Source organism: Hymenobacter saemangeumensis, from assembly GCF_039541835.1.
Classification (GTDB): Bacteria; Bacteroidota; Bacteroidia; order Cytophagales; family Hymenobacteraceae; genus Hymenobacter; species Hymenobacter saemangeumensis.
The window spans coordinates 57,672-115,342 of sequence record NZ_BAABGZ010000008.1 but is presented as its reverse complement, the minus strand read 5'-3'; the positions used below and the strand labels follow the sequence as shown (position 1 = coordinate 115,342).

The following is a 57,671-nucleotide window of genomic DNA, read 5'->3' as shown; positions in this document are numbered from 1 at the left end:
CGCCGCGACCAGATGGTGTAGGTGATAACGCGGCCGCCCTGGCTGGGCGTACGCGTCAGCACGCTGTCGCGCTGCCAGGTTTCGTCGCACAGCTGCCCACCAAAGCCGGAAGTGGTGTGGTGCCGCAGGAAGACGTCGCCGGGCTGAAAGTCGTAGATGCTGAGGGCCCCCAGGCGGCTGCTGCCCAGGCCCAGTTCGGGCAGCGCCGTCAGCTGCAGGGAGCGGGCCCGGTAGCGGCCGTTCAGCCAGGCGATAAGGGCTGGGCCTTCGACTAAGCCGAAGCGCTTGCTCAGGCGCAGCTGCTGCCCATTGGAGAAGCTGATGGTGGCAATGGAGTCGGTTTGCCCCAGCACCAGCCCCGGCATACGGCTGCTGAGCGTGGCCGTGAGCCCAGGCATGGCCGGCCAGCTTTGGCCCACGGCCGCCCGGGGCTGCAAGCGCAGCGCCTGCCCATTGCCGGCCGTCAGGAGCATGGTTCCCCCGGCTCGCAGGGTGAGCGTGGCGCCGAACAGGTTATCGGTTCGCAGCAGGTGGGTGCCAAAGCAGGCAGTTGTGTTTCCGGCTCTGGCGGGCAAGGCCCAGGGGCCAAACTGAAACACCGAGTCGGCCCCTACCCGGGTGCCAGGCCCCAGGCGCAGGGTGTGGGTGGTATCGCCGGGCGTGCCGGCCTCGCTGTACTGGTAGGTGAGGCCAGGGCGGAAGGGGCGGAAATCCTGGGCCTGGCTGCGGATGGCCAGGGCCAGCAGGAGCAGGGCACAAAGGTAAAAATGACGCATATACAAGAAAGAAAAGCCTGAGGCAGCAATGGGACAAGGGACCAACAAGGCTGGTTACTGCTTGAGCACCTTCAGCACCTCGCTGCGCCCCTCGGCTTCGAAGCGCAGGTGCAGGGTGTAGAGGCCAGCGGGCAAGGCCGTGGTGTTCAGGGCCAGGGTATGCGAGCCGGCGGGGTAGGTCGCGGAGCTGGTGGGGCCGAGCACCAGCTGCCCCAGGGCATTGCGCAGCTCCGCGCTCAAGGCCTGGGGGCGGGTTAGCTCAACTGCCACGCGCAGCTCCGGGCCGAAGGGGTTCGGCCAGGCCAGGGTAGTAGCGGCGGCCCGCCGCGTAGCTGCGGGCATGAGTTGAGCAAAGCCGGGCAGCTGGCCCCAGGATTCGGCGCCTTTGCGGTAGCCCAGCAGGATGGTAAGGTCGCCGCTGAAGCTGAGGGAGGCTTCATACACTTCCCCGAGGCCGGGGGCGGTGTGGAACTCGTAGCCGAAGTCGAGGCTGCCCGTGTTAAACAGACCGGTGGTGTCGGCGGCTGGGCTGCTCATGCAGGCCGCGTGCTGAGCGTGCTCCTGCACAGGGCGCCTGTTGAAGCGGCTGTTGCGGTAGCTGGCCGAATGCAGGAGCCCGACGCCGCTACCACCCGCCGTACGCTCCTCCCAGTACCCGGTGAGTGTGCCCATATTCCGATAGGCAGCCGTGACAACCAGCGTGACTGTAGTCGGCGACGAGAGGGTGCCGGGCCCGTTGCCGCACACCTGCGTGAGGGTGCGCCGCCAAATCCGGTAGCTGAGCGTGTCGCCCCGGCGGCTGGCGGTGCGGGTCAGAATGCTGTCGCGCGTCCAGGTGTACTGCGTGCAGGGCGCGCCAATGCCGTAGGAATACGTGCGCCGCAGGAAGACGTCGCCGGGCTGAAAGTCGTAGGCGGCCAGGGCTCCCAGCCGGCTTACGCCCGCCTGCAGCTCGGGCAGGGCCGTAAGCTGCAGGCTTTTTCGGGGCAGCCGTGGGTTGAGGTAAGCGCCCAGGGCTGGCCCTTGCAGCAGGCCAAAGCTTTTGCTAAGCAGCAGGCTGGCCCCGTCGGACAGGGTGATGGTGACCAGTGAATCGGCACGGGGCAGCAGGGCCGCACTACCCTGGGTGCGGGCCGTCACCTGGGCCGTGAGGCCAGGGGCAGCAGCCCAGGGCTGGCCCAGAGGCGAGCGAGGCCGCAGGGTAAGGGCCCGGCCATTGGCAGCGGTAAGAGTATAGACCGCGTTGGCGAGAACCGTAAGGGAAGCCCCGAACAGGTTGTCGGGTCGGGCCACCTGCCGGCCACAGTTTACCGGGCCCGCCTGGTAGCTACGGCTGGTGCGGGCATTGAAGCGAAACACCGAGTCGGCCCCTACCCGGGTGCCAGGCCCCAGGCGCAGGGTGTGGGTGGTGTCGCCGGGCGTGCCGGCCTCGCTGTACTGGTAGGTGAGGCCAGGGCGGAAGGGGCGGAAGTCCTGGGCCTGGCTGCGGATGGCCAGGGCCAGCAGGAGCAGGGCACAAAGGTAAAAATGACGCATATACAAGAAAGAGAATAGGTTAAGAAGGACAAAAATTAACCTGGCATTTATTGCTTAATCACCTTTATGACTTCCCGGCGATTCTCGGCCTTTAACAGAATCTGTGCGGAGTAGATACCTGAAAGTAATCCAGTAGTTGGAGCCTTTAAGTGCTGTGACCCTGCTGGCAGCACTTGCGTTGCATCAAGCACCACCTGCCCCAGGCTATTGAATAGACGCAGCGTTACCGCCTGTGCCCGATGAGTAATAAAAGTTAGGGTCAGTTCCTCGCTGAAAGGATTAGGTACAGCAGTAGCACGTGCTGGCTGGTTTGAAGCTTTGGCAGACAGCAGGGGCCGGCAGCTAAGGCTTGGGGCCATTCCCCAGCGCTCGGCTCCCTTTCGGTAGCCAATCAAACGAGTACCCTCCCAGCAGCAGGTTGTGTTTTCCTCATAGAAGTTCGTTTGGCCCAGCCCTACAGCAAAGTCCATTCGCTGTTCTGCGTCAATCCAGGCACTATTCAGGCTGGCTGAGTCGCTGAAGGTGTTGCCCAAGCCGCACCAGGAGAAGCGACCGTCGTAGCGCCAAACTGCTCGGTTGCTCCACGTAGGGTTGACAACGGCGGTTCGCATCACCCCTCCCCTCCGTGTTCTGCCCGGTGCAGGAGCGTATTCGCCTGTACCGCGAACTAGCATCCTCATCGAACGGCTTGATACCGTAAGCGTATATACAAACCCGGTCGGACTGGCTGGCGAACACCGCCAGATAAGGTAAGTAAGCGTGTCGCTGCTGCGACTACCCCTACGTGCCATAATACTGTCGGCATAGTTGTAACTGTAGTCCTGCGAGGGATTGGATACGACTCGACTATAGGTATTGTACCAGAATACATCTCCTGGCTGAAAATCATAAATACCCTGCGGCGTGAGGTAGCCTTGCCCCATCTGCCGGTCGGGCAGAGCTACCAGCAAAAGCCGTCGCACTGCGGTTGTGTCCCGAAAGAAGTAATCCATCAATACGGGCCCCTCAAGTAGCCCAAACGTTTTACTAAGGCGCAACTGCCGGCCATCAGACAGGGAAATGGTTACCACTGAATCGGATAAACCCAACACCAGTGCCGTCCCGCGAGCCGTGACCTGGGCCGTAAGCCCCATGCCGAACGCCCAAGGCTGGTTGAGTGCCTGACGGGGGTGGATGTCCCACATATCATTATAAACTGGAGCCGTATAGTTGCCAAACACCAACCGGTAGGTAGCCTGAAACGTACCCGGCCGGTTAATTTCCATCTGCCCGCCAAACAGGTTTTCGGCGTAGCGGTAATGACGGCACTGCGGAGCATTGCCCGGTCCTAAGTAAGCCCCGACGCGTGGGTTAAAGTAGTACGTAGAGTCTGCACCCCGGGCAAATCCCACTTTATTGAGTCGCATGCTATACAGGGTGTCACCCTGTACCCGCATGTATTGCTGCAATGCTCCAGGCTGAAAAGGGCTGAAGTTGGCTGCACATGCCCCAAAGCTGACTGTCAGCAACAAGCACAGGGAGAGTAAATAATAGCATTTCATACTGTAACGTACCAAAATAATCTGATACCCCACGGCAATAATGCAATAGCCTCCTTTATGCTGTCAGGCGCCAACAACCTGGACTTACTCCCCGGCGTACCAGGAAGGCCCGCAATGCGCGGGGCTTTCTTCCTCATTCTATGCTGTTAAGAATACCTGTTGCTGCGCTGGCGCTGCTGGCCGGCCTGTTGTCGCTTGTTCCATTTACGGCCCCGGCCCAGAAGGTGGGCGTGGTGCTCAGCGGGGGCGGGGCCAAGGGCCTGGCCCACGTGGGCGTATTGAAGGTACTGGAGGCCAACGGCATTCCCATCGACTATATCATTGGCACCAGCATGGGCTCTATTGTGGGGGCCCTGTACGCGGCCGGCTACTCGCCCCGGGAGATGGAGCAGCTCATGCTCACGCCCGAGTTTCAGAACTGGGTGAGCGGCAAGCCTACCGAGGACAAGACCTTTAACTACCTCACGGCCGAGCCCTCGCCTTCGGCCCTGCGCGTGGGCGTGGCCCTGGACTCCAGCTTCAAGGCCCGCATCACGCCCAACCTGGTGAACGACATCAACCTCAACTTTGCCCTGGCCCGAATTCTGGCGCCGGCCGGGGCCGCCGCGGGCTACGACTTCAACAAGCTGTTTGTGCCCTACCGCTGCCTGGCTGCCGAGGTGTTTACCCGCCAGCAGGTGATTCAGAAAAGCGGCTCCCTGTCGGACGCCGTGCGCAACTCCATGGCCGTGCCCCTGGCCTTCCGCCCCATCCGCAACCCCGACGGGCGCTACCTGTTCGATGGGGGTATCTACAACAACTTTCCGACCGACGTGATGCGCAAGGAGTTTGCTCCTGACATCATTATCGGGGTGAACGTGGGCGACGTGGCCTACAAGAAATACCCGTTTCAGAAGGACGATGCCTTGCTCACCAGCACCCTTATTTTTCTGGGGGCCAACGTGGCCGACACCCTCAGCGTGGGCAAAAACGGTGTTTTCATTCAGCCCGACCTGGAAGGGTTTGGCGGCACCGACTTCGCCCGCGTCACGGAGCTGATTGCGCGGGGCGACTCGGCCGCCTCGCGGGAGCTGGCCCTGCTGCGCAAGCGCATCCCCCGGCGCGTCGATACCGTGGAGCTGCAGAAGCGCCGCCGCGCCTTTCAGGAGTCGACCCCCACCCCGCGCTTTGTGGAGGTGCGCGTGCAGGGCCTGCGCGACGACCAGAACAGCTACGCCAGCCAGTTCTTCCGGCGCACGGGCAAGAACTACACCATCGACGACCTGGAAGAAGGCTACTACCGCCTGGCCTCCGACGACTTTTTCCGCAACATCTACCCCCGTATTCGCTACGATGCCGAGCGCAAGGGCTACGTCTTCAGCGTGGATGCCCGCCAGAACAACAATGTGACGGCCGAGGCCGGCTTCGTGCTCAGCAACCGGCCCCTCGACAACCTCTACGTGGGCGTGGAGTACCGCTACCTGCGCCGCCTGCTGTACTCAGCTTCGGCCAACGTGAGCCTGGGGCGCTTCTACAACGGGGCGCAGGGCGGCTTCCGCATCAACGTGCCGGGCAAGCTGCCCTTTTACGTGGAGCCCACCATCACTTACAACCAGTGGGACTACCAGAACACCGGCGGCCTGCTGGGGCGCGACGTGCTGAGCACCCAGGTGCGGCAGAACGACACCAAAGTGGGCGCGCAGGTGGGCCTCAGCCCCAACTACCGCAGCCGCATTCTGCTCGACGTGGGCGCCTTCTACCTGAGCGACTCCTACGCCAACATCCCGGAAATTACCAGCAGCGAAGTGCTCGACGTGACCAAGTTCCGCGGGGGAACCATGGCCTTGCAGTTTGCCCGCAACTCCCTTAACCGCAAGCAGTACGCCACCCGCGGCAAGCGCGTGGTCGTAACCACCCGCTGGGTGAGCGGCTCGGAGAAGTACGTGCCGGGCTCTACGGCCGGGGAGCTGGAAGGTCTTTCCCGCAACCACCAGTGGCTGCAGCTGCGCGGCACCATCGAGCAGTACTTCCAGCTGAAGGGGGGCAAGCACACTTGGGGCTATTTTGGGGAGATTGTGGCCAGCGGGCAGGGCCGCTTTGCCAACTACCGCTCCAGCCAGACCACCGCGCCGGTCTTTGCCCCCCTCCCCGACTCGCGCACCTCGTTTATGGACGCCTACCGCTCGCCGCGCTACATCGCCAGCGGCCTGCGCTACATCATGCCCCTGTTTGGGCAGGTGGAATGGCGCACCGAGGCCTTCGCCCACCTCAACTACCAGCCCCTGGAAGCCGGCGACGACCTGCGGGCCGTGAAGAAAAACACCTTCGACCGGCCCCGCCTTACGGCCAGCACCGGCTTCATCTTCCAGACGCCCGTTGGCCCCCTGGCCATTCACGGCATGTTCTACGACGACCCCAGCCGCCGCTTCAGCGTGTACGGCCACCTGGGCTACCTGCTGTTCCGTGGCCGGGCGCTGGAATGAGATTTTGTTGGTGATGAAGTGAGGGGGGTGATGGGGTGAGGAGGAAGAACGACAAACTCCCCTCCTTATCAAGGAGGGGATGTTTTCGCGCCAGCGAAAACGGGGGTGGTGAGGGCTTCCGCGCCGTTAAAATAAGCCTTCCGGGTAACGTTCGGGTGAAATCGTTCGGGTTTCGTTCTGACGGGGTCAACCACCCCAGCTAAGCCTGCGGCTTAGCGTCCCCTCCTCATCTGAGGAGGGGAGTTTATTGTTCTTCCTCCTCACTTCATCACCCCATCACTCCAAAACCTATTTCGGGCACTCCTCCCGGGTCAGGCTCTCATTGATGATAATGGCGGCCTTGTTGCCCTCGGCGGCGGCCAGCAGGGCCTGCTGGGCGCCGGGCGTGGTGTCGCCGGCCGCGTAGAGGTTAGGAATCGACGTCACCAGGCCCTTGTTGACCCACACGGCGCCGCTGCGGGTGATGCGGGCGCCTACCTCGGCGGCCAGGGAGCTGCGCTGGTACTGGGGCGCGTGCAGAAACAGGGCCGCCCGCGCCAGCGGCTCGCCTTCCTCGAACTCAATGCGCTGCAGGTCGAGGCCGGGCGTGCCCACCAGGTGGCTGATTTTTTCTTCGCGCAGACCGATTTTGTGGCGGCGCAGGCGGCGGCGGGCGTTGGGCGTGAGGTGGCCGGGCCCGTCGGTTACCACTACTACATCCTGGCTCCAGCGGCTTACCAGCAAAGCCAGGCCCGTTACGGTGCGGCCCTGCCCGTACACGGCCAGGGGCTGGTTGCGCACCTCCCAGCCGTGGCAGTAGGGGCAGTGCAGCACGCCCCGCCCCCACAGCTCGCGGAAGCCGGGCAGGGGCGGCAGCACGTCGGCTACGCCGGTAGCCAGCAGCACCCGGCGGGCAGTTAAAGTCACGTCCTCGTCGGTGTCGGTGCGGCAGCCAGTGGCTTCGAAGCCCCGGCCCCGGCGGCGCAGCTTGTCAATCTGCAGGCACTGCACCTCCACGGTTTCGTAGGGCTGCAGCTGCTCGTGCCCGATGCGCAGCAGCTCGGCGGGCCGGATGCCGTCGCGGGTGAGGAAGCCATGCACGCCGGGCGAGGCTTCGTTGCGGGGCGGGCCGCCGTCGGCCAGCAGCACCTTGCGCAGGCAGCGGCCCAGGGTGAGGGCGGCCGCCAGGCCGGCACTGCCGGCCCCGATTATCAGCACATCGTAGGTGAAAGACTCCAGCGCGGGGCGCACGGAAGCGGCAACAGTAGCAGCGGTAGCAGGCATAAGCAAAGCAAGGTTAGCAGCGCTCTTTAACCCCCTGCGGCGGTTGAGGGTTGCAGCCGAGCTTAACCGGATGCAGGCCACCGGCCCCTTATGGGGCAGATGAAGCGCTTGGCCGTGAGTAACGCAGCAATGAAACGCTTTGCTTCACCGCGTTTAGCAGAACGCGCTTTTGCTACGCCAGCGCATGAACCTGCCTCGCGGACTAAAAGTCCGCGCTACTGAGCGGCGTGCACTGACGACAGCACCGCTCCAGGAAGCCCTTTGAACGTTGGGCTTGTCGGGCCATCCACGCCCTGAGGCATGACGCGCAAGAGACGGCCGAAACCGCTGCAACAACACAGCGGCTAGTAGCCAGGCACGAAAAAGCCTTTCCCAAGGGAAAGGCTTTTTCGGTTTAAGCAAAGGCCATTGTCCCTTACTCTTTAATCAAGCGCTGGCTCAGGTTGACGCTGCCTTGCTGGCCGCGCACCAGCAGCACGTAGGTGCCGGGCGCGAGCGGCTGCACGTTGAGCGCGTGCAGCGCCCCCGCATTGAGGGTGCGGGCCAGCACACAGCGGCCGGTCAGGTCCGTCAGGCTTACCTGGTAGCTACCGGCAGGCAGCTGCGTGAGGTCGAGCTGGGCGCTGCTGGCGGCGGGGCTGGGATAAAGGCTAACGGTGGCCGTGAGCTTGCCGAGGCGCAGGGACTGCACCGGGCTATAGGAAGCGCTGCCATCCCTGTCTACCTGCTGGAGGCGGTAGTATACCAGGCCTTTGGCTTTGGTGCCAATGCCGGCATCTACGAAGTGGTAGTTGGTGGGAGCCGACTTGGAGCCTTGCCCCTGCAGGCGGCCAATGGCCTCAAAGCTGCGGCCGTCGTGGCTACGCTCCACGTTCCAGTGGTCGTTTGCCACCTCCGAGGCCGTACGCCAGGAAAGCACCGCATCGGCCGGGCCCTGGGCCTGCACCGTGAAGGCCAGCAGCTCGACGGGCAGCGGCTGCAACGGTGCGACGAGCGTAGTAAGCACGGTGGCCGAGTTGGGGGCCGTGTTGTTGCCTTCGCCGGTACCGGTTACAGTCGTATTGCTGGTGGTGCTCATGCTGCTGCCGGTGGCCGGGGCCACAAAGCTGAAGCTAAACGCCTGAGTGGTGCCACTGGCCTGGCTGGTAAGCGTGGGATAGGCATACGTGGTGCCGCTAACCAGTGTAGCACCCGGCACGCTGATGGATGTAGCGCCGGCAGGCAGGGTAACCGTGCGCGTCACGCTGCCAGCCGTGCTGGGCCCGTTGTTGGTAAACCTAACCGTGAAAGCTGCCGACTGGCTGCGGGCAGTGGAAGCCGGGCCCGCCAGCGTGGTGGTTACATCGGAGATAACAACGCCGGCAATGGGTGTGGTACTGGTGGCGGTGGTATTGCTGTTGGTCACGTTGGCGCCCGTGGAGGTAGATACCACCGTGAAGGCCGGCGCAGGGGTAGGCACAATAAAGGAGACGGTATAGTCCAGCGCGTTGCTGCCCGCCAGCAGGATATAGGGCCCGCCCGTGAAGCTTACCGTGCCCGTGGCCGGGTCGTAGGTTGCCGTGGCCGCCCCGGGACCACCAAAGACCACACCCGTGAGGCCCGTGGGCAGGCCGGTGAGGGTGCGGGTAACGGTAGTGGCCTGGGTGGTGCCGATGCCCGTGTTGGTCAGGCTTACGCTCAGCGTCAGCAGCGAGCCTGCCAGCGGCGGATTGGCCGAGGGCGTGACGGTAGTGGTCAGGAAAGGGGCGCTGGCCCACACCTCGGTGTCGACGGAAGCCGAGTTGGCACCCGTGTTGTTGCCTTCGCTGATGCCGGTTACGGTGGTGTTGCTCACCGTGGTGATGGTGATGTTGCTGACGGCACCTACCGGCGGCGCATTAAAGCGGAAAGTAAACGACGAGGTGGCGCCGCTGGCCACGTTGGTAAGGGTGGGGTAGGTAATGGTATTACCGCTGATGGTGCCGCCAAAAGCCACAATGTTGGTGGCCCCGGCCGGAATGGTCACGGTGCGGGTAACGCTGGGGGCCACATTGGGGCCGTTGTTGGTGTAAGTAACGGTGAAGTTGGTCGTCTGCTGGCCGTAGTACACGAAGGTGGGGCCACTCAGGGTAGTGGTTACATCGGCAACCGGGGTGATGGTTACGGTTACGCTGCTGGTAGCCGAGCCCCGGTTAGCGGAGCCTACGGCAGAAGTTGCCGTGAACGAGGTCTGGCTGCTGGGCGCAACAAAGGAAATGGTAAAATCCAGGGTGCTGCCGACGTTACTGGCCGCCAGCGAATAGGGCCCGCCGGTGAAAGTAACCGAGCCGGCGCCGGCGTTATAGGTAGCACCGGCAGCCCCACTGCCGCCGAAGGTGACGCCGCTCAGGCCCGTAGGCAGGCCCGTGACGGTGCGCGTTACGGAGGTGGCCGTGGCATTGCCCGCGCCGGTGTTGTTGGTAACTACTACGGTCAGGGTGAGGGTAGTCCCGGCAAAGACAGGGTTGGCACTCGGGCTGATGGAGGTATCCATGCCAGCAGCAGCCCAGACAGTGGCGCTGCTTAACAAAAGCAGAAAGGCAATAGCTGTTCCGCGAAAGATTGTACTTGTATTCATAGTTGCAGTTAAAAAAGGCAAAATCGAAACTATCTAACTTGGTTGTCAGAAGATTCTTTTTAAAATACCATTCTGCAAAAATACTATGCCTTGCCCTAAAGGCCAGCTTCAATCGTCGAAACTTCCTATTAAATCATCTTGATTATAATTATTCCATCTGTTATTGGTAAGCATCTAAAAAAAAACCGGCCCTTCCCGCTACTACAGGAAGGGCCGGTTAGAGGGCACCGGGAAGGTTGGCAACTCCTACTCCTTAATCAGACGCTTGGTCAGGTTCACGGTCTGGCCCGCGTTGCTGCCGCGCACCAGCAGGGTGTAGGTGCCGCTGGCTACCTTGGTTAGGTCCAGCCCGTGCTGCAGGCCGGCTTCGAGCTGCAGGCCCAGAATCACGCGGCCCGTGGCGTCGAGCACGCGCACCTGGTACGAGCCGGCCGGCAGCTGGCTCAGGTCGAGCTTGGTCTCGCTGGTGGCCGGGTTGGGGTAGAGGCTGATGGCCGGCACCACGGCCTTGGTGAAGCTCACCGTGCGCACGGGCGAGTAGCTGAAGCTGCCGTCCAGGTCCACCTGCTTGAGGCGGTAGTACACCAGCCCGCTCACCTGGCGGCCGATGCCGGCGTCGGTGTGCGTGTAGTCGCTGGGGCGGCTGGTGTTGCCCTGGCCCTGCACGCTGGCTACTTTCACGAAGTCGCGGCCGTTGCCGCTGCGCTCGACTTCAAACCGGTCGTTGTTGCGCTCGGAGGCCGTCGTCCACTGCAGCTTGGCGTCTACGGTGTTCACGGCCTGCGCCGTGAATACCGCCAGCTCTACCGGCAGCGGGTTGGGGCCGATGCTGAACGTTACCGGCTGCGTGGTGATGCCGCCGAATACGTCGGTCGTGGTAATGGTCACCGTGTAGGTGCCGCTCTGCAGCACGCTGGCGTTGCTCACGAAAATCTGGCCCGTGGTCGGGTTCAGGCTTACGCCGGCGGGCAGCGGGTTGGAGCCGGGAGCCAGCACGGCGCTGGCCAGGCCATTAACCGCTACCGCCCCGAGGCTGGAGTAGCTGCCGCCGTTGGTATCAAAGGCATTGCTGATAGCATAGCCGTTGGTGTAGGGCGTGCCGCCGCCTTGCTGCGGGGTGTTGGTGTACACCGACGCATTGTCCTGGCCCACGGCCAGGGCATACTGGGCCACGTTCGAGGTGAGGGCGTTGGCCGGCACCCCGTTGCCGTTGTCGGTCGCCGTGTAGGAGAAGGTCACGGTGCCTACGTAGCCAGCGGCGGGGTCAAACTGTAGCTGGGCCGCCTGGGCGGGCGTCAGCAGCAGGCCGGGGAAGTTGGTCGTGTTCAGCGCTACACCGTTCACAAACAGCACACCCTGCGAAGCGGGGGGCAGGCTCAGGATGGTGTAGCTCACGATGCTGCCGTCGGCGTCGGTGGCTTGCAGCGGCGAGATGGGCAGGGCCACGGCCGTGTTGCCTTCCGGCGACTGCAGGGTGTTCACCACGTTCAGCGCTACCGGGGCCTGGTTGGCCAGGGTGGTGCTGAAGCTGCTGCTGTTGTTGGCCGCGTTCGGGTCGGTGCTGGTCGTCGTCACGGTGCTGCTCACGGTGTAAGCCGGGGCCGGCGCCGTGAAGCTTACCGTGTTGGTTACCGCGTTGGCCGAGCCGGGCAGCAGGGTGCTGAGGGTGGCGAAGGTTACCACGCTGCCGGTGAGGGTAGCGCCGGCGGGCAGCACCACGTTGGTAGCGCCGGCAGGCAGGGTCATGGTCGACACCACGCCGGTGGCGTTGGCCGGGCCGTTATTCACGGTTACGGCGGCGTAGGTTACCGTGGCGCCGGCTACGGTGGTAGCCGGGCCGCTTACCGTAGTGGCTACGTCGGCCTGGGTGCTGATGGCCACCGCGGCCACGGCCACGTTGTTACTCAGCACATCCTCGGGGTTGTCGGCCCGCACCGTGGCCGTGGCCACCAGCGTCGAGCTGTTGGGCGCCAGCAGCGTGATGGTGTTGCTCAGGCTGGCGTTCTGCGCCAGGGAGCTGGCCGCGTTGATGCTCAGCACGCCCGTGCTTACGTTGTAGCTGGCGTTGGCAAACGTGATGGTGTTGCCGCTCAGCGTGCCGCTGCCGCCGTTCACCTGCAGGCTGGCCACGGTGAGGTTGGCCGGCAGCACCACGTTTTGCGTCACGTTCTCGGCCGTAATGGGGCTGAGGTTGGTCGTGGTCAGGGTGAAGGTTACCGGCTGGCCGGCCGCCTGGGTGGCGACGTTGGCCGTGAGGGTAGCCTGCAGGTCCACCACCGAGCCCTGGGCCGGGTTGAGGTTGGTTACTACCGTAGCCGTGTTGTTGGCCAGGGCGAAGTCGCCGGTGGCATTCGATACGGCCGCCACGGCGGTTACGTGTACCTGCACCGCGTTGGGCGATTCAAACGACACCGTGCCCGAGAGCTGGCTGGCTACCCCTACCGGCAGGTTGCTGGCCGTGGGGAAGGTCACCACGCCGGTGCTGGCGTTGTAGGCGCCCGGCACGACGGTGCCGGTGTTGTCGCGCACCGTCACGTTGCTCAGGCCGGTGGGCAGCTGCACGGTCGTCGTTACCGAAGCCGCGGGCGAGGGGCCGTTGTTGGACGTGGTCACGTTGTAGGTCACCAGGTTGCCGGCCGTGGCCGTGGCCGGGCCGCTCACCTGCACCGCTACATCGGCTGCCGGGCTTACCGTGGTCGTGGTGGTGCCGCTGGCGTTGTTGGCCAGGTTGGTTTCCGGCGTGGTGGTTCTCACGCTGGCCGAAGCCGAGAGCGAAGCCACTGCCGGAGCCGGGAAGGTGATGGCGAAGCTCTGGGCCGCGTTGGGGTCCAAAGTGGCAATGGCAGCCAGGGTGAGCACGCCAGTGTTGGTGTTGTAGGTAGCTCCACCCGCGAAGGCGATAAGGTTGCCGCTGAGCGTGCCCGTGAGGCCGCCCAGGCGTAGGTCGCTGGCCGAGAGACCCGCTACCAGCTGCACCGTGCCCACCACCGTGCTGGCCGGCGTGTTGCTGATGTTGCGCAGCGTCACGGTGTAAGCCACCGGCTGGCCGGCCACTACCGAGGCCGGGCCGCTGAGGCTGGCCGTCACGTCGGTAACCTGGTTCAGGTTGGTTACCACGGTTGCCACGTTGTTGCCGGCCATGGGGTCGGTGGTGGCGGCCGTGGTGCTGGCCGCGGCCATTACCGTGCTGCCCGTGGTCGGAGCCGTCAGGGTCACGGTGTAGGTTTGCGAAGTGCCGCTCACCTGCGAGGCAATGGTCGGGAAGGTCACGATGCCGGTGCTGCTGTTGTAGCTGCCGCCGTTGCTTACCGTCACGCCGCTGAGGCCGGCGGGCAGGCTCACCTGCGTCTGCACGTTGCTGGCGGCCGAGGGGCCGTCGTTGCCCTGGGTGATGGTGTATGTCAGGCCAGCCTGACCGGGCAGGGCCGATGTGGGGCCGCTGATGCTCACGTAGGTGTTGGCCACGGTGCCCGACAGCGGCAGGGTGCTGGTAGCCGGAGTGCCCGTGGTGGGCAGGATGCTGGTAGCCGGAGCCGTAGCCGTGTTGTTGGCCGGGTTGGTGTCGCCGGCGGCGTTCGTGTTGGGCGTCACCGTAGCCGAAGCCGTGAACGTGGAAGCCGGGGCCGAGAAGCTCACGGTGTTGTTCACGGTCTGGCCGCTGGTCAGCACCACGGCGGGGAAGGTCACCACGCCGGTCGAGCTGCTGTAGCTGCCGCCGTTGCTGGCAAACACGCCGCTCAGGCCGGTGGGCAGCTGCACGGTCTGCACGGCAGCGGTAGCCGTCGAGGGGCCGCTGTTGCTGGTCAGCACCGTGAAGGTGGCCAGGTTGCCATTCACCACCGACGTGGGGCCGGCGATGGCCGTGCTCAGGTCAAAGCGCGGATTCACGTTAATCACCACGCTGGCCGTGTTGTTGGCCGGGTTGGGGTCGGCGGTGCCGTTGCCAATAACCGCCGTAGCCGTAAACGGACCGCTCGCTGGCACGGTGAAGGCCACCGTGAAGGTCTGCGAGGCCGAGGCAGCCAGGGTGATGGTAGCGAAAGTGACCAGACCGGTGCTCGTGTTGTAGGTAGCGCCGCTGGGGAAGGTGATGGTGTTGCCGCTGAGCGTGCCCGTCTGGCCACCCACGGTGAGGGTGGCGGGCGTGAGGCCGGCCGGGATGCTCACCGTTTGTACCACGCCGCTGGCGCTGGTGGCCGAGCTGTTGGTGGCCACAATGGTCAGCGTCTCAGTAGCGCCGGCATTCACCGGGTTGGCGCTGGCGCTGATGCTGGTGCCCAGGTTAGCCGGAGCCGCGGGGGCCACGGTCACCACGATGTTGGCCTGGTTGGTGAAGGCGCCGGCGGTGTTCTGCACAATGTAGGGCAGCGTGGCTATGCCCGTGAAGCCGGCAGCCGGGGTGAAAGTGATGGAGCCAGCGGCCGAGCCAGCCGTGGTCCAGGTGCCCTGGGCCGTGGTTACCGTGGTCTGAATGCCAGGCACGCCCGGGTTCAGGTCCAGGGTGCTGGCCTGGATGTTGGGCCCGCCGTTGGGCAGGTCGTTGCCGGTTACCGAGAAGGTAACGGCTACGCCGGGCAGGGTGCTGGCATAGTCATCCACGGCAATGGGGCTGGCCCCGATGACCAGGGTGATGGTGTGCACCGTCACGCCGCCAAAGACGTCCGTAGTAGTGATGGTCAGCGGGTAGGTGCCCGGCACCAGCTGGTTGGCCTGGGTTACGGTTATTTCCCCCGTGATGGGGTTCAGGGCCGTGCCGGCGGGCAGGGTGCCGGCGTTGAGCACGGCCGAGATGATGCCGTTGTTGGTCAGGGTACCCGTGGAGTTGTAGGTAGCGCCGTTCACGTCTACTACCGAGGCCAAGGTGCTGCCGTTCGGGTAGGGGTTGCCCTGGCCACCGCTGGGCGGCAGCAGGGTGTACTCGGCCGGGGTGTCGTTGCCCACGGGAATGGTGTACAGGGCCACGTTGCTCACGGCACCCTGGTTGTCGGTGGCCGTGTAGGTAAAGGTGGCGTTGCCCACGAAGGTAGCGGCAGGGTCAAACTGCAGCTGAGCGGCCTGGGCAGGCGACAGCACGAGGCCGGGGAAGTTGGTCGTGTTCAGCACCACCCCGTTCACAAACAGCACACCCTGCGAAGCGGGGGGCAGGCTCTGGATGGTGTAGCTCACCACGGTGCCGTTGGCATCGGTGGCGCTCAGCGGCGAGATGAGAGTGGCCACGGCCGTGTTGCCGATGGGGCTCTGCAGGGCGTTTACCACGTTGTTGGCCACCGGTGCCTGGTTGTAGGGGCTGGTGGTGAGGGTGGCCGTGTTGTTGCCGGTGTTGCTTTCGCCGGCGGCCGTTACCGAAGCCGTCAGGCTCAGGCTGCCCGAGGCGGGCATGGTCACGGTGAAGGTGTTCACCACGGTACCGTTAGCGCCCGGGGCCTGGTTGGTGATGGCCGGGAAGGTGATGGTGTTGCCGGTCTGCGTGCCGCCACCCGAGATGTTGGCAGCGACTACGCCGGTGGGCAGGGTTACCGTCTGGGTAGCCGAGGGGGTATTCGACGGGCCGTTGTTGATGGTCTGCACCGTGTAGGTGATGCTGGCACCGGGCGGGGCCGTGGCGGGGCCGCTCAGGGCGGTCACCTCGTCGTAGCTGGGCGCGATGGTCACGCTGGTGCTGGCCACGTTGTTGCCGCCGCTGGGGTCGGAAGTAGCCGACGACGTAGCTGAGGACGCCAGCAGGGGCCCATTGGCAGGGGCCGTGAGCTGCACGGTGTAGGTGGCGGTGCTGCCGCTGGCCTGGCTGGCAATTACCGGCCAGGTTACCACGCCCGTGGCGGGGTTGTAGCTGCCGCCGTTGCTCACCACCACGCCGGTAAGGCCGGCGGGCAGGTAGGCCACCGGGGCTACGTTCTGGGCCGCGGCCGGGCCGGCGTTGCTGAAGGTAGCCGTCAGCGTCAGGGTGGCGCCGGGGGCCACGCTGGCCGCCGAGGGCGTGAGGGTGGTGGCGATGTTGGCCTGGGCCGTGGTAGCCGGGGCTACGCTGGTTTGCAGGGCCTGGGTGTTGTTGCCGGGGGTGGGGTCAGCCGTGGTGGTGCTGGCCGAAGCGGTGGCCGTAATCTGGCCGGCCGCCGGGTTGGGCATCACAAACGTGACGGCGCTGGTCTGGCTGGCGCCGCTGGGCAGGCTGGCCACGGTGGCGAAGGTCACCAGGCCCGTGCTGCTGTCGTAGCTGGCGCCGGCGGGCAGGCTCAGGATGGTGAGGCCGGCGGGCAGCTGCAGCGTGGGAGCCACGCTGGCCGCGGCCGAGGGGCCGTTGTTGCTCGTCGTCACGGCATAGGTCACGGCGTTGCCGATAACGGCAGTGGCCGGGCCGCTCAGCACTACGTTCAGGTCAGCCGAGGGCGTGAGGGCAGTCGTGGTGCTGGCCGTGTTGTTGGCCGGGTTCGCATCGGGGGTGTTGCTGCGCACGCTGCTCACCACGGCCAGGCTGCCCGAGGCGGGGGCCGTGAAGCTGATGGTGAAGCTCTGGCTAGTGCCTGCACCGGCCGAAGCCAGGGTGGGGTAGCTTACCAGGCCAGTGGTGGCGTTGTAAGCCCCGGCTACGATGGCGCCGGTGTTGTCGCGCACCGTTACGCCGCTCAGGCCGACCGGCAGCTGGGTGGTGGCTACCACGCCGTTGGCCGCCGAGGGGCCGTTGTTGCTGAAAGTCGTGGCGTAAGTCAGCACCTGGCCGGCTACGGCCGTGGCCGGCCCGCTGATGGTGGCGGCCAGGTCAGCCGTGGGGCGTACGGTTACAACTACCGCGTCCACGTTGTCGCCGGCCACCGGGTCGCCGGTGTTGCTGTGAATCGAGGCCGTGGCCAGAATCTGGCCGTTGTTGCCGGCATTGGCCGGGGCCGTGAAGGCAATGGTGTAAGTCTGCGAGGCACCGCTGGCCAGGCTGGCGATGGTGGGGAAGGTTACTACCCCGGTGGTGCTGTTGTAGGTACCACCGTTGCTCACCGTCACGCCGCTCAGGCCGGGCAGCAGCTGCACGGTCTCGGCTACGCCGGTGGCGGCGTTGGGGCCGGCGTTGCTGGCTACTACCGTCAGGGTTACCGTGGCGCCGGCGTTCACCGTGGCGGCCGAAGCCGTGATGGAGGTGCCGATGTTAGCCGTGTTGGCCGAGGCCGCCTGAATGGTCAGGTTGGTGGCCGAAGCCGCCCCGTTGAGGAAGGCCGTGTTGTTGGCCGGGTTGCTGTCGCCAGCGGCCGCAGTGTTGGGCGTCACGGTGGCTACCGGGGCGAAGGCCGTGGCCGGAGCCGCGAAGCTGATGGTGTTGGCCACCGTCTGGCCGGCGGCCAGCGAGGCCAGGGCCGGGAAGGTCACCCGGCCGGTCGAGCTGTTGTAGCTGCCGCCGTTGCTCACGAATACGTTGCTCAGGCCCGCAGCCAGCTGCACGGTCTGCACCGCGTTCAGGGCCGCCTGGCCGCTGTTGTTGCTGGTGGTCACGTTCAGGGTTACCAGGTTGCCGGGCTGGGCGCTGGCAGGGCCGCTCAGGGTGGTGCTCAGGTCGAAGCCGGGCGTGATGCTGATGGTAGCGCTGGCCGTGTTGTTGGCCGTCTGTCCGGCTTCGGTGGTGGTGGTGCTGATGCTGCCCACGCCCGTTACCGAGCCGCTGGCCGGCGCCGTGAAGCTGATGACGGAGCTTACCGTCGCGCCCGCCGCCAGGCTACCGGTGGGGTAGGTTACCACGCCGGTGCTGCTGTTGTACACGCCGCCGTTGCTCACCGTCACGCCAGTGAGGCCGGCCGGCAGCTGCACGCTGGCCGTGGTGCTGGCCGCCGCCTGCGTTCCGTTGTTGCTGAAGGTTACCGTAAACGAAGCCGGCTGGCCCGATACCACCGTTGCTGCGCCGGGCGTCAGGCTGATGGCCACGTCGGCCGTGGCGTTCACCGTCAGCGGCAGGGTTGCCGTATTCGGGGCCAGGTTGGGGCCTTCGCTGCTCGTGGTGGTGGTGTTGCTGCTCAGCGTGGCCGCGCCCGTGGTGGTGGGCGCCGTGAAGCTGAAGCTGAGCGTGGTGCTGGCGCCGCTGGCCAGGGTTGCCAGGGTACCGAAGTTGATGGTGTTCGTGCCGCTAGTGTAAGTAGCACCGGCCGGCAGAGCGGCAATCTGAGCGGCGGTAAGCGTCGCGCCGGTAGGCAGGGTCACCACGCGGGTCACGCTGCTGGCCGCGGTGGGGCCTTCGTTGGCAAAGGTCACGCTGAAAGTGGCCGGCTGGCCGGCATTCAGCTGGGTGGGGCCGCTCAGGGTGGTGGTCACGTCGGCTACCGGGGCAATGGTGGCGTTCACCGTGGCCGAGTTCGGCGCCGTGTCGGGGCCCTGGCTGGTGGTGGTGCTCACGTTGCTCACAATGGCCACGCTGGCGCCCGACTGGTTGGGTACCGTGAACGAGAAGGTGAACGTGTTGGTGGCACCGTTGGCCAGGGTGGCCGCCGTGCCGAAGCTGATGGCGTTGGTGCCGCTGTTGTAGCTGCCGCCCTGGGCCGTAATGGCATTCAGCTGGGCCGTAGTCAGGGTAGAGCCGGCGGGCAGCTGCACGGTCTGGGCCACGTTGGCCGCCGCGCTGGGGCCGTTGTTGCTGAAGGTAGCCGTGTAGGTGCCGCTGGCCTGGCCGGCGGTCAGGGCGGTGGGGCCGCTCAGGGTGGTGGTCACGTCGGCTACGGGCGTCACGGTGCTGTTCACCGTGGCCGTGTTGTTCGCCGTCGCCCCATTTTCCGAAGTCGTGGTGCTGGTGTTGCTCACCGTGGCCACGCTGCCCGTCGTTACGGGGGCGGTGTAGGTGAAGCTGAAGCTGCTGCTGCCTCCGCTGGCCAGGGTGGCCAGCGTCCCGAAGTTGAGGGTGGTAACGCCGCCCGAAGTACTGATGCTGCCGCCCTGGGCCGTGATGGCGTTCTGCTGGGCCGTGGTCAGGGTAGCGCCGCTGGGCAGCGTTACGGTACGCACCACGTTGGCGGCAGTGCTGGGGCCATTGTTGGTGAAGCTAGCCGTGAACGTACCCGTGGGCTGGCCGGCGGCGATGCTTGCCGGGCCGGTCAGGGTAGTAGCCACGTCGGCCACCGGGGTTACGGTCACGGTCGAGGTAGCCGAGTTGGGACCGGTATCGGCGCCCTGGCTGGTGCTGGTGCTTACCGTGGTGCTGGCCACCACCTGCGTCAGGCTGGCCGGCACGTTGGCGATGCTCACCGTCAGGTTCTGGTTGGCGCCGTTGGCCAGCGTGGTGGGTACGCCCGTGAAGGTTACCACCCCTGTTGTGTTGTTGTAAGCCGCCGTCACGCCCGTGGGCAGGCCCGTGAAGCTCACGTTGCCCGCGCCCAGGCCGGCCGTCAGCTGCAGGGTCTGGCTATAGCCGGCGGCAGTGCTCGGGCCGGCGTTGGTGTAAGTCACGGCGAAGCTTAGGGCGGCGCCCGCGTTCACCGGGTTGCCGGAGGGCGTGATGCTCGTGGCCACGTCGGCAATGGGCGTCACCGTCACGTTGAGGCTGGCGTTGTTATTTGCCGTAGCGCCATTTTCCGAAGTGGTGGTGCTGGTGCTGGTCGACACCGGAATGGTAGCGAACGAAGCCGGCACACTGGGAATGGTCACCGTCACGTCGGCGCTGGCGCCGCTGGCCAGCGTGGTGGGCGGCGAGGTGAAGGTCACCTGGCCGGTGGCGTTGTTATAGGTACCGCCGGTCACGGTTACGCCCGTGCCCAGGCCCGCCGGCAGCGTTACCGTGCGGGTGTAGCCGGCCGCCGTGCTGGGGCCGTTGTTGGTGAAGGTCAGGGTCAGCGTCAGCGGGCTGCCGGCGGCCACGGGGTTGGCCGAAGCGCTGATGCTGGTAGCCACGTCGGCCACCGGGGTCACGGTCACGGTCGAGGTAGCCGAGTTGGGACCGGTGTCGGCGCCCTGGTTTGAGGTGGTCGTCACCGTGGTGCTGGCCACCACCTGCGTGAGGCTGGCCGGCACGTTGGCGATGCTCACCGTCAGGTTCTGGTTGGCGCCGCTGGCCAGCGTGGTGGGTACGCCCGTGAAGGTTACCACACCCGTCGCGTTGTTGTAAGCCGCCGTCACGCCCGTGGGCAGGCCCGTGAAGCTCACGTTGCCCGCGCCCAGGCCCGCCGTCAGCTGCAAGGTCTGGCTATAGCCGGCGGCGGTATTCGGGCCGGCGTTGGTATAGGTCACGGCGAAGCTTAGGGCGGCGCCGGCATTCACGGGGTTGCTGGTGGGCGTGATACTCGTGGCTACGTCGGCCACCTGCAGCACCGGAATGGTGTAGGTGGCCGGGCCGCTCGTGATGGTGCCGCCGGTGTTGTTGCTCACGCTGCTGATGCCGTTGGCATCGGTAGCGGTGTAGCTGAAGCTCACGCTGCCACCGGTGAAGCCGGCCACGGGCGTGTAAGTAAGGGTGTTCAGCAGCGAGGGCAGAATCTGAATCGTGCCGATGTTGGCCGCCGTCAGCACCGTACCGTTGTAGGTGAGGGTGCCCGAGGCGGGCAGGGCCGTGATGCTGTAGAACTGCACGCTGTTGCCGGTACCGGTCACGGTAGCCGACAGGTTGGGGTTGAGCACCGTGGCGCCGTTGGTGTTCGGGATGGCCACGTTGGTCACCGAGTTCGGCACCGGGGCGGTGTTCACGGACACGTTGCCCGAGAACTCCGAGGTCACATTGGCCAGGGTGGCCGTGCTGGTGAGCAGCGTGCCCGGGCTGATGGTACCCCCTGGCAGCGAGCTCAGCGGAATGATGAAAGCAAACCCGTAGGCGTTGGTGTCGGAGCCCTGGTTGAAGCCGTTAATCGGGCCGGAGTAGCTCAGGCCGGTGCGCGGGTCCATGTCGGCGGCAGAGCCTTCGGTGAAGGTACCCAGGTAAGTCTGGCCCTGGCCGAAGTTGGCGCCCGTAGCATTCACGCCGGCCGGGTTGGGCTGCGCAATAAAGAGCTCGATAGCGGTGTTCGGCCTGGCGAATCCTCTTACCACCAGGTTGGTGCCTTGCACCGTAGCCGAGGTCAGCACGGGGTAGTTCAGCAGGCCGTTGGGGCCAGCGGTGCTGCCGCTGTTCAGCGTCACGAAGGGCGCCGTGCCCGTGCCTTCCGCGCCGGTGTTCAGGTCGATACCAATCTGGCCGCTTGCCGCCGCGCCGTTGGCCGCCGTCACGTTGCCGTTGTTGAAGATGGAGTTCTGGCTGATGAGGGTAGTCGCCGTGTTGCCCTGCACCTGCACGCCGGCACCGTAGTTGCCGCTCACCACGTTCTGGCTCACGGTGTTGTTGGTGCCGTAGATGCGGATGCCCGCCGTTTCGTTGGGTGCCAGGGTGCTGGAGCCCCGGCCATTGCCAACGATGGTGTTGCCCTGAATGGTGATGGAGCCAGCCGACAAGTAGCTGTCTACGCCCACGCCGGTGTTGTTAATCACCAGGTTGTTGGTGACCGTCGTGGCGCTGCCCTGAATATCGATACCATCCCAGGCGCTGTTGGCCAGGGCATTGGAGCGAATCTCGTTGTTGGTGATGGTGATGTTGGTCACCCCGCTGTTAGTGGAGATGCCCTTGCCGGAGTTGAAGCCGATGAGGTTGTTGCTTACCGTGCTGGCCGTGGTACCAGCCGTGAAGCGGATACCGTCGGAAACACCGCGTACGCCGGCACCGGGGTCAGTGAAGCTGGTGGCCGTGGTGCCAATCAGGTTGCGGCTGATGGTGACGCCGCCGGCGGCCACGCGAATTTCCGCGCTGTTGTTGTTATCGCCGGTGGTGCCGAAGCCATAGATGGCCAGGCCCAGCACCTGGGTGCCCGTGCCGCCGGCGGCAATGTCGATGCCTATGCCGATGGCCGAGGTGCCCACAATCTGCACTTCGGGGCCGTTCACCGTGCCCAGGGCAGTACCAGCCGTGCCCACGGTGCCGCCGGCGCCCAGGGTCACGTTGTTGGTGTTGCCCACGTTGGCCGTTTGCGTCGAGCCGTTAATGGCCGTGTTCGGCCCCGTAATGGCGGGCAGGGCGGTAGCGGGTGTAATCACGGCCACCCCAGCCGCGCTGAGCTGGTTGGTGAGACCGGCCCGCAGGCCGGGCACGGCCGTGCCGTTGGAAATCATGAAGATGCTCGTCTCCACCCCGGCCGGCAGCGGGCCGCTGGCATCGGAGCCGGCCTGGGCCAGGGAAGCCTCGCCGCCCAGGGCGTTGGAGTTGAGGATGAACTGGCGCAGGGAGCCCTGGCCCGTGTTGTTGGTGTTAACTACGGTGTTGAAGTTGTAGCCGAAGTTCACGTTCACCACCGGCGAGGCCGAGGTGGCCGACAGGGTAACCGTGCTGATGGACTGAGCCACGGTGCTGGCCGTGGTCAGCGAGGCCAGGGTGGCGCTGGTGGTGTTGCTGCCGGCGTCGCTGCGCAGGGGGTTCTCCCCTCCTACCCGGTTCACGTCGCCATTCACGAAGGTCTGAACCGGCAGCAGGCCGGCCACGTAGCCGGGGCGCGAGGAGGTAACGGTGCTGTTCACCACGCGCACCGTGTAGGTGGCGCCGGTGGTCAGGCCGGTAAAGCTGTAGTTGCCGCTGGCGTCGGTGGTAGTGGCCGAGATAAAGGCGCCGGTGTTGCTGTAGAGCTCCACGCGGGCGCCGCTGCGGCTCACGCCCTGGCTGGTGGGCAGGTCGCGGCTGGCGCCACCGCCGTAGTTCACGTCCTCAAATACGTTGCCGAAGATGGCGGGCGCAAACGTCACGGGCGTTGGGCTGGGGGTATCACCGTTATCGGTGGTGGTGGTGCGGTTGGGGGGCAGCACGCCGCTGTTGGTGCTGGCGTCGTTGGCCACCAGGTCGAAGGGCGTCAGCAGGGTGCCGTCGCCCAGCTGGGTGTAGCCCGCGTTGGGGCCGGTGCTGGTGCTGGTGGCGTACGCCGTGTTGTTCTGGGCCGTGGTGGGCACCGAACCACTGGGGAACGTTACGCGCACCGTAAAGGTGATGGTGGCCCGCTGGTTGGGCGACAGGGCCTGGTCGCCGGTCAGCAGGCTGGCCCCGCCGCTCACGCCCGTGAAGCCGGTGTTGGCGGCCAGGGTAGCGCCTTCGAAGTTCTGTACCGAGATGCTCTGCAGCGTTACCCCAGTGGAAGTGGGAAAGGTAGTATTGTTGGCATTGCCCCGCAGCAGGTCGCTCACCTGCACGTTGGGGTCGGAAATGGTGCCCGTGTTTTTCACCTGCACCACGTAGGTAATGTCGTATTGCGTGGCGCTCACGGGCACCACGCTGGTCACGGTCTTCACCACGTCGATGCGCTGCAGCGGGTTGATGCAGCTGGCGCCGTCCGAGTTGGTGGCCCCGTTGATGTTGTTGATGACGCTGGCTGCTCCGGTCGTTTTGTTGATGACGTAGAAGCGGCCGCTGGTGGCCGTGATGCTGCCGCTGGGGCCGTTGCCGTAGGCGAATAAGTTGCCGGTGATGTCGAAGAAGGCCGAGCCCAGCGGCTGGTTATTATCCGAGGAAGCCCCAATCTGGGTTACCAAGCCGGTGGTCGGGTTTATAATGAAGAGGGCTCCCGGGAACGACGTGCCATACAGCAGGTTGTCGATGGGGTTGAAGGCCAGGTCGAAAATGGTAAAGCTGGCCGCCCCACCACCCGAGTTGACCGTGTTAAGGGCCGTGGCCGTGAGTGGCATGGATGCCAGATTTATCCGGTAGATAACACTGGAGCCGGTCTGGTTCTTCACATACAGGTTGCCGCTGCGGTCGAACGACCCGGCCGCCCACTGGTCGACCGGCAGGCCGCTCACGGTGCCCAGCGACTCAATGCCGGTCGTGCCGATTTTAACCAGCTCCACCACCGAGGTAGCATCGGTGGCGCGGTCTACCTGGGGGTTGGTACCCGTCGGGTTTACGTTGCCGGTATAGGTGAGGGCATACATGTAGCCGTCGAGGGAGTTGTAGCCCACGGCGTTAAACGTGCCGCCCAAATCCTGCAGCTCGCTGGTGGTGTAGGGAGTGGAGTTCCGGATTACCTCAAACAAGCGGGTAGAATTGCCCAGCGTGCCGTTGGCCGGGGCCGTGTCTACCTGGCGGGCCTGGTAAAACGAGCCGTCGCAGCTGTAGCTGGGGCCGGCATCGGCAAAGGGTGCCCGCAGCGACAGGCTGGTCAGGGCCACCTGGTCGCTGGTGACGCTGCCGGCGTTAGTCAGGTCCACCAGGCGCAGCTCCACCGACGTTTGCCCGGCTGCAGTGGTGAAGGTGTAGCTGTAGCGCGTCCATACGTCGTTTACGGCCTCATTGGCCAGGGTGGCGTTGGTGCCTTGCGCTACGCCGTTGAGCTGAAACTGCAGTACCGGCACCGGCGTGGTGGTGGTGCCGGGAGCGTTGGCATTGGAGGCGTAGAAGGAGAAAACGTAGGTGGTGCCGGGGCGCACCGACGCAGTCTGATACCAGATGGCCGTGGAAGCCGTACCGCGGTAGAGCAGGTAGGTGCTGGAAGCCGTCACCCCATTGGCGGCATCGCCCGGGAAAGTGCTTTGCTGCGTGGCAATGGTACCCGCTGCCGTGTAGTTAATGGCTGCCCGCTGAATACTTACCTGCCCCAGTCCCGGCCGGGTGCCCGTATTTACATACGTGGCCCCGCTGCGCCAGGCGCCCAGGTCGGTTCCCGGGGCAATGGTATAGGCCGTGCCCGAGGTGATGGGGTAACGGCTGAAGTTGCCGTTCTGAACACGCTGCACGCCGATGCCGGCCCAGGCACTGGGCGCGGCCAGCAGGCTCAGCAGCATGACAAGCAGCCAGCCGAAGCGGCCGGGTAGAGGTGGGGGGGTGTGAAAAGCTCCATCAGGCACAGAAGCCTTCCGGAAAGGAGGACGTAAGCTTGTGTCCATAAGCAGTAGGTATGTGGTTAGAAAAAAAAGTATAGTGAAATCCTAAGGCTGACTTACCAGCACGACAAAACTATTTTGGCCTATAGTCTATAAAGGCTTGATTTCGACCAATGCCCCCCGTAGCCAAGCGAGAGAGCCTCGGCCCTAGGGCAATGAATTGTGGAATATGCCGGAATCACGATTGGCTGAATTTGGTGCATAAGCAGAAGTGTAAGCTCCCATTTACGCCAGACACAAGATAATAGATTGAACTATCACCTTAACTTTTTTCACAAAGCGCAACAAAATTTTATCATTCTACCCGATAAATGACATACTTTCCTGACTTGAACCAACTTATCACCTTCCCCCTGCCAGTCAGCCGGTTGCCAGATAGCGGCTGAGCTTATCGCGCCCAACAGCCTCCCCGCACCTGGGAGTTCCCGCTTTGCCCCAAACGCAAAGCGCCCCCTTCCATCGGCTGGAAGGGGGCGCTGGTCTGGCGGGCTGGAATGCTGCTCCTACGCTCGGCCGCTCACCTGCACCAGGGCGCGCAGGGGCTCGTTGAAGCCCACGGCGTCCACCAGCTCCTCCAGGGGCAGGTGCAGGCGGTAGCGCCAGAAGTGCGTGGGGTTGCTTGGGTCGTTTATCTGCTCCTCGTGCGGGTTCACGCGGCGCAGGTGGCTGTCCATGGCCAGCAAGTCCTGCAGCGGGAAGATGGCCCACATGGCCGGCGAGTGCAGGTGCTGAATGATGATTTCCCGCGCTACCCAGGGCTCGCAGTAGTAGGGCGCTACCTCGCGCCAGTGGCCCAGCATGGTTTCAAAGAAGCGCTGGGTGGTCACGCGGTCGGTTTCCCACCAGCCGCGCAGCGTGCTCATGTCGTGGCTGCTGGTGGTCACCACGCTCAGGTAGGGCGCGTCGTCGGGGTGGCCAAACTCCACTTTAGGGTTGGAGGGCATACGCTGGATGTTGAGGCCCAGCATGCCCAGCTCGCGCATCACGCCCGGCACCGAGGCCGGTACCATGCCCAGGTCTTCGCCGCAGATAAGCATGTTGGTGGCGTAGCGCACCGGCGGCAGCTTCACCAGCCCCTGCCGGCGCCAGAAGTCCTCGTGGCGGCGGAAGAAGAAGTCGATGTAGATGTCGTCGTAGAGGCGGCGGCGCGTTTCGTCGTTGTCGAGCTCGCGGTACGAGTAGGTTTTGTCCAGCGTGATGCGCGGGTGGTAGAAGTCGTTGCCGGCCGGCACAAACAGCACCTCGTTCACGAGCTTGTACAACCCGGTGCGCAGCCACACGAAGTACTCCTCGTGCTCGGGCTGGGCGGCAATTTTCTGGTCGATGTAAGCCTCAATCTTGCGCTGGGTGTTCACCTCGGGCTTGAGGTGAATGCGCCCGTAGCTGGCATCGTAGAGGTACTCGTCGAACACGTGCTGGGCCTCGCCGGCGAAGACGTGCTCCAGCATATGCCAGCGGATGTAAGGCTCGCAGAGGCGGGAGTAGTCGAACCAGCCGAGGCGGTTCTCAATCTCGTGGCGGTGCAGTGGCAGGGCTGGGGCGAAGTGGCCCAGCAGGCCTTCTACCGAGTGGCCGGGAATTTCCCAGATGCGGAAAAAGCCCAGGATGTGGTCGATGCGCAGGGCGTCGAAGTAGCGCGAGAGGTGGCCCATGCGCTGCTTCCACCAGGCGTAGCCGTCCAGGGCCATGCGCTCCCAGTTGTAGGTAGGGAAGCGCCAGTTCTGGCCGGTGGTGGAGAAGTCGTCCGGCGGCGCGCCCGCCTGCCGGTCCATGTGGTAGAGCTCGGGCTGGGTCCAGGCGTCTACCGAGTGGCGGTAGATGCCGATGGGCAGGTCGCCTTTCAGCACCACGCCGCGGCTGCGGGCGTAGTTCACGGCCGCCAGCAGCTGCTTGTCGAGGTGGTACTGCACAAAGAAGAACAGGCCGAAGTCGTCGAAGTCGGCGGCGGTTTCGGCCGTCAGCCCGGCCAGGTTCTGCGGGCTGCGGAACTCCTCGGGCCAGGTGTTGAAGTCGGCCGTGCCAAACCGGTCGCGCAGGGCCGAGAAGGCGGCGTAGGGCAGCAGCCAGTCGGCCTGCTCGGCCCGGAACTTATGAAACTCGGGGTCGGCCAGGAAAGCGGCTTTCTCCTGCTTATACAGCAGCTTGAGGAAGCGCCACTTGGCGTTCATCACCGGCTCGTAGTCCACGAAGTCCTTGGCGTTGAGCTCCTCGCGCAGGGCGTCCAGCTCCTTGGCGGCTTTCTTGTCCTTGAGCGGGGCAATGCTTTCGAGGTTGATGAACTGCGGGTGCAGGGCAAACACCGAGATGGCCGCGTACGGGTAGGAATCGACCCAGGTGTGGGTGGCCGTGGTGTCGTTGATGGGCAGAATCTGCACCAGCTTGAGCCCGGTTTTCACGGCCCAGTCGGCCAGCAGGCGCAGGTCGTTGAACTCCCCTACCCCCAGGCCGCTTTCGCTGCGCATCGCGAATACGGGCAGGGCCACGCCGGTGCCGCGCCAGGCGTCGAGGTAGCGGTAGCCTTCGTCGTTGAGCACGCGGGCCACGCTTTCGTCCTCGGCCACGGGCACGGTGCGGTTTTCGCCGCCTTCCATGTCCAGGGCATGGTGCTTCTCGTTGTCCCAGAACGCGTACTTGTACACGCAGGTCACGTCGGGGTTTTCCAGGGCCACGGTGGCCGTCCAGGTGGGATAGTCCTTATCCGACAGCACCACGCCCTTGCGGTTGCTCCAGGCCCCCAGGGCGGGGTCGGAGCCCAGAATGCACAGGGAAAGGTGGGGCGGTACCCGCGGGGCTACCAGGCTGAAGGTAATTTCCCGGGACCGGGGCGCGTCCGGCCCGGCCGAGGCCGCCGCCACGGGCACGGGCTCCTCCTTTTTTGCTTTGGCTTTGCGGCTTTTGGCCGCCGGCGCTTCGGGCACCTGCGATACGGCCGCTTTGGGGCGCCGCTTGAACAGGGCTTCGGTGAAGGCGGCGGTCAGCAGCTCGTTTTCCGGCTGGCCGGGGGCCCGCCAGTAGTCGGATACCAGCACGCGGCTGGCTTGGCGGCCGTCGAAGGCCAGGCGGCGGTTAGGGCCAAACTCCCAGTGCTGCCCGCCGCTGTTGGCGTCGAGCAGGATGTACTTATAAGTAAGCTCCCCCGCCTGGTCATCGGGCAAAGTCAGCTCATAGCTCCAGCAGCCAACGGCTTCGTCGTAGCTCATTTCGGGAGCCGCGGCAAGCTGCCAGTTGCCCAAAGCCGGCACCGACCCGCATAAGGCCATGCGCTGGCCATACACGGTGCGGTAAGGGATGGAGAAACGAATCGTCATGTAGGTGAGTAGGATTTGGGGGCGAAAGATAGGAAGTTAGGTTGGAGGGAGAAAAACCCGCTCCCGCTGCTGCCGCTGGCTGCAGGTACGCAGAAAGCCCTCCACAGGCCAGCCAGGGCTCTGCAATCGTCTGCGGATACGGGCCAGATTTTTCTTGATTTTGCTGCGCAGCCGCTCCGTGCCATCACCCCACAAGTGGCCCTGCCCAAGCTGCAGCGTAGGGAAGACGCTCAACCTCACCCCCGCGTTTTTCGTTGGGAGAGGGCTATTCGATTGTTCCGCTGAATCCTCCTACTACTTTGCCTACCTTTCTCCGCCGCACGCTTTACGTTCTGTTTGGGTTAATCGGGCTGGTGCTGCTGCTGCTCATCGTGGCAGTGGTGGCGCTGCAGTTTCCCGGCACCCAGGACCTGGTGGCCCGCAAGGCCGAGGGCTACCTGCGCGACAAGCTGGGCACGGAGGTGCGCATCGGAAAATTCCGCACCGACTTCCGCCACGCCATCAACCTCGACGGGGTGTACCTCGAAGACCAGCAGCGCGATACGCTGCTGAGCGTTGGCCACCTGGGCGTGAGCATCGACCTCTGGGCCCTCACCAAAAGCCAGATTAACATCTCGGAAGTAGAGCTTAACGACGGCCGCGTGCGCCTGACCCGCACCGAGCCCGACTCAGTCAACAACTACGACTTTATCATCAAGGCCTTCACCGACCCCACGGCGCCGGTCGATACCACTTCGGCGGGCTTTAAGTACGATATCGGCCAGCTGCGCCTCACCAACATCTACTTCACCCAGGCCGACCAGGTGACGGGCTCCGACCTGCGCGCCCGCCTCGGCGAGCTCACCGTGAACATGGACGAGGTGGACGTGGACAACTCCATCTATAAGGTGGACAACGCCGTGCTGCGCAACGCCGCCGTGGCCATGGTGCAAACCAAAACTGCCCCCGAAGTAGAGAAGCCGGGCCCGGAGGAGCCCCTCACGGTGCAGTTTGGCCTCAACAAGGCCACCCTGGAAAACGTGGGCTTCACCTACCGCAACACCCCGGCAGCCCAGTTCATCAGCACCAAAGTGGGCCTGGCCGACGTGACGGCTCGCAACATCGACCTGCAGAAGGCCCGCGTCGACCTCGACAAGCTGACCCTGAAAAACACCACCTTCGCCTACGCCCAGAACGAGAACGTACCCGTGGAGCAGCGCGTGGTGAACCCCGCCGAAGCGGTGCGCAAGCTGGATGAGGCCACCGAGAAAGCCAGCGCCCAGCCCCTGAAGTGGCGCGTGACGCTGAACGAGTCCGACATCAGCGGGCTGGACGTGAAGTTCGACAACTTCAACGAGCCCAAGCAGCGCACCCGCATTCCGGCCCTGGACTACAACCACCTGCATTTTACCGACCTGGTGCTGAACACCCGCGACTTTTCCTTCTCGGAAAACCGCACCACCGCCAAGGTCGACAACCTGGCCGGCAAGGAGCAGAGCGGCTTCCGCGTCGACCGCTGGCGGGCCAACGTGGTGTACGACTCGGTGCAGATTCGCCTCGACAGCCTCGACCTGGTGACGCCGCACACCCGCATCCGGCGCACCCTGGCCATTGGCTTTGAAAGCCTGGCCGGCATTGCCGACAACGTAAAGGACCTCAAGATTGAAGGCGACCTGCGCGACGTGCGCCTGGGCTTCCGCGACATTCTGTACCTGGCCCCCGACCTGGCCGGCACCCCGCCCTTCAACACCGGCCCCAACCAGAGCGTGCTCATCAGCGGGCTGGTGAACGGCCGCGTGGGCGACTTCCGGGTGCGCAACCTCGAGTTTGTGGGCCTGCGCAATACCCAGCTGCGCGCCAGCGGCCGCATTCAGGGCCTGCCCAACGTGGACGCGCGCTTGTTTGCCGACCTCGACATTCAGCGCTTCACCACCACCGAAGCCGACCTGAAAAGCGTGCTGCCCCGTGGCACCATCCCGGCCAACATCAACCTGCCGGCCAGCATGAGCGTGGCCGGCACCTTCCGCGGCCGCCCCACGGCCATGAACTTCGACACCAACCTGCGCCTGAGCTCGTCGTACGGCGACGCCACGGCCGTCGTAAACATGGAGCCCGGCCCCAAAGGCCAGGAGCCGGTGAAAGCCAGCTTCGCCCTGCAGAACTTCAACCTGGGCAAGCTGCTGACCAACCCGCAGCTGGGCCGGGTGACGGCCACCGGCCAGCTGAACGCCCGCGGCCTCGACCCGGCCCAGATGCGCGGGCAGCTGGTGGCCACGGTGCAGCGCGCCGAGTACCAGGGCTACACCTACCGCAACGTCAAAGCCAACGTCGACATCGACCGCAACCGCTACGACATTGCCGTGAACACCAAGGGTGACCCCAACCTCGACCTCGACCTGAAGGCCGTGGTGAACCTGCGCGACCCCAACAACCCCAGCTACGAAGTCACCTCCCTGAACCTGCGCGGCGCCAACCTCGCAGCCCTGGGCTTCGCCACCGGCGACCTGCGCGTGCAGGGCGACCTGAAAGCCAACCTGCGCGGCTCCGACCTGAACTCGCTGAACGGCACCTTCTCCGGCAACCGCATTGTGATTGTGAAAGACGGTAAGCCCTTCGCCCTCGACTCCCTGAACGGGCGCATCGTGCAGGTACCCGGCCGCACCGAGCTGGACGTCACTTCCACCGGCGTAATAGCCCGCCTGCGCGGCAACATCCGCCTGGGCGACATTGCCGGCGAGATTCAGCGCCACATCGACCGCTACTTCGACCTGCCCGGGGTGCAGTACGTGGCCAACGCCGCCGACCGGCAGTTTACCTACTCGCTCCGGCTGCGCGACCCGCGCCTGGTTACCAACCTCGTGCCCGACCTGAAGAGCATCTCGCCCTTCACCCTGGCCGGGGCCTACGACAGCCGCGCGGCCAGCCTTACGGCCCAGACCAGCATTCCGCTTATTAAGTACCAGACGTACGTGCTCGACTCGCTGCGGCTCGACGTAGGCTCCGACCCGCAGAAGCTGGATTACGCCCTGCGCCTGCGCCAGGCCCGGCAGGATACCTCCATGCGCCTGCCCTACCCGCGCCTGGCCGGTAGCGTGGCCAACAACCGCGTGGGCACCCGCCTGCAGATTGGCCAGCCCAAAGGCCCCGAAAAGCTGGATTTGGCGGGTGTGCTCCAGGTAATCAACCGGGGCGAAGCCTATGCGTTCAGCTTCGACCCCAAGCTGGTGCTGAACGACATGGCCTGGACCGTGGCCCCCAGCAACGAGCTGCGCTACACCATGAAAACCGGGGCCATCCGGGCCGAAAACGTGCGCCTCAGCCAGGGCAGCCAGCTCATTGAGCTGCAAACTCTGCCCGGCGCCGAGTACCCGCTGCAGGCCCGACTGGCCAACCTTGACCTGAACATGCTGGCCCGTGCCGCCGGTCAGACCGACTCCCTCATCGGCGGCACCCTCAACGGCCAGGCCGTGGTGCGCAGCCTCGGCCAGCCCCGCATGGCCTTCACCTCCGACCTCACCCTCAACGGCCTGGCTTACCAGAAAACCGTGCTGGGCGACCTGGCCCTGCAGGCTACTAACCCCAGCGCCGACCGTTACCAGGTGGATGCCCGCCTCACCGGCGGCCCCAACAACAACGACGTGCGCGTGAACGGCTTCTACCTGGCCAACGGCGCCCTGAACATGACGGCTAACGTGAGCCGCTTCTACCTGGGCACGGTGCAGCCCTTCACGCTCGGGCAGCTCAAGGAGATGGGCGGCTTCCTCAGCGGGCAGCTGGCCATTGGCGGCACCACGGCCGCCCCGCAGATTATCGGCCAGCTCAACACCCAGGATGCCGGCTTCACCGTCACGCAGCTCGGGGCACCCTACCGCCTGCCCAACCAAAGCCTCACCCTCGACAACCAGGGCCTGCGCCTCGACAACCTCACCATCCTGGACTCGCTGGGCAACAAGGCCGTGGTGAACGGCTACCTCTACACCAAAAACTACGTCGACTACCGCTTCGACATGCGGGCCGTGACCAAGGACTTCCTGGCCGTGCAAAGCACAGCCGCCGACAACCCCCTCTACTACGGCAAGCTGATTGTCGACTCCGACACGCGCATCACCGGCACGCTGCTGCTGCCCATCGTGCGCACCACAGCCACGGTAAAAGAAGGCTCCGACCTCACGGTGGTGTCGCCGGCCGAAGACCCCGTGACGGTGGAGCGGGAAGGCATTGTGGAGTTCGTGGACATGAGCCTGCCGCTCGACTCCCTGCTGGCCCGGCAGATGCCCAAGGACACGGCCGAAACCGTGAGCGGCTACGACGTGGCCGCCACCGTTACCGTCACCGAAGCCACGCCCTTCACCATCATCATCGACCCGGCTTCGGGCGACAATCTGAAAGTGCGGGCCAACGGCACCCTGAACACGGCCATCGACCAGACCGGCAACATCACCCTCAGCGGCCGCGTGGACGTAGCCAAGGGGCAGTACCGCCTCTCGCTCTATGACCTGGTGGAGCGGGAGTTCGACATTGCCCCGGGCAGCTACATCATCTGGAGCGGCGACCCGTTCAATGCCGACATCAACGTGGCCGCTATCTACAAGGTGAAGGCCCCGCCGGCCGAGCTGCTCTCGGCCCAGGGCCTCACCAACGACAACCTGGCCACCATCGGCCGCAACCAGCTGCCTTTCCGCGTGTACCTCAACGTGACCGGGCAGCTGCTCAAGCCCACTATTGCCTTCGACATTCAGCTGCCCGAGGAGTCGCGCACCGAGCTGCGCTCCCAGATTGAAGCCCGCCTCTCGCAGCTGCGCCAGCCCAGCCAGACCACCGAGCTCAACAAGCAGGTGTTCTCCCTGCTGGTGCTGAACCGCTTCATGGCCGACGACCCTTTCCAGAGCAGTGGCGGCAGCTTCGTGAATGCCCAGCTGCGCGGCAGCGCCAGCCAGGTGCTCACCCAGCAGCTGCAGAACCTCACCGGCAGCTACCTCTCCAACCTGGGCGTGGAGCTGGGCGTGAACTCCTACGCCGACTACACCTCCGGCTCGGAGCAAACCCGCACCGACCTGAACGTGGCCGTGCGCCGGCAGCTGCTCAACAACCGCCTCACCGTGCGCCTGGGCACCGACGTGCCCCTGGCCGGGGGCGGTGGCAGCGGCGGTGGCGCCAACCAGGCCAGCCAGGGCCAGGCCGGCGGCGTCAGCCAGTTTGCCGGCGACGTGAGCGTGGAGTACAACATCCTCGCCAACGGCCGCCTGCGCCTGCGCGCCTTCCGCAACAATGCCTACGGCGACATCGACGGGCAGTACGTGCGCACCGGCGCCTCCCTCATCTTCCAGCGCGACTACCGCGACCTGGCCGAGCTGTTCCGCGGCATCGACAAGGACGTGAAAGAGGAGCGCCGCGAAAACCGCAAGCGCGAGAAAGAAGAAAAGAAGGTAGCCCAGGACTCGGTGCAGGCCGTGGCCCAGGAGCGCCGCGACACCATCCGTAGCGGGGCGCCACCGTCGGCCGCCGGGCGCTAGCACTGATTGAAGACGTGAGACATGAGACGTTAGACATGAGAAAGGTTTGGCTCAAGAACATTTCTAACGTCTCATGTCTAACGTCTCATGTCTAATTAAAAAAATCTTACCCCTTTCCATTACCGTGTCTTTTCCCTTACCCCTTACTCCTTCCCTTCGCACGGCCGGCCTTCGCGGACTCGCGGCGGGCGCCCTGCTGCTGATTTCGGCCTGCAGCGGCACCCGCTACATTCCTGAAAAGGAAAAGCTGTACACGGGCAGCACGGTGAAGCTGGAGTCGAAGAGCTCCATCCCCAACGAGGCCAGCCTGCAAACCGAGCTGGAAGCCGTGATTACGCCCAAGCCCAACGGCTCCTTTCTGGGCATGCGCCCCAAGCTGTACTTCTGGAGCCTGGGCCGCAACAAAACCAAGGGCCTGGGCCACTTCCTGGCCGACCGCTTCGGCGAAAAGCCCGTGCTGCTCAGCCAGGTCGACACCACCAAGGTAAAGGGCCTGATGACCAATCGCCTCTACAACAACGGCTACTTCAAGCCCGTGGTGCACAGCAAGGTGGAAACCAAGGGCCGCACCGCCCGCGTCGACTACAACGCCGCCGTGGGCCGCCCCTACCTTATCAAGAAGATTCAGTTTCCCGACCGCGACACGCTCATCGACCGCGACATCCGGGCCACCCAGGGCGAAAGCCTGCTCAAGGTGGGCGAGCCCTACAGCCTGAAGAACTTCACCGCCGAGCGGGTGCGCATCGATGCCATCCTGAAGAACAAAGGCTACTACGAGTTTGCGCCCGACTACCTGCTGTTTCAGGTCGACAGCACCGAGCACAACCAGGTGGATGTGTACCTGCGGGTGAAAGCCTCGGCCCCGCCCCGGGCTACCCGCCCCTACGTGCTCGACCGCGTGACGCTGAATACCGACTACCGGCTGGAGGATACCACCACCAACCAGCGGCCCATCCTCTACCAGGGCTACCGCTACTACCCCGATGAGAAGATGTTCAAGGCCAAGGCCATCACCAACGCCGTGTTCATCTACCCCGACAGCCTGTACCGCCGCCGCCGCTCCGACCAGACGCTGAGCCGCCTCATGAGCCTGGGCACCTTCAAGTTTGTGGACCTGAAGTTCCGGCCCTCCACCGCGCCCGACTCGGGCAAGTACGGCAAGCTCGATGCCCTGGTGCGCATGACGCAGGTGCCGAAAAAGTCGCTGCGGGCCGAGGTAATGCTGGTGAGCAAGTCCAACGGCTTTGTGGGGCCCGGTGTGCGGGTGCAGTTCCGCAACCGCTCGGCCCTGCGCGGGGCCGAGCAGCTGCTGGTGAACGTAGTGGGCACCTTCGAAAACCAAACCCGCTCCGGCTCCAACATCATCGGCCTCACCTCCTACGAGCTGGGCGTGGATGCCCAGCTGCTGGTGCCCCGCCTGATTGCGCCCAACCTACCCCTGCTCGACGTAACGCTGCCCAACTCCGACTTCCAGCCGCGCACCACCTTCGGGGCCGGCTACCGCTACGTGGAGCGGCGCGGTGCCTTTCAGGAAGACCTGTTCCACCTCAACTACGGCTACACCTGGAAAACCAGGATTACCAACGAGCAGGAGCTGCGGCCCGTCGACCTGCAGTACATCCGTCTGCGCAGCGTATCGGAAGAGTTCCAGGGCCTGCTCAACGAGAACATGTTCCTGGCCAACAGCTTCCGCCAGCAGTTTATCCTGGGCAGCAGCTACCGCTACACCTACAACCAGCAGGTGCTGGAGCAGCGCCGCAACCAGATTTTCTTCAGCGGCGGCCTGGAGCTGTCGGGCAACCTGGCCTACCTGCTGCAAAGCCTGAGCGGTGCATCCACCAACGAGCGGGGCAAACACAGCTTGTTTGGCCAGGAGTACTCGCAGTATACCAAGGTCGACCTGGAGCTGCGCAACTACTTCCGCATCTCGCCCCTGCCCACCAGCGGCAATAAAATTGCCACCCGCCTGCTCATCGGGGCCGGCATGCCCTACAAAAACTCGGAGGTGCTGCCCTACCTCAAGCAGTACGGCATTGGCGGGCCCAACAGCGTGCGGGCGTTTCCGGCCCGCGGCATCGGCCCCGGCACCTACCGGCCCGTCACCAACGAGCAGGCGCGCACCACCTTCTACGACCAGGTGGGCGACCTGCGCTTCGAAGGCAACCTGGAGTACCGCCAGGACCTGATGCCCTACTTCAAAGGCGCCCTGTTTGTGGATGCCGGCAACATCTGGCTGGTGAACGACGACCCCACCCGCCCCGGCGGCAAGTTCAGCGCCGGCTCCTTCCTGAAAGAGCTGGCCGTGGGTGCCGGCGCCGGCCTGCGCATCGACGTGCAGTTCTTTGTCATTCGCTTCGACTATGCCATCCCGGTGAAGGCACCCTATGGCGCCCCCGAAGACAAGACCGGCCGCCTCAACCTGGCCATCGGCTACCCCTTCTAGCCCGTTCGCGGGTGGCTTGGCCCGGGCAAGGGCTGTGCGCTAACTTTGCGTAACACTGCCCCCGTGGCGTTTGCCCCCATTTATGAAATCTGCTGCTTACCTGCTGGCCCTGCTGGGCACTGCCGCCACCGCCACCGCCCAAACCACCGACGTTCCTGCCACCGCTCCTGCGGCCGAAGCGCCGGCGACTGCTGCTAAAGCGAGCAGCCAGCGCGTAGCCTTCGGCCTGAAGGCCGGCGCTACGTACAGCAGCTTCCGGGGCAGCGACGCAACGGCTTACCGCGCCCAATACAAGCCCGGCTTCCTGGGCGGCCTCACCGCCACCCTGGACCTGGGCGAAACCGTGTCGCTCCACCCCGAGGTGCTGTACGTGCGCAAAGGCTCCAACTTCGAAGCCGACGTGCGCAACCGCGACCTGAGCTACCTCGACGTGCCCTTGCTGGTTCGCTACTCGCCCATGGGTAGCTTCGGCGCCAAAGGGGCCTTTCTGGAGGCCGGCCCGCAGGCCAGCTTGCTGCTCTCGGCCAAAAACAAGGCCGGCGATGATGTGAAGTCGGAGTTTAACACCCTCACCTATGGCTTTGTATTCGGCGCCGGCTACCAGCTGGCTTCCGGCCTCTCGCTGGGCCTGCGCTACGAGGTAGGCATTGCCGATGCCTACCAGCCCCTGCCCCGCAACGTCTCGCAGGGCCGCGGCGAATACCAGCAAAACGCCAAGAACGACGTATTCTCCCTGTTGCTGGGCTATTCGTTCAGCCTCTAGAAAGGCCGGATGTAAGCGGGTTGTCAGTTGACAGTTGTCAGTTGTCAGGATGTTCTGGAGTCAGCATTATCGGAACGAACTGACAACTGACAACTGACAACTGACAACTGACAACTGACAACTGACAACTAAGAAATCGAAGGGCATCTCGATTCCAAGCTTTCCCTACTTAATCACCGGGCAGCGCTCAAACTCGCGGGTTTCGTCGAACAGCTTGCGGTAGGTGGCGTGGGTCTTGCAGATTTTGGCACCGATGGAGCGCATGGTCGCCATCATGCGGGGGTTGAAGTCGCCAATCCAGTTCATCTCGATGTTGGTGTAGCCCGCCCCCTGCAGCGCCTGCTGAGCATACACCAGCATCACCGAGTCGACGCCCTTGCCCTGGTGCTCGGGCACCACGCCGTATATCACGCCAAACATCTTCTTGGGGCGCCGCCGCTGGTAGCGCCAGCGCTCCCACACAAAGCGCAGCTTGCCCCACCAGTTCAGGCGCGGCCCCACGTGCTTGAGAATCTGGTTCAACTCGGGCAGACTGATGAAGAAAGCCACTGGTTCGTCGTTGTAATAAGCAAACCAAAGCAGGCGCTCGTCCAGCACGGGCTTCATCTGCTTCACTAGGCGGCGGGCCTGGTCGGGCTCCATGGGCTTCACGCCCGAGTGCTTGCCCCAGGCCAGGTTGTACACGTGCAGAAACTCCTGTGCCAGGCGCTCGGGGTTGCCTTTGCTGGCATGGGCAAAGCGGTAGGCCGGCTGCTCGGTGGCAAAGGCCGCGGCCCGCTTGGCAAAGCTGGGGTGCAAGGGAGTGGCCACTTCCCGGGCGCAGGTGTATTGCTTGAAGTACACCTGAAAGCCATAGCGCTCAAACAGCCGCTGGTAGTAGGGCGGGTGCCAGAACATGCCGTAGTTGGGCTCCAGCTCGAAGCCGGCTATCTGCAGGCCCCAGAACCGGTCCCGCTCGCCAAAATTTACCGGGCCATCCATGGCCTGCAGCCCGCGGGCCGCCAGCCAGGCGCGGGCAGCATCAAATAGCTGGCTGGCCGCGTCCTGGTCATCAATGCACTCAAAAAACCCCAGTCCGCCGGTCGGCAGGCTGGGGTCGGTTACGGTAGGCAGGTCGCGGTTCAGAAAGGCCGCCACCCGGCCAATGGCCTGGCCGGCCTCGTTGGTGAGTACCCAGCGAATGGCTTCGCCGTTGGCAAAGTATGGGTTGCTGGCCGGGTCGAATACCGCCTCGATATCGGCCACAAAAGGGCCGATGTACGCGGCCTGCCCACGGTGCAGCCGGGCCGGCAGGTCCTGAAACATACCCGCCAGCCGGGCATCAACAACTTCAAGCAATGGCATGCAAAAGAAAGGCTAAATACCGGGCCCTCCCCTACCGGGAAAGCCCCTGGAAAGCCCTTTGTAACCGCAAAGAAAGCGGTATTGGCCGCTTGGGTCGTATAACCTGCCAGCTGGCCCGTAGTTCGTCGGTGCGCGCTGCAGGTAGCCGAGGCGGTTTCCGCCCGCACTACTTCGACCGGCCCAGGCCCATGCGGGTAAACCCGTTCATGCTCTTGTTGGGCTGCATATGCTGGGGCATAAATTCCTGGTCCGACTCTCCCGGCATCATATCCAGGGGAGTAACCTGATTGTTGCTGCGGCGAACCATGTCCACGATTTTCTGGTCGGCCTTGCGCTCGTGATTTTTGCCGGAGGTATTCATAGCACGAAAGTTTAGGGTGAAGCCGGGCCGCAGCACCTGCTGCAGCTGGTACTGCCTCATACGGCTACTGTCTTTAACCATCCGAAAAACCAGTCGCTTACTATTCAAAATACGCTTTTCTACGGATGGGCTTGCATCAATTACGCACGAGCTCCTAAGTAGAAACTTGCACGACCAATCGCTTGCCATGCAGCGGTCATTGCTCCAGCTCTTTATGGCAGAACCAGAGCTTTAGGAGCATACCCACCTGCTCAACGCTTGCTTTCCTTACCATAAACGGCCACATTTCGCTTTATTCAAGGCCATTCTCGCCGGCCTCCCCGGTACATGGGCATTACTGCCGTGCTCATCAGGCTGCCATCAACTGCTACCCAACCCATGCCCCAGCCGGTCTCCTTCACCCGCTTTGCTATAGCCACCGTGAGCTGCCTGCTGCTCGGCAGCTGCCATACCGAGCCGAAGCCCCGCCCGCAGCCAGAAGAAGCGCTGCTGATGCGCGGCCGCAGCGCACTGAAGCCGCACCTGAAACAGGGGGTTAACCGCGACATTGCCTTCTTCGTGGACCTTACCCGCCCGTCGGGTCAGAACCGCTTCTTCGTGCTTGACTTGCGGCACAACCAGGTGCTGGCCCAGGGCTTGTGCTGCAACGGCCGTACCGACGCACAAGGGCGCGTGCTCTACTCCAATACGTACGGCTCCAACTGCAGCTCACACGGCGCGGCCAAGGTATCTTACCGCTACCGCGGGCAGTTCGGCAAAGCCTACAAGCTGGAAGGCCTGGAGCAAAGCAACAGCAACCTTTTCAAGCGGGCCGTGGTGCTTCACGCGCACAGCTGCATACCCGAAGCACCCCAGCAAGCGCCCATCTGCGTGAGCGAAGGCTGCCCCACGGTAAGCCCGGCTTTCCTGGAAACGCTCGCCGCATACATCGACCACAGCGCACAGCCCATTCTGCTGTACATCGAGTAGCCCGGTACCCTACCCACCCGCTGCTAAGCCAGGCCGGGGCCTCGGAACCCTTTCTTCTCCGGCTCTCAACACCCACCCTTGGCCGGGAAAGCACCAGGCCCCGCAGTGCCCAGGATACCAGTAGCTGCTAAGAAAAAAGCCGCTTCATCGTACGATGAAGCGGCTTTTTCGGTGGTGGGAGATGTAGGGTTCGAACCTACGACCCTCTGCTTGTAAGGCAGATGCTCTGAACCAGCTGAGCTAATCTCCCGTGGTGTTGTTCCCGTTTGGGATTGCAAAGATGGGAGACGGTTTTTTATTCACCAAACAAATTTTGGTTTTTCCCCCTCAAATCTCAGGAGGCGCCGCCCATTTTCCGGCTAACAAATTCATTTTCACCGGCAGAAATTTTTCAATTTTTTTTCAAAAAAGCGGGCCATAGCATCCCCCAAGCCCAGCAACGTATTCGGCCCGGCTCCGTTTAGCACAGCTACTATTCCACCCTAACCCTTCTTTTCACATGGAGACCCAGATTCTTCAAAACTATTCGGAAGCCGAAAAAACGGCCTACCTGAGCGCCATTGCCAGCCTGGCTACGGCCGACCGCCAAGCCACGGGCCCCGAAACAGAGTTCCTGCAGGCCCTGGCGCAGCAGGCCGGCCTCTCCCCTGGCGCCGCCCAGCAGGTTCTAAATGCCGCCCACAGCTCCACTAACGAAAGCATTCAGCAGCACCTCGATACGCTTAAGAACAGCGACCTGCGCTTTTCCCTCGTTACCGACCTCATCAGCTTCGCCCGCGCCGATGGCTCCTACGCCAACGATGAGGAGGCCATGATTACCAAGATGTCGGCCTACCTCGGCATCAACCCCCAGCAGCAGCAAACCCTGGAAAAGGTGGTCGACCAGGCCGCTACCGTGGCCCACAACCCCCAGGACCCGGCCAAGCAGGGCTTTTTTGATGGTATGGCCGACAAGCTCTCCAGCGTGGGCATCCCCAAGTCGGCCCTCATGGCCGGCCTGCTCGGGGTAGTTGCCCCCATGGTCATCTCCCGAGTGATGGGCGGCGGCCAGAGCCGCGGCATGGGCGGCATGGGCGGCATGATGGGCGGCATGATGAACAGCGGCATGGGCGGCCTGCTAGGCGGCGCAGCCCAAAGCGGCATGGGCGGCCTGCTCGGGGGCCTGCTCGGCGGCGGCATGCTCGGCGGCCTCATGGATGGTGGCCACAACCTGCCCCAGCAGGGCTCCCACATCGGCAGAGGCGGCCTGGGCTCCATGATGTCGGTGCTGGGTGGGCTAGGCGGCCGGCCCGGTACCCAGCCCCGCAGCGCGGGCGGCTCAGGACTGGGCGGCCTCATGGGCGGCGGCATGGGCAGCCTGCTAGGCGGCCTGTTCGGGCGCTAAACTGTCTGAACCACGGATTGACACGGATTTTTCGGATTACACGGATTCTGGACCGCAGATTGACGCAGATTTAACGGATTTCACAGATTCGAAAGTCCAGTCATCAGCAAACAACACAAGAAATGGTCACTGCTCCTGCTGCAGTGGCCATTTTCCTTTTGATGTAAGAACAGGCGGAATTGAATCCGTTCTTATCTGTTAAATCTGCGCAAATCTGCGGTTCAGACCTTTTCCATTCGTTGGGTGGCGAAGCAGCCGCCTTGCCGCTCCACTACTTCGATGATGCAGTAGTTCAGGTCTTCCTTCACGTTGAGGTATTCGTCGTAGCTGGTGGTTTCCACGAAATACTGCACGGTCACCTCCTTGCCGAAGGGCGTCAGGGCGTTGAATTTCATCTGTACATCTGCGGTTACCAGCGCGTGCTCCTTCATCAGGGCCACAGCCTCGTCGATGATGGCGTGGAGCTGGGCGCTGGTGGTAGCCTGGTCGAACAGCAGCGTGAAGCCCACGCGGCGGGCCGTGCGCAGCGACAGGTTGTCGAGGGGCTTGTCAATCATGCTTTTGTTGGGCACCGTCACGTAGCTGCGCTCGGCCGTGCGCAGGCGGGTGCTGCGAAAGCCGATTTTCTCTACCGTGCCGTTCACCTCCCCCACCTTCACCAGGTCGCCTACCCCGAATGGCTGGTCGAGGAAGATGGTAAACGAGGCAATGAGGTTTTCCAGGCTTTCCTTGGCGGCAAAGGCCACGGCCAGCCCCCCGATGCCCAGGCCGCCAATCAGGGCCGTCACGTTCACGGCAAACACCTCGCCCAGCATTATCATAAAGCCCAGGATAATGACCAGCACCTTCAGCAGGTCCTTGGCAAATGGCAGAAACTGGCTGTCGAGCCGGGTGGTGCCGGGATGGTTTGCGTGGGTGTAGGCCGTGCGGCGCTGCACCACCAGCAGGGCAAAGTCGACCAGCCGCAGCACCACCCAGGTAATGGTGCTGATGATGGCAATCAGAAACAGCTTGTGCAGCGCCACCACCGGCCAGGGCTGAAAGCCGGCCGGTGCATCGGGCGGCACGGGGTAGGTAAGCAGCCCAAACGCGAAGTACAGCGTGAGCAGAAAAAAGATAGTGCTCAGGGGCTTGATGAGCAGGCTGTGCAGCTCGTCCTCGGTTACGCCGGCCGTGTAGCGCTTGGTAAGCTGAAAAATGCCTTTGCTTAGCAGCCGCGACAAAAGCCGCCGCAGGGCCGCACCCATCACAATGGCCAGCGCGGCCAGCACGTACTGCACAATTTCATTGCCCAGCAGCCGCTCGTGCATAAACGGCGGCACGTACATCGAGAAGTCTACCATAATGTCGGTTTTCAGCGCCGGCAGTGCCCGGGCGGCCCCGGAGGCCCCAGGCCCTACTTGGCGCGAATGGCAATTACCGGGTCCATGTTGGCGGCGATGATGGCCGGAATAATGCCCGCCAGCACCCCAATGACCACTGAGACGAGTAAGCCAAACGCAATGTTACCGGCCGACAAGTAAAGGGGCAGCGCATCCTGGGGAATAAGGGTAATCAGCCAGACCAGGAAAATACCGGCTCCGCCCCCAATCAGGCAAAGGAATATGGCCTCGAACAGGAACTGGAACAGGATGAAATAGTTCTTGGCTCCCAGCGACTTCTGAATGCCGATGATGTTGGTGCGCTCCCGCACCGACACGAACATGATGTTGGCAATGCCGAAGCCTCCCACCAAAATGGCAAACGAGCCGATGATAGCACCCACCGCGCCTACGATGCTGAAAAACTTCCCGATGGCATCGGCAATCATCTCCGGGCGGTTCAGGGCGAAGTTGTCTTCCTGCCGGGGCTTGAGGCCGCGGATGTGCCGCATCACGCCCTGCATCTCGTACTCCAGGTCGAGCAGGCCCGGGTCTTCGTCGCGGCCTTTCACGGCTATCATGGGGCTGGGGCCGCCCATGCCGGAGGTGCTCAGGGCATAGAGCTTGGTAAACATACCAAAGGGTATCAGGCAGTTGGCGTCGTTGCTGGGGGTGTCGAGCATTTTTTTGCCTTCCTTTTCCAACACGCCCACCACCAGAAACTTCTGCCCGTGGGCTTTGAACTCGCGCCCCACGGCATTGCCCTCGGGAAACAGGTTTTCGGCAATGGTGGCCCCAATAATGGCCACGGGCCGCGCCGCCTCCACTTCCTGGGCGGTGAAGTAGCGCCCGGCCACAATGGGCACGTTGCTCACCACCCGGTACTCGAAGCTGATGCCCTGCAGGGAGCAGTCGGATATGGAGTTGGAGCCCGCTTTTAAGGTGTTGCCGCCTTTGTTGACGAAAATGGCTACGCCTTTGTGGTTGGGGCCCAGCTGCCGCTGCAGCTCGTGAAACTCACGCACCGTGGGCACGGGCCGGTTGAAGTACTTCCACCAGGGGCTGCTGGGGTCGAAGTTCCAGGGCCACTTGCCCACGTAAATCACCTTGTCGCCCACAAAGTCCATGCTGCGCCGGATGCTGCGCTCCAGCGAATCGACCACCGTGAACACGGCAATGATGGCAAAGATGCCCACCGTGACGCCCAGCAGCGACAGGATGGTGCGCAGCAGGTTGCTCTTGAGGGCATCCCAGGCAAAACGGAAGCTTTCGAAGGTGAGGCGCAGGGCATTCATGGCAGCAGCAGAGAAATGTGGTCGTGCAAAGGTCGGCCGGATTTGCCGATGCGCCGCATCCGGCACCCGGCCCGACAGCAGTAACCGGCAATTCCCATCAAATCAGGCCGGGAGCAAGATTTTTTACCATTGTGGCGGAAAAAGCCGTACTTTTGCCTCCCCAAAATTCTGTATCTTACCCAAAATACTGCCCAGTATGGCCATGAAACTGTCTGAGTTCAAGTTCGAACTCCCCGAGGAACTTATAGCTCTGCACCCGGCCAAGAACCGCGACGAAAGCCGCCTGATGGTGGTAAACCGCGCCACCGGCACCATTGAGCACCGCGGGTTTAAGGACATCCTCGAGTACTTCAACGAGGGCGACGTGCTGGTCCTCAACGATACCAAGGTATTTCCCGCCCGGCTGTACGGCAACAAAGAAAAGACCGGCGCCAAGATTGAAGTGTTCCTGCTGCGCGAGCTGAACAAGGAGCTGCGCCTCTGGGACGTGCTGGTAGACCCCGCCCGCAAAATCCGGGTAGGCAACAAGCTCTACTTCGGCGAGTCCGACATGGTAGCCGAGGTGATTGACAACACCACCTCCCGTGGCCGCACCATCAAGTTCCTGTTCGACGGCACCGACGAGGAGTTCCGCAAAGCCCTGTACGAGCTGGGCGAAACCCCCATTCCCAAGGAGGTTATCAACCGCGAAACCGAGCCCGCCGACAAGGAGCGCTACCAGACCATCTACGCCCAGCACATTGGCGCCGTAGCGGCCCCCTCGGCTGGCCTGCACTTCACCCGCGAGGTACTGAAGCGCATGGAAATCAAGGGCATCGACACGACGGCGGTAACGCTGCACGTGGGCCTGGGCACCTTCCGCAACGTAGACGTGGAAGACCTGACCAAGCACAAGATGGACTCCGAGAACTTCATCGTGCGCGAAGAAGCCTGCGCCGTGGTCAACAAAGCCCTGGATGGTAAAAAGCGCGTGTGCGCCGTGGGTACCACCACCATCCGGGCCATGGAAGCTTCGGTATCGGCCAACAGCCGCATGAAGCCCACCCAGGGCTGGATTGACCGCTTCATCTTCCCGCCCCACGACTTCAAGATTGCCAACGCCCTGCTCACTAACTTCCACATGCCGGAGAGCACGCTCATCATGCTGGCCGCCGCCTTCACCGGCTACCCCCTGCTGATGGAAGCTTACAAGCAGGCCATCAAGGAGAAGTACAAGTTCTTCAGCTACGGCGACGCGATGCTGATTCTGTAATGAGGTGATGAGGTGATAAAATGAAAAGCCCGGCCACTCTTCAGTGGCCGGGCTTTTTGTGGTTTAGTCCGTTCTTGCTTGTTCTAACAACCGCTGCTTGCCTGTGTCCTCATCCCTTCCTCACTCCATCACCTCATCACCTCCCCGCTTTGCCATTCTCGTAGCCGGAGGCAGCGGCACCCGCATGGGCGCCGGGCAGCCCAAGCAGTTTCTGCTGCTGCGCGGCGAGCCCGTGCTGCTGCACACGCTGCGCCGCTTTGCCGACCCGGCCCTGCAGCTAGCGGAAATCGTGCTGGTACTGCCCGCCGACCAGCTGGAAACCTGGCAGTACCTCTGCCGGGCATACGCCATCGATATTCCTCACACCCTGGTAACCGGTGGCGCTACCCGCTGGGCCTCGGTGAAAGCCGGGCTGCAAGCCCTGCAGCCCCACCCCCAGGGCCTGGTGGCCGTGCACGACGGCGTGCGCCCTCTCGTGAGCCCCGCCGTGATTGAGCGCACCTATGCCGCTGCCGCCACGCACGCCGCGGCCGCCGCCGCCGTGCTGCCCAAGGACTCGGTGCGCACGCTGTCGCAGCACGGCTCCTCCTCCCTGAACCGGCAGCGCCTGCGCCTGATGCAAACCCCGCAGACCTTCGAAATTGACCTGCTGCGCCGGGCCTACACCATGCCCGAACTGCCCACCTTCACCGACGACGCCACCGTAGTCGACGACCTGTGCCGCGTGCAGCTGGTAGAAGGCGACTACCGCAACCTGAAAATCACCACGCCCGAAGACTTGCTCCTGGCCGAAGCCTTACTGGTCAATGGGTGAATGGTGGAATGAGTGAATGGGTGAATGAGGCAAGTGCGGGTGCAGAAAAAGAAGAAACCTTTACTACCGTTATTTGCACGATTCCCATTAGCACTCCCATTCAGCCATTCACCCATTCCGCCATTCACCCATTGTCAATGGAATACACCAGCCTTCTCTACGATGTGCGCCCCGACGGCATCGCGACGATTACCCTCAACCGCCCGGATGTTTTCAACGCTTTCAACGACCCGCTGAGCTATGAGCTGCAGGACGCCCTCAAGCAAGTGGCCCGCGACGCGGCCGTGCGTGTGGTGGTGCTCACCGGCGCCGGCCGGGCTTTCTGCTCGGGCCAGGACCTGAAGGCGGCCCAGGGCAGCGAGAAACGGTCGTTTTACGACTCGCTGCACAAGCGCTACAACCCCATTATCCGGGCCATGCGCGGCCTGCCCAAGCCCATCATTGGCCGCCTCAACGGCGTAGCTGCCGGCGCAGGCTGCTCGCTGGCGCTGGCCTGTGATGCCGTGGTAGCCAGCACCGAGGCCTCCCTGATTGAGGTGTTCATCAACATCGGCCTGGTGCCCGACTCCGGCTCGTCTTACTTCCTGCCCCGGCTGGTGGGCAGTCTCAAGGCATTTGAGCTAGCCACGCTGGGCTCAAAAGTGCCGGCCGAAGAGGCCCTGCGCCTGGGCATGGTGAACCAGGTAGTAGCGCCCGAGCAGCTCGACGAAGCTACTTATGCCCTGGCAGCACGATATGCGTCGGCTCCTACCAAGAGCATTGGCCTTATCAAGCAGATGCTCAACAAGGCCGGCGCCGCCAGCCTCGACGAAATGCTCGACTACGAAGCGCACTGCCAGCAGATTGCGGGGGAGTCGGACGACTACTACGAGGGCGTAAAAGCCTTTACTGAAAAGCGCAAGCCTGTTTTCACGGGAAAATAGCAGTTGGCTATTGGTTTTTGGCCTCGTTAACTCATCCATAATGTTCAAGCAAAAGGCCCGCTCATATTGAGCGGGCCTTTTGCTTAAAACTCCTACTAAAAACCAACTATCTAGCGCAGGGTGATGGGGTAAGTGCGCCCGTTCACGGTTACCGAGGCGCTGTTGTCGCAGGCCTGGGTGCCGCTGGGGTCGTAGTTGAGCAGCAGGGTCTGGGAGCGGGAGTTGACGATGTTCACCGTGCCGGCCACGTAGTACTTGTAGCAGTCGCCACGCTTGATGAGCGGCTGCTGAATGGTGGTGGTGTAGCTCACCCCCCGGCGGTTCGTGCCGCTCGACTGCCCGGTTACGCTGTACACGTCGTCGGAAGTTTGCGTGGTACCGAAGCCGGCGGTGCGGGTGAACACCCAGTTGGCCGTCCAGCTATGGGTGCCGCCGTTGTTGGCGCGGATGATGCTGGCGCTGGGCACGTCCACCGAAAAGGAGCCGCTGCCCAGGTCAGTGAAGATGCGGGTAGCCGTGTGCTGGTTATCGTTGACGAAGTAGTTCTCGCGCGTCACCTCGGCTCCGGCCCGGCGGGTGGGCGTATCGGTGGTGAACTGCACGATGACTTTCCCGCGGCGGTAGCGCCCGTCGGGGCACAGGCAGTTGGTGGGGCCGAAGTCGATGGTGAGGATGCGCGTAGTGGCATTGTAGGTGCGGGTGGCGCAGGTACCGTAGATGCGGCGCAGCTCGGGGTCGGACGCCACGGCCGGCGAGCCGCTTACATTTTTATCGACTGGCGCCGCTGCCGAAAGAATATCGGAGCTGAGGGCGTTTTCGACGTTGGCCTCGCCTTGGTCTTCGGCCGAGACGATGTCAGCATCGGGGCTTACCTGGTCGCGCTTGCAGGCGGTGGTAAGAAGCAGGCTACCCGCTAGGGCAGCCATCAGAACGGAGCGTAATGCAGAGGTAGGCATGAGCGAAAGATAAGTGAAAGTGGTGAGCTAAACGCGTTTGGTGCCGGTTGGAGGCAGGTGCCCCCCGGAAGTTTAAGCGGGTAGCTAAAATATTTTTGAATTGCAGGAAATAACCTGTGGCATGGCCCCTCGTATAGCAGGCTCAACTCTTTCCGCTTCCCTCTACTTCAGCTCCATGCGGCCTTTCCTCCATTCCTGGCAGCGGCTGCTGCCACAGGTTTTATGTGTGGTCTTTCTGGCCGCCTGCTCCAGCGATGGAAGCCGTGGCTCAGCGGAGTCGGCTATGCAGCTCAACCGGGAACATATCAACGAGGCCGATGTGACGGAGCGACAGGAGGAAGACGCCGCTTTCATGGTAAAGCTGACGGGCAACACGCTGTTGGAGATTGAGCTGGGCAAGCTGGCCCAGGCGCGGGCCCATACCCCCGTGGCCCGGCAGTACGGCACCCGGCTGGTGCAAAGCAAGCTGGAGCTGCTCCAGTCCCTACGCGGCCTGGCTGCTGCGAAGCGCCTGGCGGTACCGGCGGCGCTCAGCGACGACGAGCAGGCCGCTTTCCACGAAGTAAGCTCCCTTTCCGGGCCCAGGCTCGACCAGAAGGTTCTGGCCCTGGTCATCAAAACCCACAAGCAGGACGAAGACGCCCTGGACGAGATGCGCGACGACGCCTACGACGGCGACATCCGCGGCTTGGCGGCCAAGTACCTGCCCCCCCTGCGCGAACAGCTGGCTACTGCCGAAGAAATAGCCGATGAAGTAGACGCCCTGCCTTAACCACTTGTCCGCAAAGCCCTTAATTTGAACGAACCCAACTTCCTTTTCAACCCAAACACCCCGCTTTATGAAACGTATCCTTTTGCCCATGCTCGCTGCTGGCATGTTCACCTTTGCCAGCTGTGGCGACAATAACAAGGCCGTGACCTCCGAAAATGGCAACGCCGACGACAGCTACATGAACGGGGAAACCCTCGGCGACAGCAACTCTACCTCCATGCCTGCCGGCGCCAGCGACCCCAGCAACAAGCCCGCCACTGCCGGCACCGACCGTATCCAGAACTTCGACCCCAATGCTCAGAACACAGCGGAGGCGCCTCACGCCACCGACGCCGAGTTTATGATGTCGGCGGCCCACAGCGACCAGAACGAGATTCAGCAAAGCAAGATGGCCCTGGCCAAAGGCGTGACCGGTATGGTGAAGGAACACGCCAACATGATGATTGCCGACCATACCAAATCCACGGCCGACCTGAAGAAGATAGCCGCCAAAAAAGGCGTAACCCTGCCCACCGACATGGACGCCGAGCATAAGGCCCTGGCCGCCGAGATGGAAAAGCTGTCGGGCAAGGACTTTGAAGCCCGCTACATGCAGCAAATGGTGCTCGACCATCAGAAGACGGTCAACACCATGGTTTCGCACGATAAGATGACCAAAGACGCCGACCTCAAAGGCTTCATCGCCAAGACGCTGCCCGTAGTGCAGAAGCACCTGGGCAGCTCCCGGGAGCACAGCCACATGCACGACAACACCACCAAGGCTACGGAATAAAGTATCCCGTCATAAAAAAGCCGCTCCGGAAGCTTCCGGAGCGGCTTTTTTATGCGCTACTGAGAACAACCAGTTGTTGAAATACCCTTGCCTTACGCAGTGTACTTGCTGGTTTTCAGCTCTTCGGCCAGGAAGCGGGCAGTGTGGCCTTTGCCGGCTTTGGCTACCTGCTCGGGCGTGCCCTGGGCCACGATGGTGCCGCCACCGGCGCCGCCTTCGGGGCCGATGTCGATGACGTGGTCGGCCACCTTAATCAGGTCCAGGTTGTGCTCGATGATGAGGACGGTGTTGCCCTTGTCGGCCAGCTTCTGCAGCACGTCGGCCAAGTGGTTGATGTCTTCGAAGTGCAGGCCCGTGGTTGGTTCATCCAGAATGTAGAAAGTTTTGCCGGTGTCTTTCTTGCTGAGCTCCGTGGCCAGCTTCACGCGCTGGGCTTCGCCGCCTGAGAGCGTGGTGGCCTGCTGGCCTAAGGTGAGGTAGCCCAGGCCTACCTCGTTCAGGGTCCGGATTTTGCGCAGGATGCGGGGCTGAAACTCGAAGAACTCCACGGCCTTTTCCACCGTCATATCCAGGATGTCGGTGATGGACTTGCCCTTGAAGCGCACTTCCAGCGTTTCGCGGTTGTAGCGGCGGCCTTTGCAGGTTTCGCAGGGCACGTGCACGTCGGGCAGGAAGTTCATCTCAATGGTGCGGATGCCGGCGCCCTCGCAGGTTTCGCAGCGCCCACCCTTCACGTTAAAGGAGAAGCGGCCTGGGCCGTAGCCGCGGATTTTAGCTTCCGGCATCTCGGCGTAGAGCTGGCGGATTTCCGTCATCACCCCCGTGTAGGTGGCCGGGTTAGAACGCGGCGTGCGCCCGATGGGCGACTGGTCGACCTCAATCACCTTGTCCACCAAATCCAGGCCCTCGATGCTGCCGTAGGGCAGCGGCTCCTTCTTGGCGTTGAAGAAGTGCTGGTTGAGGATGGGGTACAGCGTTTCGTGGATGAGCGTGCTCTTGCCCGAGCCCGATACGCCCGTCACGGCCACCAGCTTGCCCAGCGGCACCTTCAGGGTCACGTTCTTGAGGTTGTGGCCCTTGGCGCCTTTCAGCACCAGCTCCTTGCCTTCGCCCTTGCGCTTTTGCTTGCGCATCTCGATGTGCTTCTGCCCGCTCAGGTACTGTGAGGTGAGGCTGCCCGAGCTGAAAATCTCCTGAGGCGAGCCCGAAGCCACAATCTGCCCGCCGTGAATGCCGGCGCCGGGGCCGATGTCGAGCACGTGGTCGGCGTGCAGAATCATGTCTTTGTCGTGCTCCACCACAATCACCGAGTTGCCGATGTCGCGCAGGTGCTGCAGGGCCTTAATCAGCCGCTCGTTGTCGCGCTGGTGCAGGCCAATGCTGGGCTCGTCCATGATGTAGAGCACGCCCACCAGCTGGGTACCAATCTGGGTGGCCAGGCGGATGCGCTGGCTTTCGCCCCCGCTCAGGGTGCGCACGGGGCGGTGCAGGTTGAGGTAGTCGAGTCCCACTTCCAGCAGGAAGCCGATGCGCTTGCGGATTTCTTTGAGCAGCTCGCGGGCAATGACGTTCTGCCGCTCCGTGAGCCGGTCTTCCAGCCCCTCAAACCAGCCGGCCAGCTCGTTGAGGTCCATCACCGACAGCTCGCCGATGTGCTTGCCGTCCATCTTGAAGTGCAGGCTTTCCTTTTTCAGGCGGAAGCCCTGGCACTCGGGGCAGGTCTGGGCCTGGGCGTACTGCTGAATCCACTCCCGGATGTTGTCCGACTCCGAATCCATCTGCCGCTGCAGGAAGGGAATGATGCCTTCAAACGGCTCGGTGTAGCTGGTTTTGCTGTCGTCCACCTCGTCTTCGCTGATGCCGTAGAGCAGGCGCTTGAGCAAGTCCTCGGGCAGCTTTTCCAGGGCCGTGTTCAGCGTGGCCTTGTTTTTCTTGAGAATGAGCGAGAGCTGCTGAAAAATCCAGATGTCGCGGTACTCGCCCAGGGGGGCGATGCCGCCCCGCGCAATGCTGAGCTTGCGGTCGGGCATCACGGTTTCTTCGGTAATCTCCTGCACCTCGCCCAGGCCGTTGCAGGTGGGGCAGGCGCCGTAGGGCGAGTTGAAGCTGAAGGTGTTGGGGGCCGGGTCGTCGTAGGCGATGCCCGTGGCCGGGTCCATGAGGAAGCGCGAGAAAAACTGCGGCTTGGCCTTGTCGCCTTTCGCGTCGGGGTCGAGCACCAGCATGGTGCCTTTGCCGTGGGTAAGGGCATTCTGCACCGAGCCGGAGAGGCGGAACCGGTCGTCTTCCTTTACCACCAGCCGGTCAATCACGATTTCGATGTCGTGAATCTTGTAGCGGTCCACCTGCATCTTGGGTGTGATGTCGAGCAGCTCGCCGTCCACGCGCACCTTGGTGAAGCCCAGTTTGGCAATCTTCTGGAAGTCTTCGCGGTAGTGGCCCTTGCGGCCTTTCACCACCGGCGCCAGCACAATGAGCTTCTTGCCGTCGAAGTGCCGCAGGATGTAGTTGATAATCTGGTCGTCGCTCTGCCGAATCATCTTCTTGCCCGTGGCGTAGCTGAAGGCTTCGGCCGTGCGGGCGTAGAGCAGGCGCAGGAAGTCGTAAATCTCGGTGATGGTGCCCACCGTGGAGCGGGGGTTGCGCGAGGTGGTTTTCTGCTCGATGCTGATAACCGGCGACAGGCCCTCAATCTTGTCCACGTCGGGCCGCTCCAGCCCGCCCATGAAGCTGCGGGCGTAGGCCGAGAAGGTTTCCATGTAGCGGCGCTGCCCCTCGGCGTAGATGGTATCGAAGGCCAGGCTGGACTTGCCCGAGCCCGAGATGCCCGTAAACACCACCAGGCGGTTGCGCGGAATCTGCACGCTCACGTTTTTCAGGTTGTGCTCCCGGGCCCCGTACACCTCAATAAAAGGCGCTTCGATGTGGGCACTGGTGCCGGTGCTGAAGCCGGCAAGCTGTCCGTTGGTTACCACGGCCGGCAAGCCGTTGCCCTCAGTGGTCGGTGCTGCTTTCTTCTTGGAAGCTTTCGGAGCGGAAGCCGCTGCTTTGGGTGCTTTGGCAGGGGGCGAGGCAGATGTTTTTTTGGCCATGCAGGAATGCGGCGGATAAGTCCGCAAAAGTACGGAAAACGCTGCCCGGAAGCTAGCGGAAACAGGATATTTGCCAGCGGAGTTAGCAGCCCCAGGCAGCAGCCCGGCGCTGGTAAACGCGTTGGCTGATAACAAGCAGCCGGCCGGGTTTGTGCCCGCCGAAATGAAACACTACGTAAAACTCCGGCAGTAGCGGCTGCGTACGCGACTAATCAAGTTGGCATCGTCCTTGTATTCAGGCCGGCATCACCCTCTTTCCTCACCATTAGCCATGAAAAAGCTCCCTTATATTTTCGCTGCTTCCCTGTTGGGTCTGGTTACGCTGGCGGCCTCCACGGCCCAGGCGCAAAGCAAGCTTCCCCCGTGGATTGGCGGCAAAACCGAAACTCCGGCGCCCCAGCCCGCGCCCCAGCCTGCTCCTACCACCCAGCCGTCGCAGACTACGCCGCCCGTATATGGTGAGTCGCGCCCCGATGTAGCCGGGCGCATCCCGGAACCCGGCTCCCCCGAGTACTCAGCTGACCGCAACCGCAAGGGCCACCCCCACGGCATGCCCCCCGGCCAGGCCAAAAAGTACGGCTACCGCGCCAATCCCAGCAACGGTGGCCTGCCCCCCGGCCAGGCTAAAAAAGCTTACCGCGGTCCGGCCGCCGTTCCCGGAACGGTGTACATGGAAGAGCAGAAGCACGAGCACAAAGGCAAAGGCAAGGGCCACGGGAAAGGCAAGCGCTAATAGCCTCCTGGCACAAAAAAAGGCGACCCCTGCGGGTCGCCTTTTCTGTGTTTAGCTTTTGACAGGCTGACTTCTGAGAGTCGGCCTACGGCTTAAAACTCCGCATTTTTTGGGAAGCGCGGGAAGGGAATCACGTCGCGGATGTTGGCCATGCCGGTCACGAACAACACCAGGCGCTCGAAGCCCAGGCCGAAGCCGGCGTGCGGGGCGCTGCCGAAGCGGCGAGTGTCGAGAAACCAGCTCAGCTCCTCGGCGGGCACGTGCATCTCGGCCATGCGGGCGAGCAGCTTCTCCAGGTCTTCCTCGCGCTGCGAGCCGCCGATGATTTCGCCAATGCCGGGAAACAGCACGTCCATGGCCCGCACGGTGCGCCCATCGTCGTCCAGCTTCATGTAGAAGGCCTTGATTTCCTTGGGGTAGTTGGTAAGGATAACCGGCTTCTTGAAGTGCTTTTCGACCAGGTAACGCTCGTGCTCGCTCTGCAGGTCGGTGCCCCAGTCCACGGGAAACTCGAACTTCTGCCTGGCGCCCTTCAGCACGTCCACGGCCTCGGTATAGGTGAGGCGCTGGAAGTCGTTGTCGACCACAAACCGCAGGCGGGCCAGCAGCTCCTTGTCGTAGTGCTCGTTGAGGAACGCCAGGTCGTCGGCGCAGTTGTCGAGGGCATAGCGCACGAGGTACTTGAGGAAGTCCTCGGCCAGGTCCATGTTTTCCTCCAGCTCGTTGAAGGCCACTTCGGGCTCAATCATCCAGAACTCGGCCAGGTGGCGGGCGGTGTTGGAGTTTTCGGCCCGGAAGGTGGGGCCGAAGGTGTAGATTTTGCCCAGCGCCAGCGCCGCCAGCTCGCCTTCGAGCTGCCCCGACACGGTAAGGTTGGTGGCTTTGCCGAAAAAGTCCTGGGCGTAGTCCACCTCGCCGGTTTCGGTGCGCGGCGGGTTGTCGGCCGGCAGCGTCGTCACGCGAAACATCTGCCCGGCACCCTCGGCGTCGGAGCCGGTGATGATGGGCGTGTGGACGTAGAAGAAGCCGTTGTCGTTGTAGTACTTGTGCACGGCAAAGGCCAGGGCGTGCCGCACGCGCAGCACCGCGCCGAAGGTGTTGGTACGGGGCCGCAGGTGGGCAATTTCGCGCAGGAACTCCAGCGAGTGCCCTTTCTTCTGCAAGGGGTAGGTTTCGGGGTCGGCCTTGCCGAGCACCGTGATTTCGCTGGCTTGAATCTCAACCGACTGGCCCTTGCCCTGGGAAGCTACCAGCGTGCCGCGCACGGCCAAGCAGGCGCCGGTGGCTACGTCTTTCAGATTTTCCTCGGGGAAGTTCTCGGCTGCGGCCACCACCTGAATGTTGTGGAGGACGGAGCCGTCGTTGAGGGCAATAAACTGCACGTATTTATTGCCGCGGCGGGTACGAACCCAGCCTTTGACGAGTACTTCGCGGTCGAGCTCCTGGCTGGCCAGCAGCTGCTGTACGGTGGACCGTTTGAGGGACATAGCTAATCTATCTGAAAGCAGTTGAAGCCGCAAAGGTAGCCGCAACTCCAGCTTTTGTAACGTCTGCTTGCCGTTGGCGCGGGTGGGCTCGGTAATCGGCAAGCGCTGCGCCGGCTGAAAGTTGGCCTTACCCGGCGCACTTCTTAACTTTTCCCGGGCCGTAGGAGTAAAAAAAGCCGGCCGTGCTGCCGATTCCGTATTTTCGCCTTTATGCAACGTCTCGATTTAAAACAGCTGCTTTCCCAGAAGCTTTCGCCCCAGCAGATTCAGTTCATCAAGCTGCTGCAAATTCCTACGGCGGAGCTCGAAACGCGCATCAAGGAGGAAATGGAGGTGAACCCGGCCCTGGAGGAAGACGATTCCGACGAGCCCGAGGAGATGGAGCGCGACGATGACGACAGCGACGACCCGGACGACGACCCCGACGCCGAGTTCGACAGCGACGACAACACCCTCGACGAAGACTTTGAAGACCGTGCCCCGGCCGAGGAGCAGCCCGAGCCGGAGCTGCCCAAGGACGAACCGGCCGACAGTCCCGACAACACCGACCTGGACCTGAGCGACTACCTAAACGACGACGAGATTGCCGGCTACAAGATGCAGGGCGACGGCCCCGGCGAGGAGGAGGAGCGCGACATGCCCCTGGCCGACACCAGCGGCTCGCTCATGGACTCGCTCCTGGACCAGCTGCACTTTGCCGACCTCGACGAAAAGCAGGAGGCCATTGGCCAGCAGCTGATTGGCTCCATCGACGGCGACGGCTACATCCGGCGCGACCTGTCGGCCATTGCCAACGACCTGGCTTTCTCCCAGAACATCGAGGCCAGCGTGCCCGAGATTGAAGCCGTGCTGCGCGTGATTCAGGGATTCGACCCACCCGGCATTGCCGCCCGCGACCTGCCCGAGTGCCTGCTGCTGCAGCTGGAGCGCCGCCCCCAGGACGAGGCCACGATGAATGCCGAGCGCATCCTGACCGAGACGTTTGAGGAGTTCACAAAAAAGCACTACCCCCGCATTCAGCAGAAGCTGGATTTGGAAGACGACGAGCTGAAGGAGGCCATCAACGTCATCCTCAAGCTCAACCCCAAGCCCGGCGGCAGCGGGCCCACCGGCCCGGGCAAGACCCAGTACCTGATGCCGGACTTTATTCTCACGAACGACAACGGCGTGCTGAACCTGACCCTGAACGCCCGCAACGCCCCCGAGCTGCGCGTGAGCCCGGCCTACACCGAGATGTTCCGCACCTACGACAAGGCCGCCAAGAAGGACGCCAAGATGAAGGAGGCCGTAACCTTTGTGAAGCAGAAGCTGGATTCGGCCAAGTGGTTTATCGATGCCATCCGGCAGCGGCAGAACACCCTGCTGCGCACCATGAACGCCATTGTGGACCTGCAGCGCGACTTCTTCCTGGAAGGCGACGAGGGCAAGCTCAAGCCCATGATTCTGAAAGACATTGCCCAGCGCATTGGCATGGACATCTCCACCGTCAGCCGCGTGGCCAACTCCAAGTCTATCCAGACGGAGTTTGGCATCTACCCGCTCAAGTACTTCTTCTCCGAAGGCATTGCCACCGACTCGGGCGAGGATGCCAGCAGCCGCGAGGTGAAAAGCATTCTGAAAGACCTGATAAGCAACGAGAACAAGGCCCGCCCGCTGAGCGACGACAAGCTGGAGAAGATGCTGAACGCCCGCGGCTACAACATTGCCCGCCGCACCGTAGCCAAGTACCGCGAGCAGCTCAACATTCCCGTAGCCCGCCTGCGCAAGGAGCTTTAGCTCTTTGAGCTTTAGCTCTTTCACCCAGGGGCATTAACATTTAACAGGGTGTTTTTGTCGTTTGGTAGCGTGCCGCATTACTTCGCGGCGCTAAAGCTGTGCAGGAAACCTTTCATGGTCAGCGGCTAGCCGTTCACGACCCATGCCTCTCCACTCATTTTTCATTGATAATTGGTGCCGGTTAAATGTTAAATGAACTGGAATTACCCAACGACGCGGAGCAGCTGCGGGCGCTGCTACTGGAGGAAAGAGCCCAACGGCAACGGGTAGAAGCGGAGCTGGCCCGCCTGCACGCCGCGTCCCGCATTCCGCTGCTAAACCCCAACCCCGTGCTGCAAATCAGTGCCCGGGGGGAGCTGCTGTATGCCAACCCGGCTGCCGAGCTGCTGGCCCAGGAGCTGCGCATGCAGGGGCCGTCGCGGGTGCGGCCCCAGCTGGTGCAGGCCGCCACCCAGGCCCTGCGCACCGGCGAAGCCGGGCAGCGCGACCTTACCGCCAACAGCCTGCACTACCTGCTGCACGCCGTGCCGGTAATGGAGGATGGCTATGCCATGCTCTACCTCACCGACATCTCCGCCCGGCGCCGGGCCGAGCAGGAAATCCACGACCAGCGCGAGTTCTACGAAACGATTCTGGGCTCGCTGCCGGCCGTAGTCACGGTGCTCAACCCCGACCAGACCTACCGCTACATCAACCCCTACGCCGAGCCCGACCCCATTCTGCGCAAGCGGCGCATCGGCCGCACTTTCGCCGAGCACTGCCGGGTACACGACCTGCCCCAGGCCCTGGCCGTGCGGCGGCACCGCCTGTTTGAGCGGGCCGTACGCACCCGCGAGATGGTGCGCTGGGAAGAGCGCTGGCCCGGGCCCGACGGTGAGTCGCCGCTGTACTGGCTGTGCTATTACCAGCCCGTGTTCGGCTCGGAAGGAGTGCTGCGCATGGTGATGTGCTACGGGCTGGACATTACCACCCGCCGCCTGGCTGAGGAGCGCAACTTTGAGAGCGAAGCCGCGGTGCAGGCCCAGCAGGCCTTCACCAAGCAGGTGCTGGACCTCAACCCCAACCTGATTTACGTGCGCGACGCCAACATGAACCTCGTGTTTGGCAACGAGGCCGCGCGGCGCTGGCAGCAGCAGCTGATTACAGCCGCCGGTACGGCCACGCACCGGCAGGCTCTGCCCGCCCGGGAGGTGCAGGCCGCCGCCGCTACCGATGCCCAGGTGCTGGCCTCGGGCGAATCGGTGGTAGTAGAAGAGCGGGCCACCATGCCCGATGGCAGCGTGCAGTGGTTTCAGTCGGTAAAATGCCCACTGGTGCAGCCCGACGGCGAAACCTGCGTGCTCGTTGTGAGCACCGACATCA

General features: G+C 63.4%; 28 protein-coding genes and 1 tRNA gene (2 of these 29 cut by a window edge). 14 read left to right on the top strand and 15 right to left on the bottom strand.

The window, feature by feature from the left end; translation table 11 throughout:
• The 3 genes in view from ABD919_RS01725 to ABD919_RS01715 are tightly spaced (at most 54 nt apart) and all read right to left on the bottom strand, a layout consistent with a single transcriptional unit that may run on beyond the window.
• Positions 1 to 776, bottom strand: partial view of a hypothetical protein gene (locus ABD919_RS01725; protein ID WP_345233227.1) — the 5' portion only. Its footprint begins 727 nt before the window's first position; 776 of the gene's 1,503 nt are visible here — the first part of the coding sequence; its start codon is at positions 774 to 776; its stop codon lies off the left edge, out of view.
• A 54-nt stretch (positions 777 to 830) separates the two neighbouring features.
• The gene (locus ABD919_RS01720; RefSeq protein ID WP_345233225.1) at positions 831 to 2,312 is read right to left on the bottom strand and encodes a hypothetical protein; all 1,482 of its coding nucleotides are present in this window, start codon (positions 2,310 to 2,312) and stop codon (positions 831 to 833) included.
• Positions 2,313 to 2,359: 47 nt separating this feature from the next.
• Positions 2,360 to 3,853 (bottom strand): T9SS type A sorting domain-containing protein, encoded by a 1,494-nt coding sequence (locus ABD919_RS01715; protein ID WP_345233223.1) that lies wholly within the window; start codon positions 3,851 to 3,853, stop codon positions 2,360 to 2,362.
• A 140-nt stretch (positions 3,854 to 3,993) separates the two neighbouring features.
• On the opposite strand from ABD919_RS01715, the gene ABD919_RS01710 reads away from it, so the two are divergent.
• Complete coding sequence (locus tag ABD919_RS01710) at positions 3,994 to 6,315, top strand: patatin-like phospholipase family protein (RefSeq protein WP_345233221.1); 2,322 nt, start codon at positions 3,994 to 3,996, stop codon at positions 6,313 to 6,315.
• A gap of 288 nt (positions 6,316 to 6,603) precedes the next feature.
• Here the strand turns inward: ABD919_RS01710 and ABD919_RS01705 are convergent, their stop codons facing one another.
• The 4 genes from ABD919_RS01705 to ABD919_RS01690 form a co-directional block, all read right to left on the bottom strand.
• Positions 6,604 to 7,578 (bottom strand): NAD(P)/FAD-dependent oxidoreductase, encoded by a 975-nt coding sequence (locus tag ABD919_RS01705; RefSeq protein WP_345233219.1) that lies wholly within the window; start codon positions 7,576 to 7,578, stop codon positions 6,604 to 6,606.
• 415 nt (positions 7,579 to 7,993) lie between these two features.
• Positions 7,994 to 10,090, bottom strand: coding sequence for a T9SS type A sorting domain-containing protein (locus ABD919_RS01700; protein WP_345233218.1), 2,097 nt, complete (start codon positions 10,088 to 10,090; stop codon positions 7,994 to 7,996).
• A gap of 330 nt (positions 10,091 to 10,420) precedes the next feature.
• A complete protein-coding gene (locus ABD919_RS01695; RefSeq protein WP_345233216.1) occupies positions 10,421 to 25,015 on the bottom strand; it encodes a right-handed parallel beta-helix repeat-containing protein in 14,595 nt (4,864 codons plus the stop codon).
• Positions 25,016 to 25,515: 500 nt separating this feature from the next.
• A complete protein-coding gene (locus ABD919_RS01690) occupies positions 25,516 to 28,320 on the bottom strand; it encodes a 4-alpha-glucanotransferase (protein WP_345233214.1) in 2,805 nt (934 codons plus the stop codon).
• Positions 28,321 to 28,619: 299 nt separating this feature from the next.
• Between ABD919_RS01690 and ABD919_RS01685 the strand changes: the two genes are divergently transcribed.
• From ABD919_RS01685 to ABD919_RS01675, 3 genes are all read left to right on the top strand, one after another.
• Positions 28,620 to 33,812, top strand: a complete 5,193-nt coding sequence (locus tag ABD919_RS01685; RefSeq protein WP_345233212.1) for a translocation/assembly module TamB domain-containing protein — start codon at positions 28,620 to 28,622, stop codon at positions 33,810 to 33,812.
• 124 nt (positions 33,813 to 33,936) lie between these two features.
• Positions 33,937 to 36,255, top strand: a complete 2,319-nt coding sequence (tamL, locus tag ABD919_RS01680; RefSeq protein ID WP_345233211.1) for a translocation and assembly module lipoprotein TamL — start codon at positions 33,937 to 33,939, stop codon at positions 36,253 to 36,255.
• A gap of 82 nt (positions 36,256 to 36,337) precedes the next feature.
• The gene (locus ABD919_RS01675) at positions 36,338 to 37,018 is read left to right on the top strand and encodes a porin family protein (protein ID WP_345233209.1); all 681 of its coding nucleotides are present in this window, start codon (positions 36,338 to 36,340) and stop codon (positions 37,016 to 37,018) included.
• 165 nt (positions 37,019 to 37,183) lie between these two features.
• Here ABD919_RS01675 and ABD919_RS01670 read toward each other — a convergent pair whose 3' ends face one another.
• Both ABD919_RS01670 and ABD919_RS01665 read right to left on the bottom strand, forming a co-directional pair.
• Positions 37,184 to 38,362 carry a hypothetical protein gene (locus ABD919_RS01670; RefSeq protein ID WP_345233207.1) on the bottom strand — a complete coding sequence of 393 codons (1,179 nt, stop codon included), beginning with the start codon at positions 38,360 to 38,362 and terminating at the stop codon, positions 37,184 to 37,186.
• Positions 38,363 to 38,528: 166 nt separating this feature from the next.
• Positions 38,529 to 38,723 (bottom strand): hypothetical protein, encoded by a 195-nt coding sequence (locus ABD919_RS01665; RefSeq protein WP_345233204.1) that lies wholly within the window; start codon positions 38,721 to 38,723, stop codon positions 38,529 to 38,531.
• Positions 38,724 to 39,101: 378 nt separating this feature from the next.
• On the opposite strand from ABD919_RS01665, the gene ABD919_RS01660 reads away from it, so the two are divergent.
• A complete protein-coding gene (locus tag ABD919_RS01660) occupies positions 39,102 to 39,692 on the top strand; it encodes a murein L,D-transpeptidase catalytic domain-containing protein (RefSeq protein ID WP_345233202.1) in 591 nt (196 codons plus the stop codon).
• A 172-nt stretch (positions 39,693 to 39,864) separates the two neighbouring features.
• On the opposite strand, the gene ABD919_RS01655 is transcribed toward ABD919_RS01660, so the two are convergent.
• Positions 39,865 to 39,942: transfer RNA gene (locus ABD919_RS01655), tRNA-Val, on the bottom strand.
• Positions 39,943 to 40,191: 249 nt separating this feature from the next.
• On the opposite strand from ABD919_RS01655, the gene ABD919_RS01650 reads away from it, so the two are divergent.
• A complete protein-coding gene (locus ABD919_RS01650; RefSeq protein WP_345233200.1) occupies positions 40,192 to 41,076 on the top strand; it encodes a TerB family tellurite resistance protein in 885 nt (294 codons plus the stop codon).
• A gap of 221 nt (positions 41,077 to 41,297) precedes the next feature.
• On the opposite strand, the gene ABD919_RS01645 is transcribed toward ABD919_RS01650, so the two are convergent.
• Both ABD919_RS01645 and ABD919_RS01640 read right to left on the bottom strand, forming a co-directional pair.
• On the bottom strand, positions 41,298 to 42,419 hold the full coding sequence (locus tag ABD919_RS01645; protein ID WP_345233198.1) for a mechanosensitive ion channel family protein: 1,122 nt from the start codon (positions 42,417 to 42,419) through the stop codon (positions 41,298 to 41,300).
• 53 nt (positions 42,420 to 42,472) lie between these two features.
• Positions 42,473 to 43,732, bottom strand: a complete 1,260-nt coding sequence (locus ABD919_RS01640; RefSeq protein WP_345233197.1) for an ABC transporter permease — start codon at positions 43,730 to 43,732, stop codon at positions 42,473 to 42,475.
• Between the two features lie 202 nt (positions 43,733 to 43,934).
• Here ABD919_RS01640 and queA point away from each other — a divergent pair, with 202 nt between their 5' ends.
• The 3 genes from queA to ABD919_RS01625 all read left to right on the top strand — a co-directional run bounded on the left by queA (position 43,935) and on the right by ABD919_RS01625 (position 46,721).
• On the top strand, positions 43,935 to 44,984 hold the full coding sequence (gene queA, locus ABD919_RS01635; RefSeq protein ID WP_345233195.1) for a tRNA preQ1(34) S-adenosylmethionine ribosyltransferase-isomerase QueA: 1,050 nt from the start codon (positions 43,935 to 43,937) through the stop codon (positions 44,982 to 44,984).
• 103 nt (positions 44,985 to 45,087) lie between these two features.
• Positions 45,088 to 45,798 carry a 2-C-methyl-D-erythritol 4-phosphate cytidylyltransferase gene (locus ABD919_RS01630; RefSeq protein WP_345233193.1) on the top strand — a complete coding sequence of 237 codons (711 nt, stop codon included), beginning with the start codon at positions 45,088 to 45,090 and terminating at the stop codon, positions 45,796 to 45,798.
• 137 nt (positions 45,799 to 45,935) lie between these two features.
• Positions 45,936 to 46,721: an enoyl-CoA hydratase-related protein gene (locus ABD919_RS01625; RefSeq protein WP_345233191.1), complete on the top strand. Its 786-nt coding sequence runs from the start codon at positions 45,936 to 45,938 to the stop codon at positions 46,719 to 46,721.
• A 110-nt stretch (positions 46,722 to 46,831) separates the two neighbouring features.
• Here the strand turns inward: ABD919_RS01625 and ABD919_RS01620 are convergent, their stop codons facing one another.
• Positions 46,832 to 47,677, bottom strand: coding sequence for a hypothetical protein (locus tag ABD919_RS01620; RefSeq protein ID WP_345233190.1), 846 nt, complete (start codon positions 47,675 to 47,677; stop codon positions 46,832 to 46,834).
• 175 nt (positions 47,678 to 47,852) lie between these two features.
• Between ABD919_RS01620 and ABD919_RS01615 the strand changes: the two genes are divergently transcribed.
• A complete protein-coding gene (locus ABD919_RS01615) occupies positions 47,853 to 48,449 on the top strand; it encodes a DUF4142 domain-containing protein (RefSeq protein ID WP_345233188.1) in 597 nt (198 codons plus the stop codon).
• A gap of 67 nt (positions 48,450 to 48,516) precedes the next feature.
• Positions 48,517 to 49,221 carry a DUF4142 domain-containing protein gene (locus ABD919_RS01610; RefSeq protein WP_345233186.1) on the top strand — a complete coding sequence of 235 codons (705 nt, stop codon included), beginning with the start codon at positions 48,517 to 48,519 and terminating at the stop codon, positions 49,219 to 49,221.
• A gap of 92 nt (positions 49,222 to 49,313) precedes the next feature.
• Here ABD919_RS01610 and uvrA read toward each other — a convergent pair whose 3' ends face one another.
• Entirely contained in the window at positions 49,314 to 52,313 is a 3,000-nt protein-coding gene (gene uvrA / locus ABD919_RS01605; RefSeq protein ID WP_345233184.1) for an excinuclease ABC subunit UvrA, read from the bottom strand.
• Positions 52,314 to 52,584: 271 nt separating this feature from the next.
• Between uvrA and ABD919_RS01600 the strand changes: the two genes are divergently transcribed.
• Positions 52,585 to 53,046, top strand: coding sequence for a hypothetical protein (locus ABD919_RS01600; protein ID WP_345233182.1), 462 nt, complete (start codon positions 52,585 to 52,587; stop codon positions 53,044 to 53,046).
• A gap of 92 nt (positions 53,047 to 53,138) precedes the next feature.
• Here the strand turns inward: ABD919_RS01600 and asnS are convergent, their stop codons facing one another.
• The gene (gene asnS, locus ABD919_RS01595) at positions 53,139 to 54,533 is read right to left on the bottom strand and encodes an asparagine--tRNA ligase (RefSeq protein WP_345233180.1); all 1,395 of its coding nucleotides are present in this window, start codon (positions 54,531 to 54,533) and stop codon (positions 53,139 to 53,141) included.
• Between the two features lie 210 nt (positions 54,534 to 54,743).
• On the opposite strand from asnS, the gene rpoN reads away from it, so the two are divergent.
• Both rpoN and ABD919_RS01585 read left to right on the top strand, forming a co-directional pair.
• A complete protein-coding gene (gene rpoN / locus ABD919_RS01590; protein WP_345233178.1) occupies positions 54,744 to 56,309 on the top strand; it encodes an RNA polymerase factor sigma-54 in 1,566 nt (521 codons plus the stop codon).
• A 185-nt stretch (positions 56,310 to 56,494) separates the two neighbouring features.
• Positions 56,495 to 57,671: the beginning of a response regulator gene (locus ABD919_RS01585; RefSeq protein WP_345233177.1), read on the top strand. The gene runs 1,601 nt beyond the window's last position; only the first 1,177 of its 2,778 coding nucleotides appear in the window; it begins with the start codon at positions 56,495 to 56,497; its stop codon lies off the right edge, out of view.

Coding starts and splice junctions, on each gene's coding strand:
- asnS (WP_345233180.1), bottom strand. CDS start 54,533: ATGTCCCTCAAACGGTCCACCGTACAGCAGCTGCTGGCCAGCCAGGAG.
- ABD919_RS01620 (WP_345233190.1), bottom strand. CDS start 47,677: ATGCCTACCTCTGCATTACGCTCCGTTCTGATGGCTGCCCTAGCGGGT.
- ABD919_RS01640 (WP_345233197.1), bottom strand. CDS start 43,732: ATGAATGCCCTGCGCCTCACCTTCGAAAGCTTCCGTTTTGCCTGGGAT.
- uvrA (WP_345233184.1), bottom strand. CDS start 52,313: ATGGCCAAAAAAACATCTGCCTCGCCCCCTGCCAAAGCACCCAAAGCA.
- ABD919_RS01600 (WP_345233182.1), top strand. CDS start 52,585: ATGAAAAAGCTCCCTTATATTTTCGCTGCTTCCCTGTTGGGTCTGGTT.
- ABD919_RS01670 (WP_345233207.1), bottom strand. CDS start 38,362: ATGCCATTGCTTGAAGTTGTTGATGCCCGGCTGGCGGGTATGTTTCAG.
- ABD919_RS01660 (WP_345233202.1), top strand. CDS start 39,102: ATGCCCCAGCCGGTCTCCTTCACCCGCTTTGCTATAGCCACCGTGAGC.
- ABD919_RS01610 (WP_345233186.1), top strand. CDS start 48,517: ATGAAACGTATCCTTTTGCCCATGCTCGCTGCTGGCATGTTCACCTTT.
- ABD919_RS01705 (WP_345233219.1), bottom strand. CDS start 7,578: ATGCCTGCTACCGCTGCTACTGTTGCCGCTTCCGTGCGCCCCGCGCTG.
- ABD919_RS01700 (WP_345233218.1), bottom strand. CDS start 10,090: ATGGATACCTCCATCAGCCCGAGTGCCAACCCTGTCTTTGCCGGGACT.
- ABD919_RS01715 (WP_345233223.1), bottom strand. CDS start 3,853: ATGAAATGCTATTATTTACTCTCCCTGTGCTTGTTGCTGACAGTCAGC.
- ABD919_RS01625 (WP_345233191.1), top strand. CDS start 45,936: ATGGAATACACCAGCCTTCTCTACGATGTGCGCCCCGACGGCATCGCG.
- ABD919_RS01645 (WP_345233198.1), bottom strand. CDS start 42,419: ATGGTAGACTTCTCGATGTACGTGCCGCCGTTTATGCACGAGCGGCTG.
- ABD919_RS01710 (WP_345233221.1), top strand. CDS start 3,994: ATGCTGTTAAGAATACCTGTTGCTGCGCTGGCGCTGCTGGCCGGCCTG.
- ABD919_RS01690 (WP_345233214.1), bottom strand. CDS start 28,320: ATGACGATTCGTTTCTCCATCCCTTACCGCACCGTGTATGGCCAGCGC.
- ABD919_RS01615 (WP_345233188.1), top strand. CDS start 47,853: ATGCGGCCTTTCCTCCATTCCTGGCAGCGGCTGCTGCCACAGGTTTTA.
- ABD919_RS01720 (WP_345233225.1), bottom strand. CDS start 2,312: ATGCGTCATTTTTACCTTTGTGCCCTGCTCCTGCTGGCCCTGGCCATC.
- ABD919_RS01650 (WP_345233200.1), top strand. CDS start 40,192: ATGGAGACCCAGATTCTTCAAAACTATTCGGAAGCCGAAAAAACGGCC.
- ABD919_RS01695 (WP_345233216.1), bottom strand. CDS start 25,015: ATGGACACAAGCTTACGTCCTCCTTTCCGGAAGGCTTCTGTGCCTGAT.
- ABD919_RS01665 (WP_345233204.1), bottom strand. CDS start 38,723: ATGAATACCTCCGGCAAAAATCACGAGCGCAAGGCCGACCAGAAAATC.
- rpoN (WP_345233178.1), top strand. CDS start 54,744: ATGCAACGTCTCGATTTAAAACAGCTGCTTTCCCAGAAGCTTTCGCCC.
- queA (WP_345233195.1), top strand. CDS start 43,935: ATGAAACTGTCTGAGTTCAAGTTCGAACTCCCCGAGGAACTTATAGCT.
- ABD919_RS01675 (WP_345233209.1), top strand. CDS start 36,338: ATGAAATCTGCTGCTTACCTGCTGGCCCTGCTGGGCACTGCCGCCACC.